General features: G+C 49.5%; 53 protein-coding genes and 1 riboswitch (1 of these 54 cut by a window edge). Of the genes, 27 read left to right on the top strand and 26 right to left on the bottom strand.

The genetic code is table 11. The features are described 5' to 3' along the window. Positions 1–36 precede the first annotated feature (36 nt). The 4 genes from ACXAGQ_RS22525 to ACXAGQ_RS22510 form a co-directional block, all read right to left on the bottom strand. Entirely contained in the window at positions 37–1,023 is a 987-nt protein-coding gene (locus tag ACXAGQ_RS22525; RefSeq protein WP_475256937.1) for a DUF3187 family protein, read from the bottom strand. 171 nt (positions 1,024–1,194) lie between these two features. Further along, positions 1,195–2,358: a glutathionylspermidine synthase family protein gene (locus tag ACXAGQ_RS22520; RefSeq protein ID WP_475256935.1), complete on the bottom strand. Its 1,164-nt coding sequence runs from the start codon at positions 2,356–2,358 to the stop codon at positions 1,195–1,197. Between the two features lie 582 nt (positions 2,359–2,940). Then, on the bottom strand, positions 2,941–4,977 hold the full coding sequence (locus tag ACXAGQ_RS22515; protein WP_475256934.1) for a DUF885 domain-containing protein: 2,037 nt from the start codon (positions 4,975–4,977) through the stop codon (positions 2,941–2,943). Between the two features lie 429 nt (positions 4,978–5,406). After that, positions 5,407–5,970 carry a hypothetical protein gene (locus ACXAGQ_RS22510; protein ID WP_475256932.1) on the bottom strand — a complete coding sequence of 188 codons (564 nt, stop codon included), beginning with the start codon at positions 5,968–5,970 and terminating at the stop codon, positions 5,407–5,409. A gap of 443 nt (positions 5,971–6,413) precedes the next feature. On the opposite strand from ACXAGQ_RS22510, the gene ACXAGQ_RS22505 reads away from it, so the two are divergent. Then, on the top strand, positions 6,414–7,484 hold the full coding sequence (locus ACXAGQ_RS22505; RefSeq protein WP_475257432.1) for an AI-2E family transporter: 1,071 nt from the start codon (positions 6,414–6,416) through the stop codon (positions 7,482–7,484). A gap of 124 nt (positions 7,485–7,608) precedes the next feature. Here the strand turns inward: ACXAGQ_RS22505 and ACXAGQ_RS22500 are convergent, their stop codons facing one another. Then, a complete protein-coding gene (locus tag ACXAGQ_RS22500; protein WP_475251115.1) occupies positions 7,609–9,045 on the bottom strand; it encodes an IS1182 family transposase in 1,437 nt (478 codons plus the stop codon). Between the two features lie 130 nt (positions 9,046–9,175). Then, the gene (locus tag ACXAGQ_RS22495; RefSeq protein ID WP_475256930.1) at positions 9,176–9,916 is read right to left on the bottom strand and encodes a TetR/AcrR family transcriptional regulator; all 741 of its coding nucleotides are present in this window, start codon (positions 9,914–9,916) and stop codon (positions 9,176–9,178) included. Between the two features lie 169 nt (positions 9,917–10,085). Here ACXAGQ_RS22495 and ACXAGQ_RS22490 point away from each other — a divergent pair, with 169 nt between their 5' ends. The 4 genes from ACXAGQ_RS22490 to ACXAGQ_RS22475 are packed head-to-tail and all read left to right on the top strand — an operon-like array spanning position 10,086 to position 15,541. Beyond that, the gene (locus ACXAGQ_RS22490; protein ID WP_475256928.1) at positions 10,086–11,162 is read left to right on the top strand and encodes an efflux RND transporter periplasmic adaptor subunit; all 1,077 of its coding nucleotides are present in this window, start codon (positions 10,086–10,088) and stop codon (positions 11,160–11,162) included. Between the two features lies 1 nt (position 11,163). Further along, positions 11,164–12,240, top strand: a complete 1,077-nt coding sequence (locus ACXAGQ_RS22485) for an efflux RND transporter periplasmic adaptor subunit (protein ID WP_475256927.1) — start codon at positions 11,164–11,166, stop codon at positions 12,238–12,240. After that, a complete protein-coding gene (locus tag ACXAGQ_RS22480; RefSeq protein WP_475256926.1) occupies positions 12,237–12,485 on the top strand; it encodes a hypothetical protein in 249 nt (82 codons plus the stop codon). Before ACXAGQ_RS22485 ends, ACXAGQ_RS22480 begins: the two co-directional genes overlap by 4 nt. Then, positions 12,482–15,541: an efflux RND transporter permease subunit gene (locus ACXAGQ_RS22475; protein WP_475256925.1), complete on the top strand. Its 3,060-nt coding sequence runs from the start codon at positions 12,482–12,484 to the stop codon at positions 15,539–15,541. The genes ACXAGQ_RS22480 and ACXAGQ_RS22475 overlap by 4 nt, the downstream gene beginning before the upstream one ends. A 91-nt stretch (positions 15,542–15,632) precedes the next feature. On the opposite strand, the gene ACXAGQ_RS22470 is transcribed toward ACXAGQ_RS22475, so the two are convergent. From ACXAGQ_RS22470 to ACXAGQ_RS22460, 3 genes are read right to left on the bottom strand one after another with little or no spacing between them, the layout of a single operon-like run. Further along, the gene (locus ACXAGQ_RS22470; protein WP_475256923.1) at positions 15,633–16,307 is read right to left on the bottom strand and encodes a ChrR family anti-sigma-E factor; all 675 of its coding nucleotides are present in this window, start codon (positions 16,305–16,307) and stop codon (positions 15,633–15,635) included. Next, complete coding sequence (locus ACXAGQ_RS22465; RefSeq protein WP_475256922.1) at positions 16,300–16,914, bottom strand: sigma-70 family RNA polymerase sigma factor; 615 nt, start codon at positions 16,912–16,914, stop codon at positions 16,300–16,302. The genes ACXAGQ_RS22470 and ACXAGQ_RS22465 overlap by 8 nt, the downstream gene beginning before the upstream one ends. 47 nt (positions 16,915–16,961) lie before the next feature. Then, positions 16,962–17,558 carry a hypothetical protein gene (locus ACXAGQ_RS22460; RefSeq protein WP_475256920.1) on the bottom strand — a complete coding sequence of 199 codons (597 nt, stop codon included), beginning with the start codon at positions 17,556–17,558 and terminating at the stop codon, positions 16,962–16,964. A gap of 180 nt (positions 17,559–17,738) precedes the next feature. Between ACXAGQ_RS22460 and ACXAGQ_RS22455 the strand changes: the two genes are divergently transcribed. Beyond that, positions 17,739–19,196: a DUF4397 domain-containing protein gene (locus tag ACXAGQ_RS22455; protein ID WP_475256918.1), complete on the top strand. Its 1,458-nt coding sequence runs from the start codon at positions 17,739–17,741 to the stop codon at positions 19,194–19,196. A 77-nt stretch (positions 19,197–19,273) separates the two neighbouring features. Here the strand turns inward: ACXAGQ_RS22455 and ACXAGQ_RS22450 are convergent, their stop codons facing one another. Next, on the bottom strand, positions 19,274–20,740 hold the full coding sequence (locus ACXAGQ_RS22450; RefSeq protein WP_475256917.1) for a sodium:solute symporter family transporter: 1,467 nt from the start codon (positions 20,738–20,740) through the stop codon (positions 19,274–19,276). Between the two features lie 21 nt (positions 20,741–20,761). Further along, a complete protein-coding gene (locus ACXAGQ_RS22445) occupies positions 20,762–22,546 on the bottom strand; it encodes an FAD-dependent oxidoreductase (protein WP_475256915.1) in 1,785 nt (594 codons plus the stop codon). A gap of 291 nt (positions 22,547–22,837) precedes the next feature. On the opposite strand from ACXAGQ_RS22445, the gene ACXAGQ_RS22440 reads away from it, so the two are divergent. Next, on the top strand, positions 22,838–23,833 hold the full coding sequence (locus ACXAGQ_RS22440) for a LacI family DNA-binding transcriptional regulator (protein WP_475256913.1): 996 nt from the start codon (positions 22,838–22,840) through the stop codon (positions 23,831–23,833). A 30-nt stretch (positions 23,834–23,863) separates the two neighbouring features. On the opposite strand, the gene ACXAGQ_RS22435 is transcribed toward ACXAGQ_RS22440, so the two are convergent. After that, positions 23,864–24,160 (bottom strand): DUF6482 family protein, encoded by a 297-nt coding sequence (locus ACXAGQ_RS22435; RefSeq protein WP_475256911.1) that lies wholly within the window; start codon positions 24,158–24,160, stop codon positions 23,864–23,866. Between the two features lie 263 nt (positions 24,161–24,423). On the opposite strand from ACXAGQ_RS22435, the gene ACXAGQ_RS22430 reads away from it, so the two are divergent. After that, positions 24,424–24,843 (top strand): SEL1-like repeat protein, encoded by a 420-nt coding sequence (locus tag ACXAGQ_RS22430; protein WP_475256909.1) that lies wholly within the window; start codon positions 24,424–24,426, stop codon positions 24,841–24,843. Between the two features lie 124 nt (positions 24,844–24,967). On the opposite strand, the gene ACXAGQ_RS22425 is transcribed toward ACXAGQ_RS22430, so the two are convergent. Further along, a complete protein-coding gene (locus ACXAGQ_RS22425) occupies positions 24,968–25,576 on the bottom strand; it encodes a TetR/AcrR family transcriptional regulator (RefSeq protein ID WP_475256908.1) in 609 nt (202 codons plus the stop codon). Positions 25,577–25,696: 120 nt separating this feature from the next. Between ACXAGQ_RS22425 and ACXAGQ_RS22420 the strand changes: the two genes are divergently transcribed. Then, the gene (locus ACXAGQ_RS22420; RefSeq protein ID WP_475256906.1) at positions 25,697–26,875 is read left to right on the top strand and encodes an MBL fold metallo-hydrolase; all 1,179 of its coding nucleotides are present in this window, start codon (positions 25,697–25,699) and stop codon (positions 26,873–26,875) included. 100 nt (positions 26,876–26,975) lie between these two features. On the opposite strand, the gene ACXAGQ_RS22415 is transcribed toward ACXAGQ_RS22420, so the two are convergent. Then, positions 26,976–27,356 carry a DUF2541 family protein gene (locus ACXAGQ_RS22415; protein ID WP_475256904.1) on the bottom strand — a complete coding sequence of 127 codons (381 nt, stop codon included), beginning with the start codon at positions 27,354–27,356 and terminating at the stop codon, positions 26,976–26,978. Positions 27,357–27,530: 174 nt separating this feature from the next. Further along, complete coding sequence (locus ACXAGQ_RS22410; protein ID WP_475256902.1) at positions 27,531–28,958, bottom strand: hemolysin family protein; 1,428 nt, start codon at positions 28,956–28,958, stop codon at positions 27,531–27,533. Positions 28,959–29,142: 184 nt separating this feature from the next. Here ACXAGQ_RS22410 and ACXAGQ_RS22405 point away from each other — a divergent pair, with 184 nt between their 5' ends. Further along, the gene (locus tag ACXAGQ_RS22405; protein WP_475256901.1) at positions 29,143–29,634 is read left to right on the top strand and encodes a GNAT family N-acetyltransferase; all 492 of its coding nucleotides are present in this window, start codon (positions 29,143–29,145) and stop codon (positions 29,632–29,634) included. Positions 29,635–29,746: 112 nt separating this feature from the next. Continuing rightward, the gene (locus ACXAGQ_RS22400; protein WP_475256899.1) at positions 29,747–30,220 is read left to right on the top strand and encodes an arsenate reductase ArsC; all 474 of its coding nucleotides are present in this window, start codon (positions 29,747–29,749) and stop codon (positions 30,218–30,220) included. A gap of 38 nt (positions 30,221–30,258) precedes the next feature. Here the strand turns inward: ACXAGQ_RS22400 and ACXAGQ_RS22395 are convergent, their stop codons facing one another. Both ACXAGQ_RS22395 and ACXAGQ_RS22390 read right to left on the bottom strand, forming a co-directional pair. Then, complete coding sequence (locus ACXAGQ_RS22395) at positions 30,259–30,909, bottom strand: cupin domain-containing protein (RefSeq protein WP_475256898.1); 651 nt, start codon at positions 30,907–30,909, stop codon at positions 30,259–30,261. A gap of 33 nt (positions 30,910–30,942) precedes the next feature. Beyond that, positions 30,943–31,710, bottom strand: a complete 768-nt coding sequence (locus ACXAGQ_RS22390; protein WP_475256896.1) for an SDR family NAD(P)-dependent oxidoreductase — start codon at positions 31,708–31,710, stop codon at positions 30,943–30,945. 104 nt (positions 31,711–31,814) lie between these two features. Here ACXAGQ_RS22390 and ACXAGQ_RS22385 point away from each other — a divergent pair, with 104 nt between their 5' ends. Further along, positions 31,815–32,150: a winged helix-turn-helix transcriptional regulator gene (locus tag ACXAGQ_RS22385; protein WP_475256894.1), complete on the top strand. Its 336-nt coding sequence runs from the start codon at positions 31,815–31,817 to the stop codon at positions 32,148–32,150. Positions 32,151–32,197: 47 nt separating this feature from the next. Here the strand turns inward: ACXAGQ_RS22385 and ACXAGQ_RS22380 are convergent, their stop codons facing one another. Both ACXAGQ_RS22380 and ACXAGQ_RS22375 read right to left on the bottom strand, forming a co-directional pair. Beyond that, a complete protein-coding gene (locus tag ACXAGQ_RS22380; protein ID WP_475256892.1) occupies positions 32,198–33,322 on the bottom strand; it encodes an ROK family transcriptional regulator in 1,125 nt (374 codons plus the stop codon). 40 nt (positions 33,323–33,362) lie between these two features. Then, complete coding sequence (locus ACXAGQ_RS22375; protein WP_475256890.1) at positions 33,363–34,199, bottom strand: glycerophosphodiester phosphodiesterase; 837 nt, start codon at positions 34,197–34,199, stop codon at positions 33,363–33,365. 254 nt (positions 34,200–34,453) lie between these two features. Between ACXAGQ_RS22375 and ACXAGQ_RS22370 the strand changes: the two genes are divergently transcribed. The 5 genes from ACXAGQ_RS22370 (at position 34,454) to ACXAGQ_RS22350 (ending at position 39,292) form a co-directional block, all read left to right on the top strand. After that, on the top strand, positions 34,454–35,521 hold the full coding sequence (locus ACXAGQ_RS22370) for an ABC transporter ATP-binding protein (protein WP_475256888.1): 1,068 nt from the start codon (positions 34,454–34,456) through the stop codon (positions 35,519–35,521). Next, a complete protein-coding gene (locus tag ACXAGQ_RS22365) occupies positions 35,521–36,390 on the top strand; it encodes an ABC transporter permease (protein WP_475256886.1) in 870 nt (289 codons plus the stop codon). The genes ACXAGQ_RS22370 and ACXAGQ_RS22365 overlap by 1 nt, the downstream gene beginning before the upstream one ends. A gap of 1 nt (position 36,391) precedes the next feature. Beyond that, positions 36,392–37,288, top strand: a complete 897-nt coding sequence (locus tag ACXAGQ_RS22360) for an ABC transporter permease (protein ID WP_475256885.1) — start codon at positions 36,392–36,394, stop codon at positions 37,286–37,288. Positions 37,289–37,304: 16 nt separating this feature from the next. After that, a complete protein-coding gene (locus ACXAGQ_RS22355; protein ID WP_475256884.1) occupies positions 37,305–38,402 on the top strand; it encodes an extracellular solute-binding protein in 1,098 nt (365 codons plus the stop codon). Positions 38,403–38,473: 71 nt separating this feature from the next. Beyond that, a complete protein-coding gene (locus ACXAGQ_RS22350) occupies positions 38,474–39,292 on the top strand; it encodes an inositol monophosphatase family protein (protein ID WP_475256882.1) in 819 nt (272 codons plus the stop codon). An 82-nt stretch (positions 39,293–39,374) separates the two neighbouring features. Here the strand turns inward: ACXAGQ_RS22350 and ACXAGQ_RS22345 are convergent, their stop codons facing one another. Further along, the gene (locus tag ACXAGQ_RS22345; protein ID WP_475256880.1) at positions 39,375–39,593 is read right to left on the bottom strand and encodes a hypothetical protein; all 219 of its coding nucleotides are present in this window, start codon (positions 39,591–39,593) and stop codon (positions 39,375–39,377) included. 189 nt (positions 39,594–39,782) lie between these two features. After that, positions 39,783–40,103 carry a hypothetical protein gene (locus tag ACXAGQ_RS22340; RefSeq protein WP_475256879.1) on the bottom strand — a complete coding sequence of 107 codons (321 nt, stop codon included), beginning with the start codon at positions 40,101–40,103 and terminating at the stop codon, positions 39,783–39,785. A gap of 371 nt (positions 40,104–40,474) precedes the next feature. Here ACXAGQ_RS22340 and ACXAGQ_RS22335 point away from each other — a divergent pair, with 371 nt between their 5' ends. From ACXAGQ_RS22335 to ACXAGQ_RS22295, 9 genes are all read left to right on the top strand, one after another. Then, the gene (locus ACXAGQ_RS22335; RefSeq protein WP_475256877.1) at positions 40,475–41,338 is read left to right on the top strand and encodes a sugar phosphate isomerase/epimerase family protein; all 864 of its coding nucleotides are present in this window, start codon (positions 40,475–40,477) and stop codon (positions 41,336–41,338) included. Between the two features lie 17 nt (positions 41,339–41,355). Next, positions 41,356–42,423, top strand: a complete 1,068-nt coding sequence (locus ACXAGQ_RS22330; RefSeq protein ID WP_475256875.1) for an ABC transporter ATP-binding protein — start codon at positions 41,356–41,358, stop codon at positions 42,421–42,423. Continuing rightward, on the top strand, positions 42,386–43,279 hold the full coding sequence (locus ACXAGQ_RS22325) for an ABC transporter permease (RefSeq protein ID WP_475256874.1): 894 nt from the start codon (positions 42,386–42,388) through the stop codon (positions 43,277–43,279). The genes ACXAGQ_RS22330 and ACXAGQ_RS22325 overlap by 38 nt, the downstream gene beginning before the upstream one ends. A 5-nt stretch (positions 43,280–43,284) precedes the next feature. Further along, entirely contained in the window at positions 43,285–44,124 is an 840-nt protein-coding gene (locus tag ACXAGQ_RS22320; RefSeq protein ID WP_475256872.1) for an ABC transporter permease, read from the top strand. Positions 44,125–44,135: 11 nt separating this feature from the next. Continuing rightward, positions 44,136–45,275 (top strand): ABC transporter substrate-binding protein, encoded by a 1,140-nt coding sequence (locus ACXAGQ_RS22315; protein ID WP_475256870.1) that lies wholly within the window; start codon positions 44,136–44,138, stop codon positions 45,273–45,275. Between the two features lie 68 nt (positions 45,276–45,343). Beyond that, positions 45,344–46,219, top strand: coding sequence for an MBL fold metallo-hydrolase (locus ACXAGQ_RS22310; protein WP_475256868.1), 876 nt, complete (start codon positions 45,344–45,346; stop codon positions 46,217–46,219). 346 nt (positions 46,220–46,565) lie between these two features. After that, the gene (gene cspE / locus ACXAGQ_RS22305; RefSeq protein ID WP_039466278.1) at positions 46,566–46,775 is read left to right on the top strand and encodes a transcription antiterminator/RNA stability regulator CspE; all 210 of its coding nucleotides are present in this window, start codon (positions 46,566–46,568) and stop codon (positions 46,773–46,775) included. A gap of 436 nt (positions 46,776–47,211) precedes the next feature. Beyond that, a riboswitch (Lysine riboswitch) is annotated at positions 47,212–47,388 on the top strand. 124 nt (positions 47,389–47,512) lie between these two features. Next, on the top strand, positions 47,513–49,006 hold the full coding sequence (locus tag ACXAGQ_RS22300; protein WP_475256866.1) for a Na+/H+ antiporter NhaC family protein: 1,494 nt from the start codon (positions 47,513–47,515) through the stop codon (positions 49,004–49,006). Between the two features lie 44 nt (positions 49,007–49,050). Further along, entirely contained in the window at positions 49,051–50,115 is a 1,065-nt protein-coding gene (locus ACXAGQ_RS22295) for a saccharopine dehydrogenase (protein WP_475256864.1), read from the top strand. Positions 50,116–51,076: 961 nt separating this feature from the next. On the opposite strand, the gene gluP is transcribed toward ACXAGQ_RS22295, so the two are convergent. From gluP to ACXAGQ_RS22275, 4 genes are all read right to left on the bottom strand, one after another. Beyond that, on the bottom strand, positions 51,077–52,312 hold the full coding sequence (gluP, locus tag ACXAGQ_RS22290; RefSeq protein ID WP_475256862.1) for a glucose/galactose MFS transporter: 1,236 nt from the start codon (positions 52,310–52,312) through the stop codon (positions 51,077–51,079). Positions 52,313–52,395: 83 nt separating this feature from the next. Next, the gene (locus ACXAGQ_RS22285; RefSeq protein WP_475256860.1) at positions 52,396–53,160 is read right to left on the bottom strand and encodes an inositol monophosphatase family protein; all 765 of its coding nucleotides are present in this window, start codon (positions 53,158–53,160) and stop codon (positions 52,396–52,398) included. A gap of 10 nt (positions 53,161–53,170) precedes the next feature. Continuing rightward, positions 53,171–54,175: a LacI family DNA-binding transcriptional regulator gene (locus ACXAGQ_RS22280; RefSeq protein WP_475256858.1), complete on the bottom strand. Its 1,005-nt coding sequence runs from the start codon at positions 54,173–54,175 to the stop codon at positions 53,171–53,173. After that, positions 54,172–55,719, bottom strand: coding sequence for a glycerophosphodiester phosphodiesterase family protein (locus ACXAGQ_RS22275; RefSeq protein ID WP_475256856.1), 1,548 nt, complete (start codon positions 55,717–55,719; stop codon positions 54,172–54,174). The genes ACXAGQ_RS22280 and ACXAGQ_RS22275 overlap by 4 nt, the downstream gene beginning before the upstream one ends. Before the next feature lie 182 nt (positions 55,720–55,901). Between ACXAGQ_RS22275 and ACXAGQ_RS22270 the strand changes: the two genes are divergently transcribed. Then, complete coding sequence (locus ACXAGQ_RS22270) at positions 55,902–56,462, top strand: HD domain-containing protein (protein ID WP_475256854.1); 561 nt, start codon at positions 55,902–55,904, stop codon at positions 56,460–56,462. An 86-nt stretch (positions 56,463–56,548) separates the two neighbouring features. Here ACXAGQ_RS22270 and ACXAGQ_RS22265 read toward each other — a convergent pair whose 3' ends face one another. Further along, positions 56,549–57,242, bottom strand: the 3' portion of a protein-coding gene (locus ACXAGQ_RS22265; protein ID WP_475256852.1) for a magnesium transporter. It continues 653 nt past the right edge of the window; the window shows 694 of its 1,347 coding nt (coding positions 654–1,347); its start codon lies beyond the right edge, outside the window; the stop codon is at positions 56,549–56,551.

The following is a 57,242-nucleotide window of genomic DNA, read 5'->3' as shown; positions in this document are numbered from 1 at the left end:
GCCGGAAATATTTACAATGTAAATTGAGGCTATCCGCTACATCCTGTGGCGGTAACCGACCGTAAAGGCGATGTCGGTACTGTTGTCCATATTAAAGACATTTTCGATCATCGACAGTTCTATCGCACCGCTCTTGGTGTGGTAGCGATATCCCAGCAAGAATTCGGTAGACGGCTCGCTTAAATCCGATGTGGCGTCACTGGCACCTTCATAGACATGCACCTCGGTGATGAAGCGGTGCTTGGGGCTGATTTGGTATTGGTAACTGACGCCGGTAGCAAAGGCAAACTTATTGTATTTTATCTGTGCCAGTACTTCGTCGTTATGGCGGTAGGAGACGCCGAGCAAAGTATAAACACTGTGCTTGCCGGTCCGGTAGCTATAGTTGAGCTGCAGAGCCTGCTCGAAGTTGCTGGTTTTGAAAGGTCCGCTGCCGACATAGTTGAAATACAGCGATCCTCCCAAAGAAAGGCCATGGTGTTTGCTTTCCATTATCTGGTAGCTGGAATACAGCGAGAAAGCGTTGCTGATGGTTTCACCTTCGAAGTCGTGGATCTCTACGCCATATTGCGGTACCGAGATATCGAAGGAGTGGTCATCCACTTCATCGCGGCCATTTTGGCCGATGCCGAACCAGTCGTGGAAGGCTTTGGTTAAGGTATCCAGCCGGTTGTTGGCAGCAAAGCGCCATGTGTAGTCGAGCTCCAAGGCCCATTGGCTATTTAGCTGCCAATAGCCGCCGATGGAGAGGTCGTTCTGGTAATAGTCCGCGCTGTAGTCATTGGTATGGGCCCAGACGCTGGCGATGGTGCCTGTTGCGTAGAGCTCGACAGTATCTGGCGCATGGCTAAAGCCAGATCTGACTAGCGGTGTAAGGGCATTTGATTGCAAGGGTGACTGGGCGTAGGTTTTCAGCGGGCCGTAATCGGCATAGCGAATATCGTCGCTGGCATAGGAATGACCCGCGAAGAGTGATAAGGAAAGAGCAATATACGCTGGGTATTGCTGATAGTTTTTATCCATAGGGGAGCCGATGCCGATGTAATCTTGTCCTTTGCCCTGTTGTTATACGCAATGTTGCTGTCGCTGCGCTGAATATGTAACAAAGTAATGCAAAGCTTTTCAAGATGTTGAATCATCAGTATAGATCCCCTTAAGGGATATGCCGGTTTATAAGTGATACGCCCCTTCAAGCTATAAAATAATATGCGGGAGATAACGCGACATGTCCTGGGTGACTCGCGAACTGTCTTCTCTGATAGATATCCCTCCGGCCTGGCCATCAACCAGCCAGCTGCCTATCAGGGTGTAGGCATTGTTGAATTTTGGCAGTGGGTGATAGGCTTGGTAGATAACGCCTTCATCGCCGTAAGGCCCATCAACACGCAGGGTCTGCTTGCCGCCTTCGACGATGGTGATGTTGGCGCCCTCGCGGGCAAATATCGGTTTGATGACATAATCTGTGAGCTCGCCAAGCCCTGGGTCGTCGGCAAAAAAGGCCGGTAGCAGGTTTGGGTGCCCCTTGAACTTGTGCCAAAGCATAGGAAGCAGCGCCTTGTTGCTCAGTACTGATTTCCACATTGGCTCCAGCCAGTTGATGGGGATCGATGGCAGGTATTTGGCGTACTCTTCCCGCAGCATAAATTCCCAAGGGTAGAGTTTGAACATCCAGCGGATAGGCTTGTCGGCCATATCGGTAAACTCTTTTTTGCCGTTAATGCCGATATCTTCGACAAATACGAACGATGTCGACAAACCCGCCTCTTTGGCACAATCTTCCATGTATTGCACCGTGCCCCTGTCTTCGACGGTATCTTTGCAGCAGGAAAAGTGCAGGGTCTGGCCGGGTTGCTGGCGCGAGAGGGTCTTGAAGCGATCGATCAGGAGTTCCTGCAAGAGATTGAATTGATCGGCATCGCGGCGGATCGCCCCGCTGTTGACCATATCCTCCAGCCACAGCCATTGCCAAAAACCGGTTTCGTAGAGTGAGGTCGGGGTGTCGGCATTGTTCTCGTACAATTTGGCAAAGCCGGTACCGTCGTAGGCGAAATCGAGCCGGGAATAGAGTGAGGGATCCCGGCGCCGCCAGGAATCCAGAATGGGTTGCCACATCGCTTCCGGGATCTGGAATCGCTGCAGCCAATATTCATCAGCAACGACCTCGTCGACAACCTCTAGGCACATCTGGTGGATTTCCTCGGTGGGATCTTCCAGGTCGCGTTCAATCTGTTGCAAGGTGAACTGGTAATAGCCGGTTTCGTCCCAGTAGGGCTCGCCATACATGGTGTGGAAACCGAACCCATATTCTTTGGCAAGCTCTCGCCAGTGGGGACGTTCTTTGCTGTTGATCCTTAACATGTGCTTTCCTAGATGCTCCCGATGTGAATAATGCGGTGTGAATGCTCTGGTGTAAATGCTTCGAAGTGAGGTTCTATAAGTGAATCGTTCGAAAAGACGTTGCTGCCCAGTATGGCATGGGAGCAAGCGAAAATAAGTCAGTAGCAATAAAAATTTAGAGGTGGGACAACATCGGCTTGGCCGGGAAATAAATCAGCCAGTGAATGAGTTAAAATATAAACAAAATTGAGTATTATGGCTTTTGTTTACCGCCATTTGCATCTTGTTACACATGCTTATTTCTGTACATAATTTACCCGCGATAGATTGATATATGTCACATTTTTGTGCGTCCGGCGGGGTATAGTAGCCCCCGTTAAATTCAGGTTGCATGCTTCGTACCTGTAAGGTTTAACATCACTACAAATAATCGTTCGGGTAAGATACCGGTAAATAGTTATTGTTCACCGTTCCTTGAGTAAGCCACTTGGCCAGCCAACCTTTTTGCTTTAACTTGGTACTTACCCATTTTTTTCCTTTCTCTCATCATCCTGTTTTCTTTGCTGCCCGCCCGCAAGCGGACAGGCAACAGTTTACGCCGGTTTATTGTTGGGCTTTTATCCAATTTTCAATGCTGGTTTCAACCACTTCCATAGGCTGATCGCCGTATTTCAGCAGCTGGTCATGAAAGGCTGCCCAATCGAACTGCCCACCGAGTTCCCCCTGTGCCTTATCGAGCATCTCTTTGATCACCAAGAAACCGGATTTGTATGATACAGCTTGGCCGACATAGGCCGCGTACCGGTAGCTTTCTGATTCGATGTCACCGTTACCCAAGGCGGAGTTGTTATCCATATATGTTTGGGCTTCCTGGATGCTCCAGCCTTTGGCGTGGATACCGGTATCGACCGCGAGGCGCATGTTGCGAAGCTGGGCTTCGTTGAGGCTGCCGAAATACTGCAAGGCATTACACTCCTCGGCATCTTTATAGATACCGCCCTGGAAGCTGATGTAATCCAAATCAGGCTTGCACATCCCGGTGGCATTGACGAATGTTGGCTTGCCTTCGTCGTTGAGCTCACCATAGATGCCCATTTCAAGCCCCAGCCATTCTGTATAGAGTGCCCAGCCCTCGGCATAGGCGGTATACCAAACGCCCTTGATGTAGTCAGGTTTATCCGCTGGTGGGTATTCGATGGAATAGGCATTCTGGAAATGGTGACCCGGCGCCGCCTCATGCAGCAGCAAGGTGGAAACATTCCATTTCTGTAGACTGTAATCTGGGTGGGTGTTGAGGTTGAACTCATTGTTTCCGTATGATGCAACGCCGTCATACAGCTCGCGCGCAGCAGGCACAGGGACGATAGTGTAGTCGGTTTCGATTGGCTTGAAGTATTTGGCAACGACATCGTTGGCATCACGTTTGAAAATGTTGTAGTCAACAAGGGCGGCTTCGCAGGCACTCGGTGATGAGGCGGCCTTGCACAATTCGGCGTAGTCGGTGTCGGAGACATTCTCGCCATCTCGGCCATAGAAAAACTGTTCGCTGTTGAGGTAATCGAAGAACGCATTGAGGTTTATGTTGCCGCTATCATCGACCAAGACAAAGGTCTTCTCTATAATGCTGCCATCGCTTTCGCGCCATTTGGTTTTCACTGAGTGGCCCCTTTTCTCGACGATAACTTTGGCCACCCTCATCATTTCAGCTTTGGCATCGGCCACCAGCTCTTCGCCAAGCTGGCTTAGCTCCATCGCGGGTTTGCCGGTGGTACTGTTGCGGTCTAATTGCCACTGGTACCAAGCTTGGCCATTGGGCAGATCGCCCCAGCCGATATTTTTGTCATCTATAGAGCCGGTATCGCCAGTACCCCGTGCCGCGGTCATGTAGTCGCTAGCCAGGAAGGAGATTAACGCTTTCACTGCTAGCTCGGCGTCATCAACGGCTTTGGTGTACTCCCCGATAAAGGCAGCATCGTATTGGCTGGAGTGGCGGTTGATGTCATTTAACCCTTGCTTTAGCAGGCCGTATGGATCGCCATCGATTTCCATGGCCTCCTCAGTGCTGGCAATAAACCTGTTGGTAAGGACTTTGGGAAGCTGAGCTTTATCAATTAAGCCCATGGCATATTGTGAATGCAGGTTATTGGTCCAGGCGGTGAACTCTCTGATCACTTGAATATGCTTGTGGTAGTCATCGGCAGTTTCTTGTTTCTCGCCAGCTTTCTCGGCATTCCAATCAATGTAGTTGTAGAAGTGGGTGATCGGGATATCAAAGTTACCGAACCGCGGGTTGGGCAGTGATGCGCCGCGGATAGCAATATTGCGGTCAAACAAGAAGGTATCGTAGTAGATCTTGTCTTCGTCAGTTAATGCACTGCGGTCGATGTTCTCGAGTTTGTCCAAGTACATCCGGTCTACTGCCTGGCGTGAGCTGGCCATCTGGTCGGTGATCTGGCCGAACTGGGTGCTATCCAGGGTACTGATGGCATCTTGATAGCCGTCAAAGACAGATCGCATCTCCCGGGCGGGATCTTCAGCTTGCTTGGGCTGTTCTATATAAGTGGTTTCGTCGTTACAGCCGGCTAGTGCCGTTAGAGTCATTATGGCAAGGGCAACAGGGCGCAATTTGGTTGTGTTCATTATATTCCCTCATAGAATTTGATCGTATCTTGTTTTTGTCATCCCGTGGGATGCTAAGAGGGTAATGGCTTTGGCCATGAGGTTGTTGAGAGCCAGGTCACGGCTGTATCGCCTGCTTTTTTATGCGCATGGTGCATAATGAAGTGGCGTGGTTAAGTGGTGGCGTTCTATTCCTTCGGCTAGGTATTTTACTGTCCAACCAGCCATTTTTGTGCATAGTTGTGCGCTTGGGTGAATGCTTGCCACTAATTCCGGTTGAGTAATTTTTTGCTGTGTTTGGGCGCAAGATCTTGGTTTGCGATGAAACTGTGATGTGCGTGTCGAAATATATGCACTGGGTATGATGGTCGGCAGCCTTAAAACGGGAAGAGAGCTTGGCCTAACAGTGTTTAACCAAGCTAACGTGAATATGGTCTGGCGCCTTAATGGCTAGAGTACATCCTGCACCGAAGGGTTCCAGGCATTTGTGTTTCCCCGAGAGGCCTGCCATGCCTGGGAAAAGCCGATTGCAGGAAAATCTAGTTCAAAACGGTCATTTTTAAAGTTGACAGTATCAGGTGCGTGGCGAAGGGCATTGAGAACAAACTTTGCCTCATTGGCTGATTTCGCCGTCATGGATGAGAAGTGAAAATCCTTGTAGGTCGCATCATGAATGCACCAGTGCTTGAAGCGGATAGGTGAGCCGTTGACTTGGACGACAATTGTGCTGGTCTCTTTGTTTGGCTTGCACATGTACTCACTGTTGAGGCTAAAGAAATTGAAATAGAGCTTTTGCTTGCCAGGTTCCGAATGGGCAATGGTGGCCGATATGGTGTATTGGGTTGCAAAGTCCAAGCCCCGCATTCTTGATATATGCGCACTCTGGGGATCATCCTGCCCCCATTGTGTTGTGGTGGTTAACCAGCCATTGGTTGTCAGCGCTTTCCAGCTATCGTCATCAGCTATTGCGGAAGCGCTGCATAAAGCTGCCACTAAAAGCATTTTAATGTGCATGTCTATTCATAAGTGTCGCAAAAGAGAGAATGATAACGGGCGATCGACAAACTTGCCACAGTTTGTAGTGAAAAGTAGTGGATATTGTGAAAGTGGGAAAGAAAAGGTCTCTTCAATTCGTTGGTTAGTGATGGTAGGAGGGAAAGAGACCTTTGTACCAATGGCGGACGCTAATTTCACGTAATGGGTACTAACATCCCGAAGGAATGCAAGAGAAAGAGTATGCGATCTATTTAGAGTAAAAAATCTAAATGATGAAGAAATGAACAATTATGTTTGCGAGCGAAATTATGCGATTGTCGTGAAATGGTAAGTTTGCCTAATCACGGGTGGTTATTATTTGACCAGGCCAGGGCGAGAGCCCATCAGTTAATTAAACGCCATTTGTGAGGTAGATTGTGAATGCTCAACAATTCCTAGTAACACTCCCGGGCAAAAGCTCGATGGATACGTTCATCAAAGCGATGTTATTGCTGCTGGTGGTGTACTTCTGCTACCAGATATTGCAGCCATTTTTATTGCCCATCGTCTGGGGAGCCATTATTGCCATCGCTCTGATGCCGCTGGTCAAAGGGTTGATGAAGCGGTTTTCACTCTCCCAGGGGAAGGGAAGTATGTTGGTTACCTTGGTGGCACTTGCGGCCTTGCTCGTACCAACAATCTGGTTTTCCGGTGCGGTTTTCAGTACCACCCAGGAAGTGGCAACGTCGGTTACAGAAGGCACCTTGGTGATCCCTCACCCTGAGGCATCGGTAGCGGAGATCCCGGTTGTCGGTGAGCCGCTGCATAAGGCTTGGAGCCTTTCTGCAACGAACCTAGAAAGTGCACTGGAAACCTATGCTCCACAGGTTAAAGCGTTTGTTTCGAGTGGTTTATCTGCGGTAGGCAGCCTAGGTGGCAGTGTTGTTCAGTTCATTATTTCAATTTTGATTTCCGGTGTGGTGATGAGCAATGCCGGACGCTGTAAAGCAATGGCTAACAAAGTTGTTTCGCGTCTACTGGGTGACAAAGGAGAAGAGTATGTTGGTCTTTCTATTGCCACTGTACGTAGCGTGGTACAGGGTGTAATTGGCGTCGCGGTTATCCAGGCGGTATTGGCTGGATTAGGTATGGGCATCGCAGGTGTTCCGGCAACAGGTTTGTGGATGCTAGCGGTATTGATTCTAGCGATTATCCAGCTTCCACCTATTTTGGTTCTGGGGCCGGTCATGGCATACCTGTTCGCTGTCGAGACAACAACGGTTGCGGTACTGTTTACTGTATGGGGTATTTTGGTAAGTGCGAGTGATGCAGTCCTGAAGCCAATGTTGATGGGCCGTGGTGTCGATATTCCGATGCTGGTTATTCTGCTGGGTGCACTGGGCGGTATGATGATGTCAGGTATTATCGGGTTGTTCGTGGGTGCGGTGGTTCTGGGCCTAGGCTATAAACTACTGATGACATGGTTAGAGCAAGCTGACAGCACCGAACAAGAAGTTACCCAAGCGGCACTGCCAGCAGTGGCAACAGCTTAAGTACTTAATCATTAACAAAAAAGGTCAATACTTCGGTATTGACCTCAGATTGCTGACGAACCCCACTTTTTAAGTGGGGTTCTTTTTAGAGAGCGGCCGTAGGCCGCGATCGCGATTTTTTTACCTACCAGCTCGGTTGGAGGCTCCTTTGCTCTTCTCGCCTGATATTGACTCGTATTAACCTAATTAGAGCGTTTATAAGGCCTATTTTCTGTAAGCAGCCCAGCACCAAGGCCATCTTCTTGATATTTTGAGCAGCAGCGGCCAACCAACATTGCATCTGCACCTTGTTCAACCCCCGGAACCGTGCATATCGGTGACCATGATGCTGTTTCGCATCTGCGAAGCTTCTTTCTACCGTTTCTCCCCTTCGCCGATAGGTCCTTTTACCATAAGGTGTCAGCCGTATTTTGTTTGCTCGTTCCACAGCCTCCGCGTAGATATGCCGGGTTATCACCTTCTTCATTGTTTTGCTTTGGGTGCAGTCATTTCTCATCGAGCAGAGCTCACACTCCTTGGGGGCCGAGTGGTATTCTCTGTAGCCTTCTCTTGACGTGGTTTTATAGATAAGTTCCTGGCCATTTGGGCACAGGTAAGTGTCTGTTTCTTTGTTATAGATAAAGTGCTTCTTCTTGATAGCATTCTGGGTGCGAGGCGGCCTACGGTAACCAAAGAGGCCAAGGATTTCTCTTCGTTCAAGGCTCTCAGCAACAGGAGCCGTGAAGTATCCAGCATCAAGGCCTACGGCTATAGGATTCAGGTTGAACTGGTTGAGCGTGTAGTCTAGCCGATTGATATAAGGCTGGGAGTCATTGACGTTACCTGCGGTCGCATAGGTATCGACGATAATCCCATGCATGCCATCGACGGTGCGGTGGTCAAGGTAAAAGAACCCTTGCGGCTTGTTATCCCGCGTCATAAAGCCGCTTTCAGAATCAGTCGTGCTCACTTTGGTATTTTTGAGCTTAGGCTCTGATTTTCGCTCAGCTAAAGGTTTTTTCCCTTCGGCTTCCCGCTCCTTGGCCACATCTTCGTTGAGCATCTCAAGGTAGGCACTGGTGCGGACAGCTTGCTGTTCATTGGTAAATTTCTTCTTGTTAGCATTGGCTTTGAGGTGGGTGCTGTCGGTGAATAATTCATTCCCGGCGACGAGCCCTTTATCCATGGCCTGGAGTACGATATTGGTAAAGATGCGTTCAAAAATATCCGTCCCGTTGAAGCGGCGGATGCGGTTTTGGCTGAGCGTCGAGGCATGGATAACTTTCTCTGTCAGTGACATGCGAAGGAACCACCGATAGGCCACATTGACCTCGATTTCTTTGACTAGCTGACGCTCGCTCTTGATGCCAAAGATGTAGCCCAGCAGGATGATTTTAAACAAGCGGACGGGGTCAACAGGAGGCCGGCCATTGTCTTGGCAATATAGGTGAGCGACTTCGTCTCTAATAAATTCGAAATCTATAACTTGGTCGATTTTACGTACGAGATGATGCTTCGGAACCAGCTGTTCCATTGTGACCATTTCGAGTTCGTACTGTTGGGGTGAGGGTTCTTTTAACATGTCGAGATATCCATATTTCGATATCTCTATTAGATCAAAGGCCTAGCTTAAAAGCCAGACCTTTGTCATCAGTCTGAGGTCAATACTTCGGTATTGACCTTTTTTTGTCTGTAATTATCCGTTGAACTGACTACTCGGACTCTTCTTCATCCTTGGTTTCAGTACCGCAACCCCATTCGCAAGGCAGCTCGATGAGAATGTCAGCCAGCTGTGTTGGCTGGAGCATTTGTTCAGGGGTGATATTGAGCTGGCTAGCCATGGTTTGGTTGAACAACTGCCAGTGGTTGAGCAAACACTGCTCTTCGCTGGCGCCCTCCCAGGTTTCGAGCACAAATGGCTTCATGCTGGCAGCGCCATGGGCATACATCATCATTTGCCATTTCATTTCCCATACCTTGACGGGCGTGGTTGGGAAGTCCTTGTTGCAGCGCTCGACCACTTCGTTCACTAGCTTTTCAAGCTCACCGTTACTGTCGAAGAAGTAATCCATCAGCACATCTCCCTGCCTGACCCCATCGGCAATCAGCTGGATAGGCATCGGGTGTGCCAGCTGTTGGGCTAGCAGCATAGTGACAAAGCGATAAAGAATAACATTGCTTGGTAGCTCGGAAGGGATTTCTTCTAGTAACTTGTACATGTAACTCAAGAAGTACACGTGCAGGTTGTCGCTGATACTGTGCCAGATCTTCTCTTTGCTACCGAAATGGTGGCGGATCAAACTGTGTGATACGCCAGCGCGCTCACTGATATTTCTCAGCGATACCCTTTCGTACCCCAATTCGCAGAACATTTCCGCGGCGGTTTTGATGATCAGCAGCTTGGTTTCTTCGGCGGCCTGTGCGCTGCGACGGCCCTGTTTTCTCTCGGTCATCGTTCTATCTGTTTCATAGCCCACGCCATTTTTACCAAAAAAACGCGGGGGCGTCATCTGTGTGTTCACAAAATAGTTTTATTGTCCACCTGTAAAATATACTTGATCTCAGCATAAATCAACTTATACTGCACAGGTGTGTAATATAAACAATTAGAGAGAAACGCCTGTGAAAGGAACATCCATTTCGTTCACCCCGTTTGTCAGGGTGGCAACAATAGTGTTGCTGGGAAGCATCCTAGCCGGATGTAACCAAGCCAACTCAGAAATAACCAAAGAGGTCGTCAAGCCTGTGAAATTGCTGGAAATTCCAATGCCAGCGAATCAGGCGAGCAATGCCTTTCCCGGAAAGCTAGAAGCGACACAGCGTGCCCAGCTGTCTTTCCAGGTACCTGGCGAAATTGAAAAATTGTCAGTCAGGGTAGGCCAGCGCGTTGAGCGAGGGCAGGTATTAGCAGTGCTGGATGATCAGGATTACCGCCTGGCTTTCGATGCCAAGCTGGCCGAGTTTGAATTGGCACAGAGCCAGTTCCAGCGTGCCAAACAGCTATATGGCAAGAAGCTGATCAGTACCGATCAGTTTGACCAGCGCGAGACGGCCTACAAGACGGCAGCTGCCAACTTGGAGCAGGCGAAGACAGACGTTGAACATACTTTGATCAGAGCCCCTTTCAACGGTGTCGTTTCTCTGAAATTTGTTAACCAGAACCAGTTCGTGGGTGCCAACCAGCCAGTGATGAACATCCAGAATGTTGATGAGATGGACGTGAGCTTCAACCTGCCGGTGCCTTTTGTAAAACAAACCAGCCTGTCGGCGATCCGCCAGACAGCGGTGTGGGTTGAGATGGATAACCACCCAGCCCAGCAGATCCAGGCCGAGTTCAAAGAGCTATCGACCAAGCCTGATGCCGATACCAACAGCTATACCGCCAAGGTGACGCTTTCCCGCCCGGATGCGATGAACTTGCTCTCCGGTATGGTTGGGCAGGTACATTTTGCCAAGCCTGAACTAGCGACGGCCTTGCGCTTGCCTAAAGGAGCGTGGGTTGAGAAACAAGATGACCAAGGGACATTATGGCAGTTTGACCCTGCAACCGGTGTTGTTGATGCCTTGCAAGTTGAGCTCAATGAGAAAGGCGAGGTGGTATCAGGTTTGGCCCCGGGGATCATGGTGGTGATTGCCGGTGCTGCCGATTTGCTGCCGGGTCAGCAAGTACGTGCCTGGGAACGAGAGGGTGGTATCTAAGATGTTGAAGAAGATGTCATTTGCCGTCCTTTCCATGATGGTTTTGGCTGGCTGCCAAGAGCCGCCGCAGCAACAAATTACCGCTCCGCTAGCAGTGTCGTCGCTGACGGTTGAACAACCGGTGACCAGCCAGTACCGCACTTTCAAGGGCCAGGTGGAAGCCGCAGAAAATACCCCGTTGGCGTTTCGCGTTGAAGGTGAGTTGCAGCGCGTGCTGGTCAAATCTGGCCAGCAGGTTAAGAAAGGGCAGCTTCTTGCTGAGCTCGATGCCGATAAGTTCGAGCAGCAGCGTAATGACGCGCAGGTGCAGTTCCAATTGGCTAGCAAACAGTTGAAGCGTGGCCGCGAGCTGTTTGAGCGCAAAATGATTTCCAAGGCTGAGCTCGACGAGCTATCGGCCAACCACAAGCTGGCAAAAGTGAACTTCAACTCGGCGGAGCGCCGCTTGAGTTACACCCGTTTGGTTGCCCCGTTTAATGGGGTGGTCGCGGATGTCCCGAAAAAGTCTTACGAAGCCGTATCGCCGGGCGAAGCGGTGGTCAGCCTCTACCAGGATGATCTGTTGTATATCAATATCGCGGTGTCCGACAACGTGCTGGCGATGTTGAACCCTCTGCAAACGAATCATGGCTACCAGCCAGTGGCTCGCTTTGGCACGGAATCCGAAACTTACCCGGTGAACTACCTCGAGCATACCAGTGAGCTTGAGCCGCAGAGCCAAACCTACCGCGTGTGGTTTGAGATGCCACAGCGAGACCCAGCCATCTTGCCAGGTACCAGTGTGTCCCTGCGAGTGGATATGGCCGCGGCAGGGCTGAGCACCTTGCAAGGCTACCAGCTGCCAATGACTGCCATTGAGGCAGGCCGTGAAGCCGGCCAGTTTTTTGTCTGGAAGATCGACGGCAACCAGGTTCAAAAAGTGGAAGTTGGGATTGGCCAGCTGAATAACCACGGTGCCATCGTGAGCAGTGGTGTTAGTGAGGGCGATCATTTGGTGACATCCAGCCTGCGCAAATTGCGCGAGGGGATGGAAGTCAGCCTGCTTTCTGAGCCAGTAGCAGAGGCGCAAGCCCAGTGAAATTGAACATGCCCACCATACGCCAGTCCCTTATTCGTTGGGGGATTTGGCTGGTGATCACATTAGCCGGACTCGCTTTTTTTACCGAACTGGGTCAGCTAATGGCTTGGAAGCTGATTGAACAAGGCATGCAGTATTTAGAGTTATCAATTCAGGCTAAGCCCGTTGTAACAATAGCTTTCGGGCTTGGTGAAGAAGATTGGGGATTGACTATGGCAGTAGCCACCATGGGAGCAATACAGTGAATATTGCTGAGTATTCAATAAAAAATAAAGTCATTAGCTGGCTGTTTATCATTATTCTTGCCGTGGGGGGCGTTACCTCGTTCCTTGATTTGGGCAGGCTGGAAGACCCGGCCTTTACCATCAAAGATGCCATGATCGTTGCGACCTATCCGGGCGCAACCACCACTGAAGTAGAAGAAGAGCTGACTTACCCGCTGGAGAAAGCGGTGCGTCAGTTGCCGTATATCGACAAAGTGACCTCGACCTCGTCGGCTGGGATGACCCAGATCATGGTCAGCATGGAGATGATTTACGGCCCGGATGAGCTGCCGCAGATTTGGGATGAAATGCGCCGCAAGGTCAATGACCTGCGTCCGACATTGCCATCCGGTGTCGGCTCGCTGCAGATCATCGATGATTTCGGTGATGTGTACGGCGTAATGATCATGCTGACCGGCGAGGGGTATTCCTACGTAGAGCTTAAGCAGTACGCCGATTACCTGATTCGTGAACTGGAGTTGGTCGACGGTGTGGGCAAAGTGAGCCTGGCGGGTGATCAGCAAGAGCAGATTTTTGTCGAGATCTCCGTCGAGCGCATGGCGGCACTGAACCTGGACATGAGTACTGTTGTTGGCCTGTTGAACCAGCAGAACAGCGTGACCGCCTCGGGCGAGATGATGATCAATGGCCAGAACCTGATCATCCGCCCTAATGGCGAGATGAATAGTGTTGATTCATTGGAAAACTTGGTTATCCATGGCCGCGATACCGGTAATCTTATCCGCCTGAAAGATGTGGCAACCATCTCCCGTGGCGTGCAGGAAAAGCCGGGCAATATCGTGACCTACAACGGCAAGCCAGCGATTAACCTAGGGCTTTCTTTTGCCTCTGGTGTCAACGTCGTGGAAGTGGGCAAGCAGCTTGATGCCCGTTTGGCCGAGCTGGAAAACATCAAGCCAGCCGGCGTCGAGCTGAACTACTTCTACAACCAGGCACAGGAAGTCGACAAGTCGGTGCAGGACTTTGTGGTGAGCTTGGGGCAGGCGGTCGCGATTGTTATCGTGGTACTGCTGTTTGCCATGGGGCTGCGCAGCGGTGTAATTATCGGCTTGGTTCTGCTGTTGACGGTATTCGGTACCTTTATCCTGATGAAGCTCAATGATGTTGAGCTGCACCGTATCTCCCTTGGAGCCCTGATCATCGCGCTGGGTATGCTGGTGGATAACGCCATCGTGGTGGTCGAAGGGATCTTGGTGGGCTTGAAGAAAGGCCGCACCAAAGTGCAGGCCGCGGCGGATATTGCCAAGCAGACCCAATGGCCGCTGCTCGGAGCGACGGTGATTGCCATCACGGCGTTTGCCCCTATCGGTTTGTCGTCGGATGCCACCGGTGAGTTCATGGGCTCACTGTTCTGGGTACTGTGTTACTCGCTATTTTTGAGCTGGGTCACCGCGCTAACGCTGACGCCTTTCTTGGCCGACCTACTGCTTAAAGAGGAAGATAAAAACCAGCAGGACGATGAAGACCCGTACAAAGGGGTGCTGTTTACTGTCTTTGGTGCACTGCTGAAGTTTGCCCTGCGCTTCCGCTGGCTGACCATGGTGAGTATGCTTGCTTTGCTAGTGAGTGCGGTTATCGCCTTTGGTCAGGTGAAGCAGTCGTTCTTCCCGCCATCGAATACACCGATGTTCTATGTGGACATGTGGATGCCGGAAGGCACGGATATCCGCGAAACCATGGCTCAGACTGAGCGAGTTGAGCAGTATATCCGCAGCCAGGACGATGTTGATTTCGTTACCACCTCTGTGGGACAGGGTATGCAGCGTTTCATGCTGACCTACCAGCCTGAGAAAAGCTACGAGTCTTACGCCCAGCTGCAGGTACGTACTACTAGCCGCGACAACATGTTTGACTTGCTACATAAGCTAGATACCGGACTGCCTGCCAAGTTTGACCAGCCGACGTTCCAGTTCAAGCTGATGGAATTTGGCCCGTCACCGGCGTCGAAGATCGAGGCTCGTATTATCGGCCCGGATCCGCAAACGCTGCGTGATATTGCGATGCAGGTTGAGGATGTCTTATTGCAAGACCCTGGGGCTCGTAACGTTCGTCACGACTGGCGTGAGCGTACCAAGGAGCTGGTGCCGCAGTTCAATGAAACCAAGGCGCGCCGTTTGGGGATCTCGAAAGAAGATCTGTCCAATACCCTGCAGATGGCTTATGGCGGCAATACGATTGGCTTGCTGCGTGACGGCACCCATATGATGCCGATCATCACCCGCTTGCCGGAGTCCGAGCGCGTTGATTACAACACGTTGCAAAACCTCCAGCTTTGGAGCCCGGTTCAACAAGCCTATGTGCCTATTGAGCAGGTGATCGATGGCGTTGATCTTGGCTGGTCTGAGCCGCTGATCCAGCGTCGCGACCGTAAGCGAACCCTGACGGTACTGGCAGACCATGATGTGCTGGGTGATGAAACGGCCGCAACCCTGTTTAACCGTATCCGCCCACAGGTAGAGGCACTGCCACTACCGGTTGGCTACAGTATCGAATGGGGTGGCGAGTATGAATCATCGAAGGATGCGCAGGAAGCCATGATGGGCTCGATGCCGATGGGCTACCTGTTCATGTTCGTCATCACTATCTTCCTGTTCAACTCGGTGAAGAAGCCGCTGGTGATTTGGGCTACGGTTCCGCTGTCGATTATCGGTGTGGCATTCGGTCTGCTGGCGACAAATATTCCATTTAGCTTCACGGCCTTGCTTGGCCTGCTGAGCCTGAGCGGGATGATTTTGAAAAATGGCATCGTTTTACTGGATCAAATCAACATTGAGCTGGAGTCTGGCAAGCAACCTTATGATGCGATTGTTGACAGTGCTATCAGCCGTGTTCGCCCGGTGAGTATGGCGGCACTGACTACGATTCTTGGGATGATCCCGCTGGTGTTCGATGCCTTCTTCAATTCGCTGGCTATCACGATTATGGCGGGCTTGGGTTTTGCGACGGTACTGACACTGATCGTGGTCCCTGTGTTGTTTGCCCTGTTCTACAACGTTAAGCAGCCAGCTAAAGCTTAACCAACAAGAAACTAAAACAAGACATTAAGAAGAAAAACCCCATTGTGCATCATGCACAATGGGTTTTTTTATTGGGCTTTGTCAGGTTGGCTTAGCGTCTGAAAAACAACTGGCTGAACGGGTTGAGCAAAGTGGCAAGCCCGGAGGTAAAGTGCAACGGTGCATTGAGCAGCGTCAAGCATAGGCAGTCCTGCCCTTCCCGGGTTCTTGGCAGGTGTTTGTGTTCTTTGTCCTGGAGAATGAAATCGCCCGGCCTGTAGGTGCCATTTTCATCGTAGAACTCTCCTGCCAGCACCAAGGTGATTTCTTGGCCTTGGTGGGTGTGCTCAGGCAGTGAACTGTCTGAGTCCATGTAGATAAAATTCATCTTGCTGTCGCCGCTGACCTCAACCTGAGCCCGTTTGATGTTGCCCGGAAGGCGAGACCAAGGGCCGATTTTGTCACTGTGGCGCTGTAATGCAGACGGCAGTGGATAAGTTTTATTTTCTAGCGTTAGCTCAGTATCAGCAGGCTCTTCGACAATGGTCTCCGAATTTTCATGTGCCATGATTTCAAGCATCATAGCATTGAGTGAAGGGGTCATTGTTGCAGGCTCGCTGCTCGCTAGGTTGCGTGCCTGTTTGGCTTCGATAGCCGCAAGTTTCTGCCGGCAGTGGGGGCAGAATTCAAGGTGGGCACTGAGCAAAATGCTCGTTGCTGACTCAAGCTCACCATTGGCGTAGCGGCTAAGGAGGTCAATGTTAGGATGGAAGTGAATATTAGCCATCTAGGGCCTCCTTCATTTTTTGCAGGGCAAGGCGTAATCGGCTTTTGACTGTGCCAAGCGGGACGTCGAGAGCATCGGCGACATCTTGATGGGACGCCCCTTGCATACAAACCATACGAACGATCTCAGCTTGTGCTGGAGGCAGATTATTAATTGCTGCTTCGAGTTCCTTACTGACGATAGAGTGGAACTCTACAGGTAATTTGTCGGCATCTTGCTCTTCATGCAGGATTGGCCATAAGTCATCACCTTGGACCCAGTCCTGTTGGTGCTTGGACTTCCTGAGCAAATCGAATTTCACATTCCTAGCCACAGAATATATCCATGTCAAAGCGGCGCCTTTAGTTTCGTCATATAGATGCGCTTTGAGCCATATTTTGAGCATGGTCTCCTGAACAATTTCCATTGCCATCGATTCGTCACGAAGTTGCTTACGAGAAAAGTTAAGCAGTTTGGGCGCGACAAAAGTGAAGAGTTGTTCGTAACTGCGACGACAGCGGGAGAGGGCAATGTTGTTCAGTAGCAGAGCTACATCAATAACCGGTGCTTCTTCGTTGATCATAGGCTCCTTGCTGATCCCGGAGTGCATTACTGCATGTGTTTTCATGTTGACCCTATCTGCAAGCTTATGTCCGTTTGCAATAAACGCCAAAACTATTTGATGCGATCACTTTGACGGATGATTTTTTTCAGATATCTGAGACATAGTTTGGAGGTAGGGTATTTGAGCAGGCGTTGTTTTTTGTCCAGCGAAATAGGCAAGATTTCCAGCCAACGCCAGCATATCCAATTAGTATTGAAGTGGTTCGCTGTTGAGGGAGCCTTAGACCCGAACCATTCGTTTGGATACTCATTCGTACACTGCATTAGGCGCAGAACAAGTAGATCGTTTGCTGGAAGGTAGTTGTCTTGCCACAGTGGATAAACTTGGCCCTCTAGTTGTTGATGGAGTGTGCCGGTGGATGTGACCTTTCCCCAATGCTGGATAGTCAGCTTGAGCTGAATTTGGCTTCCGCTGAGCCAGTCGACATCATCAATGGCGGCAAACATCACTATATCGCCACTCTTACTTGCAACTTGGCCGAGATCATCCTGCATTACTAACCATAAGCCGCCGGCTCGCAGGCCGTCAGTAACGATATGGGTAAACATATATCCTGCTCCATTGATGTTACCGTTTCCCATCGGCATGAAGTGGTCTCGGCATGCCAAATAAGGTAAGCGTTTAAACTCGTTACTGATTAGCGACACTATGTATCCTCCCTTTTTGAGTAGTTACGTGGTTAATGCCGGTTTGGATGAGTGTTTTATTTCTGCTGGGAAGGAGAAATCTCAAAAATGAGATTTTTTTTGTGAAGTGATTTTTTTTTGATCGGATGAAAGTAAGGCAAGCGTATCTAACGCCACAGACAAACATCGAGGAATGTTCTGATGAAAGCCAAGTCACTATCCCTAGCCATTATTTCTGCACTAGCACTTGCTGGTTGTCCACTTACTGATGACGATGACGACAATACAAAAACAACTTCCAAATTACGCGTCACTCATGCCAGTAGCGATGCTCCCCTTGTCGCCATCAACCTGAATGGCAATACCGTTGATGGATTGGAAATGGTTGACTACCAGGTTGCCAGTGGCCTACTAACTATTGATAGCGGTACCTATGAGGTCGCTGTGGAAGCATTGCTAACAGGGGAAGATACCCTTGAAGTTATCAACGAAAATCTCGATTTTGCACCGGACATGCAATACGACGTGTTTGCTGTTGGTCAGACAGCAGATATTGCGCCTGTTGTTTTGAGCCGTGAAGACACTGCTCCTGAAGCAGGAGATGTTCGTTTGGATGTGTTGCATGCCCATCCGGATGTGCCGCCAGTAGATATTTACTTTACCACCGATGAAGAAATTACTGATGCTGACCCGGCAGTGCCCGGACTGGGCTTCGCCATCGACAGTGACATTCTGCCTGTAACTATAGGTTCTGGCACTTACCGTATTCGTATCACTGTAGCTGGCTCGAAAGACGTTGCTTTTGACAGCGGTGAATTGGATTTAGCAGGTGGTAGTGACTTGATGATCACTGCGGTACCCAATGTAGCTGGTGGCGCGGTATCGCCTGTGAATTTACTCGTGGCAGACGGTGAAGGTGTGGCTGTCTTGCGTAACACTGGTGAGCAAGCAACGGTCCGCGTCGCTCACGCAGTAAAAGATGCTGTTAATGTTGATGTGCAGGCGGGGGGTGATACTGTCGCAGGTTTTGACGATATCATGTTCCGTGAATTTCGCTCCGGTGATTTACCTGCGGACAGCTATGACTTAAGCGTGGTCGCAACAATCGACCCATCAATTGTTGTATTTGACGCCCCAGAAACTGAGTTTACCGCGGGTACTGCAACAACGATTTACGCCGTTGGGACATTTGTCTCTGCAACTGAATTTGATATTGAGCCTCTTGTTATTGAGGAGGATCTTCGCTCAGTTGCAACCTATGCCAAAGTGCGTGTCGTTCATGCAAGCCCTGCCGCTGGTGGTATAGGTTTGGTTGATATCCATGCTTCTGCTGATGGTATGTTCAGTGAATCGACCGTAGTATTGGAAGGGGTTGATTTCAAAGACAGTGCAGTGCTCAATGTGCCTGCTGGTACTTATACCCTAGCGGTGATCCTACAAGGCGATGATACCTTCACCCCAGCCGTCGAAGCGACCGCTATGGTTGAAGACGGAGGTGTGTACTCAGTAGTAGCGACGGATGACTTTGCAGGTGGTTTAGTGCTTAACGTCGACAATTCCGCCAATGCAGATGCAGATGACGATATGGATACAGCGGAAGACGAAGCGGTGGATACAGAAGATTCAGAAGAAACTGAAGCCAACCCTGAAACTGAATAATTCATTATCTCTCGGTAGAAAAAAGCCATCCCTCGGGATGGCTTTTTGTTAGGTGTCGTACAGAATTATTGTTTGTTTCAGCTAGCGGTTGAGGCGACAGTCAGTTGCTTCTTTTTCATGATATTGTCCGCAATCAATAGCATGGCCACTGGAACCAGTAGGCCGACAGCCTGGTTCATAACGCCCATGTTGGCAGCAAACCAGTCAATTTTGGCAAGTACAAACTGTAGGATAAATCCGGCACCTGCTGTGACCACCACCGTCAGGTAGGCGTGCAGTTTGGTGACCTTGCCAACAAACAATGCCCACAGGGTTGGCATCACCATAGGCCCGACAAACAGGCTGGTGATGCTGACAATCAGCTTCTCGGCGCCGCCCAAGTATGGAATGGAAATACTGATGCCGATAACCAGCATACCCAGCATGATAGTTACGATACGACCGACCTTCATCATTTGCTCGTCGTTAGCTTGCGGGTTGATGCGCTTGCCGTAGAACTCGGTGGTGAGCGCACCGGAGAACACGTTGAGCTCTGACGAGGCCATACTCGCTGTCGCGGCCAGCATTGAAGATACCACTAGACCTAGCATGCCTACTGGTAGCACTGCCTGTGCTGACAAAATGTAAGCCTGCTCTGGGTTGGCATCTGGATTGATAGTGCTATAGATGATTGGCGGCAGCATCCATAGTACCGGCGTGATGATGTAAAGCGCGCCAAACAGGTAAGAGGCCTTGCGGGCATCCCTTGGTGACTCGACACACAGGTGACGCTGGACGAATGCCCACTCACCACCGACCTTGAACACATGTACCAAGATCCAGCCGAAGATGAATATCTGGGTGTAGCTGCTGTTGAAGAACGACAGGTGGCCTTCTGGCAGGTTGGCAATGATGTTCTCGCTGCCGCCGCCCAGGCTGTAAATCATAGGCAAGATCAGGCAGACCGACAGCATCAACACCACAAACTGGGTGAAATCGGTCAGCAATACTGCCCACAGGCCGCCAAGGAAGGTGTAGAGGATGATCACCGTACCAACGATGATGATCAGCCAGTTGACGCTGAAGAAACCATTGTCATCGGCAAAGAAGTTGTCCGGCGAGACAGGGATCAGCGAGCTGACAATCACGGCCACCGAGTACAGGGCAACAGAAACCCCGATGATCCGGGTGACAATGCCTAGCCAGGTGTACATTTGCAGTACGCCTTGGCCATATTTCTGACCGACAAATTCAGCCGCCGAAGTGGCCCCGGATTCTTTCCATTTACCGGCAAAGAAATATCCGGCAATCAGGGCGGCAACACCCATGCTCATACATACAGTAATGGCGACTACACCAAGGCGGTAGGCCACACCGCCCCATACCACGAAGGTACCGGCAGAGAACATGGTCATATAAGCCGAGATGCCTGACATCCACCAAGGGGATTTCCCTCCGGCAGAAAACATTTCGGCGCTGTTGGTCATCCGCTTGGACGACCAGTAGCCGATCCCGACCATACCGGCCAGGAAGGCTATGAGGACTATTACGTCTAAGATGCTCATCGTTTCATTCCTATATCGTTATTAGAATACTTTAACTTCGAAGATTCGGGCACAAGGATCGCCATGGGTTGCTGTCACTGTGATCTGGATGGCGTCACAGCAAACGGGCTTGCCGAGTGCGATCTTGTTGTGGCGTAGGTGGTTTTCGGTAACAGAGTGTTGGTGGATTACCTGGCCATCCAGTAGGCAATCAATGCGATAATCTTTGACGATCTCCAGCGGGAAGCCTTCTCGTTGGGCTGCTTTGTTAGACTTGGAGATAGTGATCATAATTTCGTTCGACAAATTGGAGTCGAAGTTGAGGATCATTTCTGAGGCTTCGATAGTACGGCCGAAATCCAGTGTCAGAGTTTCGCCCTCAGAAGACAGAGGCTGGGAGACCCACAGGTTGCGCTGATCACCGATATTTCGCTGCCAACCGTTGATGACCTTGCCCGCCTCATAGCCTGCTTGCTGTGATGAGGCGCTGACCGCCGCCTGCAGGGCAAGGTTGTTAGGGTCGGTATCCTGGACGCCGAACAGGTAGCAATCGTCTTTGAGCAGGCGGTATTGCAGCTCTTTGATGTGGGCATTTAGTTCGCGTGGAGACAATGCGCGTGCAGAAATTGATTGTTCTACTGTCATTGCCGCAGCCGTACCGATAGCCTGGCCAATTACACCGCAGGTTGCCATGACCCGGGTCGAACCGAATGCCATGTGCGAAGCACTGATGTTGCGGCCGCCGACAAACAGGTTGCTGATGTTACGGGAATACAGGCTGCGGTAAGGGATCGAGTACATGTCATTGGTTTCGATCCATTTGGTTGGGGATTCCTTGCTCTTAAGGCCATCTTTGACATGCATGTCCATCGGCCAGCCACCGTAGGCAACAGTATCTTCGAACACCCGGGCGCCGAACAGATCGTTGGCATTGAGCACATAGTCACCCAGTACCCGGCGGCTGTCGCGTTTGCCCGGCAGCATACCGACCCAATCGAGTACGTAGTTCTCGGCACCGTGGTCACCACCGTTCTTGATGTGATCCCAAATACCGTAAACCGCCTTGAGTAGTTCATCACGGATCACCTCGCCATCGCGGGTAGTGTTGAGCTCAGTGCCACCCAGCTCGATCCACCAGTATCCGGCGGTGATGTCTTTGTGGCTGCGGTCTTTGAGATCATCTTCGGTATATGTGTTCGCCCAGCTTGGCTTTTTGAACGGCACCGGGTAGCCCATGTCCTTGGATTCGAACATCAGGGTATTGCCCATCATCACGTTGTCAGCCTGCTCGGGGGCGAGCTCTTCATCGTATTCGTGGCGGGCTTCACGGCCGGTACGCATCTCTGCTCCAGCCCGCAGAGACAGCACTGCATCGCCAGTGGTATCGACAAAGTTGTCGGCGAAAAACTCAAAGCGGCGCTCAGTCGTCGTCTGTTCCGCCTTGAATGACATGATTCGATCCCCGTCCATGTTCACATCGGTCATATGGGTGTTAAGGAACAGATCCAAATTGTCCTGGAAGGTGACTTTTTCCCACAGCACAGTATCGAGTACTGAAAATGAGTGTTGCGGGTTGATCAAGCGGTTGTCGAGCAAGATCTCTTCAATGATCCCCGTTTCGCGGGCATTTTGTTTGCTGGCGTGGTAGTCCGCGCCGCAAATATGCATCCGTACCTCAGAGCTGGCATTGCCCCCTAGTACCGAACGGTTTTGGATCAGCGCAACTTTTGCACCATGACGGGCTGCGGCTAATGCTGCACACACGCCGGAGATCCCACCGCCGACAACAACAATCTCATACTGACGGGTTTCAAAGGTGTAATTCATACCTGTTACTCTCATTCAATGAATCGCTTTCTTGTTTGCTTAAGCGTTTAAGCAAATTTGAAATAATACTAAGCAGACCGGTAGAAAGTGAAAACGTTTTCCCTATGAAAATGTGATCTTGTTAAAGTTGCCAGGTGCCGCAGTGTGCGCTGGCTCATGTTTCGGTATAATGCCAGCAGCATTGTCGTTCATGCGCTGAATAGAAGGCTGGACGTCGTTAAGCAAGCAATTTTCGAGGCATACAACTGAAGTTCAGGCATGAGTCTCTGGGCTGACGTGGTGGAGTAGTAAATGGCAGCGACATTAAAAGATATTGCCAAGGTGGCAGGTGTTTCGGCAGTAACTGTGTCGTATGTACTGAATAATAAAAACAGGGTGAGCGAAGCGACCAAAGCGAAGGTGATGGAAGCGGCGAAATCACTCAACTATGTGCCAAACCGCGCCGCTAAAATGCTGGCAAGTAAATCGACCAAACACATTTGCTTGGTCATCTCTGGCCCTGACTATGAGTACCTGACCAACCCGTATATCTACAAATTGGTCAATGGTATTGGCTCGTCATTGAACCAGCATGGCTATGAGCTGACGTTGCGTATGGCCAAGGCAGATAATGAGCTGGCGTTTATCCAGGGCGAGCTCAACTCCAATCTTTATGACGGCGTGTTGATCTGGGGTACCCGTATGCCAGATGATCAGTTCCTTTCGCTATTCGACCACCGTGTACCGATTGTATCCATTGCCCGTGATCTGCAGGATGAAGCGGTTAATGCTGTGCTGGTGGAGCATTACCGGTCAGCTTACAGAATGACCCAATACCTTATCGATAGCGGCTATCGAAAAATCATGTTCCTCGGTAAATTGGATGTGATCAAAGCAGCGCGGGACCGCTTCGAGGGCTATCGCCAAGCCTTGCTCGACAATGGTATTGAATACGATGAAAGTTGGGCCTACAAGGCGGACTATTATCAGGAAGATGCCTACCAGATCGTGTCAGAAATGGAAGAGATTAGTTTTGATGCGGTGTTTGCCGCATCGGATCTGATGGCAATTGGTGCGATGAAAGCTTTGTTGGAGAAAGGTTTGTCGATACCTAGTGATATTGCTGTTGCTGGCTTCGATAACATCCCCAATAGTGATATGTTGCCAGTCGCTCTGACTACCGTTGATACGCCGATTTTTCAGCTGGGCTCCCAAGCTGCAACCATGCTGGTGAAATTGCTCGAGGAGCAGGAAACCGAGCGCAAGATAGAGCTCGGTACCGAGCTCAGGATCCGCCAGTCAGCGTAAACACATCGAATAAGAGGGTGGGAAGGGAAGCTAGAACGTAATGTCGTAGCGAACTTTTCCACCTGCGCTGTCGGTGCTGCCAATCATTTCATCGTAAGGTGTCACCATTTCAAATACCGCTTGGTGGATCCCCAATTTGCTCAGCTTTTGTTTGGCTTCGTGCAAGGAGTGTCCGGTGACCGAGTGATGAGCTTCATCTTTCAAATGGTAAAAATTACCTTTTTCATCCTCCCCGCCGATTAAGTAACAGGTCGAGTCGGCAGTATTGATGATGGTTGGCGTGAACTGTCCTCGTTTCATCAATGAAAGTAATGCTTCCTGAGTCATATTCTTACCCCTTCTTTTAAGCAGTAATTACATCAACGCGAATAGCTTTGTCAGCGATCACCTCGCTAAATGATAATTTACACAGCCACTATGACGCCTGGATGTCAGAAAGTGCTTTGGGGCAAAGTGCACTGAAATGGTGAAAATCAACCTGACGCTTAGCGTTAACTTATTGATCTGATTAGTCACAAAACTGGCATACCTTTTTCATCTAACAACAATATTGTGTGATTAAGATCATAATTCACAAGTTGGAGGTGAATATGCAGCGTGGCATCAAGAGTGTGATACGGGGTATGACTTTGTTTGTAGCGGGATCGATGACGGTGGTTTCTATGGCTCAGGCGGAAATCACACCTGAACAGCTCAAGAGGTTGCAACTCATGGCAGGTTTGGGGGATAGCCAGTCACAGCTCTCCTTGGCTGAAGCCTATGCACTGGGCTATGGCGGGTTAGTTGTCAGTGAAGAAGAAGCCGTGAAATGGCTAACTCAGGCCGCGCAGCAGGGTAATGCGGCAGCGCAGTATAACCTGGGCGATATGTATTACTTTGGCTTGGGAGTTGAATTGAGTGCAATGACAGCCTACAACTGGTATTTGAAAGCGGTCGCCAAACGGCACCCCCCACGCCCATTACATGGTTGCCTTGCTGCAGGCCAAGGGAGAGCTTGGCGAAGCCGATGACGCTATGGTTCAGTACTGGCTAACAGAAGGCGCTTCTTATGGCGATCCCAGTGCCTCCTATGTGCTGAATCATATGGGGATTGAGCAGCTCAGCCAGTTATAATCCAACGATAGCGATCACAGCTTATCGTACTTCATAGGCGGCCACGAACTGCTTGACCGCCGACTCGATAGTCGCCTGTTGTATGCCCGCATCGGGCGACGGCATATGGGCCATGATCTGTGGCCACAGGATAGTGGCTTTCAAGCTGCCGATAAATTGCTCCGAGGCAATTTCCGGGTAGGCTACGTCAAGCCTGCCTGCAGCCATACCGTCTCGGATCCATTGGCTAAGTCCATGGCAGCCATCGAGGGGCTGGAATTTTTCGACCATCAAGGTTGCCAACGCTTTGGAGCGGATACATTCACCCATCACCACTCGGGCCACCGCCATGAAGCAAGGGCTGCAGAGCAATTCAACCTCCTTCTGGGCTATGTGGGTGAGCTGATCTTTGACGCTTTGCTCTGGGCTGAATGGAATGGAGCTGATCACTTTGACGTTGGATAACAGCCGTTCAACAATCACCTCGAACAGGCTTTCTTTGGTTGGGTAGTACTTGTAAAGTGTCCGCTTTGAAACCTCGGCTTTTTTCGATATCGCTTCCATACTGGCTTGTTCTAGCCCTTTTGCTGAAAAAATTTCCAGTGCGGCACAAACAATATTTTCCTGTTTAATTTCAGCGACTTTACCCATACAAATTACCCAAATGTGTGATGATGTAGAATTAAAAGGTAAACGGGTGTGTTTACTTTTTAGCTTTAATGGCTATGATGAAAAGTATACACCATCGTTTACTTTCGAGGCTAGCAACAAATGAAAACTACACTGAAAGCATCTCTGGTTGCCGTAATGGGTGCCCTTGGCCTAGTGGCCTACAACAGTGGCAGTGCAAATACAGACGGCAGCTATGTACGCAGCCAGGAGATCCGCGAAGCACGTATTGCCAGCTCGCCTCAATTTAAAGATGGTAAAGCCATTACCAACATGCCCAGTGTTCAGAGTGAAGAAGGGATGCTGTCGGTGATGTGGAAATTCTTCATGCAGCGGGATCAGTACAAGCCCCAGCAGCGTCTGCAGTTCCAAGCGGTGGATACCCCTATGCTGGAAACTGCAAGTGAAGCGTTGCGGGTGACCTGGCTAGGCCATTCATCCCTGTTTTTGGAAGCCGATGGCGTGCGTATGCTAGTCGATCCGGTATTTGATTATGCCTCTCCGTCAGCGTTTGCCAGAATGTTCTCGCGCAACGTCGATGCGCCGGTAAGCCGCGAGGACTTGCCGCTGCCGGATGTGATCCTTATTTCCCATGACCACTACGATCACCTCGAAGAAGCAACGGCACGTTTCTATGCCGATAAGAACGTACGCTTCTTTGTTCCGCTTGGCGTAGGGCGTCACTTGGAAAAGTGGGGTGTTAAGCCGGGCAATATCGAAGAATTTGACTGGTGGGAAAGTATAGCGGTTGGTACGGTTCGCATAACCTCAGCACCGGCCAACCATAATTCAGGCCGCGGTTTATTTGATAGTAACAGTACGCTGTGGTCGTCTTGGGCGATCCAATCAGAAGCGGGCAGCGTGTTCTTCAGTGGCGACTCAGCTTATGGCGAGCACTTCAAGCAAATCGGTGAGCGTTTGGGGCCATTTGATATGACTTTTATCGAAGTTGCCGCCAACGTAAAAGATGGCAAGGGTTATCCAGTCGAAGGCTGGGGCCATATGCAGGCCGCCCATACTATGCAGGCCCACTTGGATGTCGGTGGCGACAAGCTGTTCCCGGTTCATTGGTCGACGTTCGAATTGTTCCTCCATAAATGGGATGAGCCGGTTAACGATTTGATTGCCGAGGCCGATATTCAAGGGGTGGAATTGGTAACGCCTTTGATTGGCCAGAGCTTGGATATGTCCCAGCCATTCCAGACCTCGTATTGGTGGCAGGGTAGTGAGCAGTGGCAGGAAGCCTCGGAGATGACCCAGTTGGCCTACCGGACCGAGTAATCCCTCGCAAGAATCGTTTGCTGTTACCGCTCGTATTAATATCGCGTAAAAGGGCAGTATCTGTGGCTACTGCCCTTTTGTATTTTGAATAGAGGTGATGTTACTGTCGGCCGTACACCCGAACTCCAGCCGAAGACTCCTTGGCCTTGCCGAAAACTTCGAGATTTTTTACACAGCGGGTATAAGCAAACTTACGCCAGTCTGTCTGGTCATGTTTGTCCAGCTTGCGGTGGAAATGGATGGTTTTGGTGTCGTCATTGTTGAAGGTCACCACGATACGCTCTAGTCGCATATCTCGGTCGGCCTTCACTCTGATCGCGTCCACTCGTCGGCATACCAGCAAGGGGATCTGTGCGCCGTGATCGCTTTTGCCTAATAAGATGGTTCTGCCTAGTGTGATTTTGTCATCGTCGGCATGAGCAAGCGAAGAAGCACCTAGCAAACCCAGGCTCAGTGCCAACATCATTATATGTACTTTCATTTTTCTTCTTCAGAAATAACAGCGTCGCTGTTAAGCCAAATACGGTGGTGGGCAGTATCGCCCACCCGTTGCTGGCCCTGCTTGGTCACACGGTGGAGCCGTGATTCTATGAGGGCAGCGGAATATACGCCTGATTTTTATCTGTTAAGACAGGGCTGTGTAAAATATTGCCCGTTAGAGCTCTTTCTTAGTCTTGTCTTGGTGAGTGGCGTCTTGACCATCTAGCGTATTTTTCTTTTCGGTACTTTTTTCTTTGATACAGCTCTCTTCGGTACTTTCTTCTTCGATACAGCCCTCTTTGGTTTTGTCATCGATGGGTTCTATGCGGGTGACGGTGATTTTATCGGCCCGGTTACCATCGACTTGGGTGACCTCGAAGTGCCAGCCGTCCCATTCAACGCTGTCGCCGACGGAAGGGAGGCCGCTCAGGCTCCACATCAGCATACCGCTCAAGGTATGGTAGCCGTGTTGGGTTTCGTCGGGCAGGTCGTCAAGTTCAAGCAAGTCCTTCATCACCAGTATTGGGATCAGGCCATCCATCGACCAACTGCCATCTTCATTTTCGACCGACCAGATATCCTCCGGCGCACGGGTTTTGAATTCACCGGCCAAGGCTTCGAGGATGTCTTTCGGGGTGACTATCCCCTGAACATCACCGTATTCATCAACCACAAACACCATGACATCCCCCGAGTGGCGGAAGTGCTCCAGCAGTTGGTTACCGGTCCAGTTTTCCGGAATAAACACAGGAGGTAGCAAGTAATGCTCCATCGGACTGCGCGGCCGTGCAATTTGGTATTGCAGTAACTGCTTGGTGGTAATAACTCCTTTGGGGTTGTCCATATTGCCTTGGATCACCGGAAAATGCTGGTGGCTCGATGCAACCAGGTAGTTGAGGTTGCTCTCGTTAGGCTTGTCGAGGTCCAGTGCCACGATTTCACTGCGCGGAGTCATTAGCGAGGTCACTTTGCGATCGTCAAAATGGAACACATTTCTGACCATGGCATGTTCTTGCTTTTCGATAACGCCGCTTTGCGAGCCTTCGGCCAATACCGCTTTGATGTCTTCCTCGGTCAGTGCATCCGCTTGGCTGTCAACGTTGCTTTTTCCCAGCAGCTTGAGAGTGAACTCAGTCGACGCCGACAGTAAGAAAACAAAGGGCCGCGACAGGCCAGCCAGTAACGTCAGCGGGCGGGCCATTCGGCGGGCAATATTTTCAGGATTGAGTTGGGCGAGACGCTTGGGAACCAGTTCGCCAACCACAATAGACAGGTAGGTGATACCAATTACCACAATAGCGGTAGCGGCAACCGAGCTGGTTTTGGCGGCAAGGCCAAATTGCTGCAGGTATTCGGCCAGTGGCCCGGCGAGGGCAGCTTCACCGAAAATCCCGTTGAGGATACCGATTGCCGTAATACCAATTTGTACTGTAGATAGAAAGCGCGTCGGCTCTTCGCCAAGCTTGATGGCACTCGCAGCGCCTTTGTCGCCAGTGCCTGCCAATTTTTGCAGGCGGCTTTTTCGTGCAGTGACCAGAGCAATTTCTGACATGGCGAAGACGCCATTGAGCAGAATAAGGCCGGCCAAAATAAGCACGTCCATGAGGTTCTCCTTCATGTTCGAGGCTGCTGCCTCTAAGCATATGTGTTGTGTTCAAAAAAATGGTGAGGTGGTTAACAGGTTTGAAAATAACGAGTCAGTGGTGGGATGAACATGGAGAAATATTTATCTTCACCAACGGCAATTTTGATTAAGATAGCGGGAGCGAATAAAAGGAAACAAAGAAATGAAAATCGAGATGAATTTCTCAACCCAAAGGCTATCTGCCAAGAACCTAGATCGCACCATGCCGGGCATTCAGAGTGAAATTATGGCCATGTTCACTGAGCCGGTCAGTCGTCACCTGCCCCCATCCTGCCAGAATTTCCGCACTGCCGCGGATGTCGACAATTGGCTGGAGGGCATGGCGCAGACAGGCTCAGTGTTGAGGCTCACCGAGCAACAGCAAGCGATAGGGTATCTGTTTGTTTTCCCTGAGCCGGAAAACAGCTACCGCCTAGGCTATGTGTTAGCTGAAACCCAATGGGGCAAAGGCTTTGCGACCGAGGCGATGCAGGGGCTTGTCGCTTACCTGAAAGAGCATGAGCAGGCTGCCTGTTTTGTCGCTGGCGTCGAGCCCGAGAATGCTGGGTCGGTGAAAGTGCTCAACAAGCTCGGTTTTAGCTATAGCTATTCCGAGCAGGAAGTAGATTACTTTATTCTCAAGCCGAACTCTTGAGACAAGGCATTCATTGCAGGCTCCTGAACAAACGACTGCAAAAAAACTGTCACACTGACAAAAGCCTAATTCTCTACACTGAAAAATGTGTTGGTGTATGTAGGGGATGCCAGTGAAGGTTTTGTTCGTTTGTAAGCACAACTCTTGCCGCAGCATTCTTGCCGAGGCGATTGCCAAGCGCTTCCTTCCGCCGCGGTTTGAGGTGGTCAGTGGTGGCAGCGACCCAACCGGAGATCTCCACCCGTTCGTTCAACAGTATCTTAATGATATGGGGTTGGACGCCAAAGACTTTCATAGCAAGTCATGGGAGGAATTTGTCCATTTCCACCCAGATATAGTGATTTCGGTGTGTGATATCCAGCATGGGGAGCAAGGCCCCAATTGGCTGGCTGATGGTGTGAGGGTGTACTGGGGGCTCAATAACCCGTTAGATTTTGCCGATGACGAAGCGCAATTCGAAGAGCAATGCCACCTTGCCTCCGTCACGTTGAAAAAGCGGATCGATAAATTGGCAACCTGCTATTTCGAGAATATGACCCACCAAGAAGTGCATGCCGAGTTAGAGAGAATTGGGGCTATGGGTTAGCTGTCCTATATCGGTTAATAGCCCCATACCTAAAACACTTAGCTCGGCAGATGCCCCGTTTTGACCAAGATAATGGTCTCTTGCTTGACATAGGGGAAATGTTCGCTCAGGTGCGGGCTGCGCAGCCAGGTGCCAGTAGGATAGCGACCGAACTCATCGTTGAACTCACCGGATAACACCAGGATTTCTTCTCCGCCCCAGTGGCGGTGGGGCTGGAACCGCTCACCAGCTGGCCATTTCACCAAAGCGGTATGCTGGTGGCCGAACTCATGCAGCGGCATGACCTTTAGGCCGCCGATCCCCGGTTGCCAAGGGGTTTGGTTAGTATCTATGCGGATCTGCTGACTATCATCTGGCATAAACTGGTTGAGTTTGACGAAGATCGTACATCCCTGTTTGCTAAATGGCGCATGTTGGCTGCCCGGCGGGTTGCGGATATAGGTACCGGGGCCAAAGTCGCCGGTTTCATCAGAGAAAACGCCCTCGAGCACAAAGATTTCTTCGCCCATCGGGTGCGGATGAGGAGCAAAGGCCGAGCCTTCGGCATAGCGGACAATGCTGGTGGTGTGGCCTGATTCTTTGGTTTCCCTCTCCAACGGTTTGCGCCACACGCCATTTGCCGGGCTGGGCAGCCAATCCATTTGTGCGGTTCCAATCACTAGCCGCTGTTGAAAGTCCATGTTGAGCATTCTTCACCCCTCCCCGGGTATTATTGATATAGGTTAGTTTCGGCCTGCCATTACGCCGCCGTCGACATCCCAGATAGCGCCGGTCACCCAGCTGGCATCGTCCGATAGCAGGAAGCTGATGCTATTGGCAATGTCTTCCGGTGTACCGATCCGACCGATAGGGTGGAAGTCATTGAACCCTGCCAAAGCCTTATCAATTTGCTCAGGCTCGATAAAAGCCCCATATATCGGCGTTTTTACAACCGCAGGCGAGACGGCATTGACGCGGATATTGTGCTCGGCCAGCTCCATTGCCATATGCTGGGTCAGGGCATGAAGCCCGGCTTTTGCCATCGAGTAAGCCGATGACGGTGTTGCCTTGATGGCCTGCTTGGCCCACATTGAGCCGATATTCACGATGCTGCCGCCACCATGATTGATCATATTCTGTGCTACGGCCTGGCTGATCCGGAAGGTCGCTTTGTTGAGCTCCATATAAGTATCATAATCGGCCATCGAATGGTCAATGAAGGCTTTGGGGTTGAAGTACCCGGCGGCATTGACTAAATAGCTGATGACACCATGACTGTTGATATTGTCGATTAATTTCTCGACGTCTTGCGGCTGATATAGATTAGCTTGCAGGCCGGTCACCTTGCTGCCTAGGTCATTGAGCTCACTAACCGCCCGGTCGAGTTTATCGGGGTTGTTGCCGACAATAATCACATCAATATTCTGTTTGCTGAGCTGTTTGGCTGTCTCAAGGCCCATACCGCTGGTACCACCGATAATGAGTGCTGCGCCTGTGTGGGAAAAGGTCATTTGTTTTCTCCTGCCTGTGTGCGATAAGCTAATCTTAGGTTCACTATTAACCTGCTGAATAGTCAGTACAATTCGGTGGGGTAGGTACTTTTTGGTACATCTTTATGAAAACACAGGAAAACTTTTTTTCGCGAAAATCGGCCCCCGAGCGTGCTGCGCGTATGGTTGAGACGATTTATGGGTGCAAATGGTCGCTGACGGTGTACCAGTTACTGGCAAATGGCATCAATCGACCGGGGGAGATGGTCAGATCAGTCGAGGGGCTATCGACCAAGGTGCTCAATGAGTGCCTGAGGAAAAATGTCGAGTTCGGTATCTTGGACAAAGTGGTGTTTAACGAGCTACCGCCGCGCGTGGAATACCATGTGACGCCATTTGGCGAGAAGTTTCTGCGGATACTCGAAGAGCTCGAAAAGCTACAGCAGGAAATTGAGAGTTAGCCTGAAGTGAAAAAGCGCCGATATGATCGGCGCTTTTTTCACAATAGCTATTGCCCCAATGTTCTGAATACTGGGTACATACAGGCTCCGAAGGCATTGAGGTGCTTGCCGACTTTGGATGGAGAGACCGGTGCCAGCGGGTAGATATGTGCAGAATCTTCCCAGTACTGTTCAAGATCCATCTCCGTGATAATGGCTTCGCTTAGATAGGCAGGGCAAGTACCGCCTATTACCACGCAATCAGGGTCGAACCAGGTAATGGTCAGCATCAGTGCCGGTGACAGTTTGATGGCAGCCTGTTTGACCCACTCAGCGACGACTGGGTGCTCTAATCCTGGGAGGTCATCAATACTGGCGATGGGAGTACCGGCTTCCTCGAGGCTTTTCATTAGCTCACGAATAGAAGGTCTCGGCCCTTTGCTAAAGTAGGTAAAATAGCTGCCGATTTCACCGGCGTTCTGGTGCTTGCCGCGATGGAGCTTACCATTGACGATGATCCCGCCACCGACACCGTGACCGATCTCGACAACCACCATATTCTTTGCCCCATTCCATAGACCGGAGTAATACTCTCCGACGGCTGCGACATTACAGTCATTGTCTATCCAAACCGGCCATTCGAACTGTTCACCGAACATCTGGGCCAGGTCCTTTTCACGCCAGTGGGCGAGCCAACGGATCGTGTGGATGTGGACACCATTCCCTTTGTGCGGGCCCGGCATGGATACGCCCATGCCCAGGATGCGTGCCTGCTGCAGACGGTGCTTTTCGATCAGCTTATGGACTTGCTGGTGGATCATCTCCAGCACATTCTCGACCGGATCATCTTCCTGGTAGTGGAAGGTCATTTTATCAATGATATCACCACAGAAATTCGCTAAAGCCACATCGATACGGTAGATGTGGAAAGCGATGCCAAACGAGAACGCCGCGTAGGGATTAAGCTCGATGGGAATGATCGGCTGGCCACGGCCAACCACAACCCGACTACCTTCTTTGATCAGGTTCATAGCCAGCAGCTCTTTGGATAAGCTGGTGACTGTCCCGCTACGCAAGCCGGTGACTTCAGCAATCCGGGCTCGCGACACAGGCCCCTCATCACGGCAAACCGAAAGCAATTTCTTCTGCCCCGGGGTCAGTTCGAGTTGTAGTGGTTTAATTGGCGTTAACATGGAAATGTTCCTGTGTGGGGAGCCCGCGCTCCCCTTTGGATCAGAGTGCAATCAGTCCCGCCTCGTCTGCAAGGCGTCTTAGCATCGCGATATCATCATGGCTGATCATATCGACGAGTCCCTCTTTCATCCAGCTGATGATCTCGGAATGAACATCATACCCGAAATGTTCATTAAACCAATGTGTTGTGTCTTGATCTTTGGTCGGAAGATACAAGCGGGTGCACAGACCTGCCTGCTTGTACGCTCGAAGATCCTCGATATCGGCGTGCGGATACTCAAAGCATACACAATCAGCGTTTGATGCCTGTACTGCCGCGAGTTGATCATTGTAGCGGGCAAGGGTTACCACTTGGATGTGCAGGCTTGGCAAAAGGGCCTTTGCGCGGTTGACCAACCGGTGGTCAAAACCCAGCAGCTGGATATGGGATTGGGCATCAGGGTATGTCTTTTCAATCTCTTTGATCAGTTCAACAAATTTCTCAGCCGCTTGCTGGTGGCGTCGGCGTTGCTTGATCTCAACAACCAGTCCGGCGTTGTTTTCAATTGCCCAGATCAGCAGGTCTTTAAACACCGGGATTTTAGTGCCTTGGAATTGCTCTCCAAACCAACTGCCGTAATCGTATTGCTGTAACTCAGTCAGCGTCATCTGCTCGACATAGCCGCTGCCGTTGGAAGTGCGGTCAATGCTTGGGTCGTGGATCACCACAAACTGATCATCGGCTGTCATGGCGATATCGATCTCGATGCAGGATGTGCCCGCTTCCAAGGCTGCGACAAAGGCCGGCATGGTATTTTCCGGGCATTGCAGGCTGGCACCACGGTGGCTGTTAAGCAGGACTTTCCCTTCTTGGGCAACGAGGAAATTAAAAGACATTCAGGTGTACCTTTAAGTTATTTAATAAAGTTTATTAGATGGTATTTCTCTCCCTTACATTCTGTCAATAGTCTTTTTATTTATTGATATAAGGCGTGGCACATTAAACTTTATCATTATATATCAGTTAATTAATGTTGTTTGCCGCTGATTTGTCTGGAATCTAACCGGATTGAAGTCAAAATGTAATCGTTCTGTCAAAAACCAAAAATAGACTCTTTCATCAGCTTTAAACTTTTTAGGAAAGGTTGATAATGTCGATTCTGGAACTCAAAGGCGTCACCAAAAAATATGACGACTTTTATGCCTCCAAGGCGATCTCTTTTGCTGTACAGCAGGGGGAGTTTGTGACCCTCTTGGGGCCAAGTGGTTGTGGTAAAACCACTTTGCTAAAGATGATTGGCGGTTTTCAAACACCAACGGAAGGTGAAATTTCTATCAGCCAGCAGGTCGTGAATACGGTACCGCCTGAAAAGCGCCAGACGGCAATGTGTTTTCAATCCTATGCGTTGTTCCCGCACCTGAGTGTGTCACACAATATTTGCTTTGGAATGGTGCAGCAGAAAATCGACAAGCGCGAACAGCAGCGACGTTTGGCTGAGATTTTGGAGCAGGTTGGCCTGGTTGAGCACAAAGACAAGCTTCCCTCGCAGCTATCGGGCGGCCAACAGCAGCGTGTTGCCTTGGCGCGTGCCATGGTGACCCGTCCTGAGATCATCTTGTTTGATGAGCCTCTCTCTAACCTTGACGCCAAGATGCGTGAAAGTGTCCGCTTTGAGATCAAAGCGCTGCAGCAAAAGCACCAGCTGACCTCTATTTATGTCACCCATGATCAGGCCGAAGCCTTAGCGATGAGTGATCGAATCGTGGTGCTTAATCGTGGCCAAATAGAACAAATAGGCACGCCGGAAGATATTTACTATCGCCCAGCTAACCGTTTTGTTGCCGATTTTATCGGCGCGGCGAATCTGCTGACAGGTTTTGTTGAGCCAACCGATGCTCCGGGCTTCTTCCGGGTGACGACCGAAATGGGAGAGTTCACCGTGGAGTCCGCAGATAAGCCGGAATCAGACCGTATCCACCTTTGCTGGCGTCCAGAAGATGCCGAGCTGTGCCAAGCTGGAGAGCCTAACAGTTTTGCTGTCGAGGTGGCATCATTAGCCTTCCAGGGCAATTGCTTGGATGTGTTTGGCTGGGTCGGAAATCATAATAAGCAGGAAATCCGCCTCCAGCTTGGTGGCCGCCACCGCCTTGGTTTGGGTGAGACCATCCATGTTAGGTTGCCAAGCAATGGTATTCGCTTCTTGGAGGCAGCAGCCTGATGAAGCCGTATTTACTTCTTATTCCCGGGGTGGGGACAATCCTTGCCCTTATGGGCAGTGCCTTTTATATCGTGGTGACCCAGAGCTTGGGGCTCAACACCATGACCGGCAATACCCATCCGACATTGGAATACTGGTACACCATGTTGAGCGATCCGATTTTATGGCGCTCGGTGGGTTACTCGCTGCGTACTTCCATCTTCGGCACCTTGGGCGCCATTATCATGGCCTACCCTATTGCAATGTGGTTGCAAAAGCCGCTACCCGCCAAGACGTTGATGATTGGTATGCTGCGCGCGCCCATGTTTGTTCCTGGGCTCGTTGCCGCTTTTTTGATGATGAATGTGATTGCCTACCATGGCGTGCTTAACCAAAGTCTGCTGTGGCTTGGAATAATTGATGAGCCACTGCGCCTTGCCAATGACAGCTTTGGCTGGGGGATCGTGGTACTTCAAGTATGGAAGAACCTGCCGTTTGCCCTGATTTTGCTATCAGGTGCGATTGGCGGGATCCGTACTGACTTGCTGGACGCGGCGTTAGACTTGGGGGCTTCGCGCTGGTCGCGGTTTACCCAGGTGGTTCTGCCTCTGACTATCCCGGCAATGCAGGCTTCTGCCATTTTGATCTTCATTGGTGCGCTGGGTGATTTCTCCTTTGCCTCTGTGGCAGGTTCTCGCAGTAGCTACTCTTTGGCAATGCTGATGAACACCACCGCTACCCAATATTACGAATGGGAAAATGCTGCCGTGGTTGCCATGGTGATTATGCTGTTGGCTGCGTTGGGCGCAGCAGTGATCACCCTGCTTACTCAACCTTTTACCTCCCGCCGTCGCCCAGTCGTTGGCACCAACACCGCGGAGTATCTATAACATGACGACGCAAACCCTATATGCCGCAAGCCAAGAGACGGGCAGTATATTCTCCCGTCTTCGCAACCGCTATACCAACGGTCAATGGGTGGTCATTCTATCGCTGGCCTTCTTTTTCCTTGTTAACCTGGTTTGGCTTGGTGTGCCGTTTGGTATGGCGATCTTATGGTCGCTGGTTGATCCAGCACATCCATGGAGCTATCCGGATGTGCTGCCACAGGTACTGTCATTTGGACGCTGGAGCCAGATGTGGCAAACCACCTCGCTGCCTGAGGCATTGCGCAATAGCTACATGGTCGCGCCGGCAGTTGCTCTTCTGACGGTCACGCTGGCTATGCCGACAGCATATGCCTTTGGCCGAATGGAGTTCCGAGGTAAGCGCATTGCCGAGTTAGTCACACTGCTGCCGATGGTGATGCCATCAATGATTTTGGCAGTATTTTTCAGTGCTATGTTATTAGAGCTTGGCCTGACCAATCCGTATATCAACATTGTTATTGCCCACACGGTTTTGGCGCTGCCTTATGCCATCCGAATTTTGTCAGCTGGCTTCAAGGCCGTACCTCAAGACTTAATTGATGCCTGTGCCGATATGGGAGCGGGGAAGGTTGGGGTCTTTAAGCATGCTTTTCTACCGATGCTAAAACCAAGCCTGCTGGCTTCATTTATCTTTTGTCTGGTGATCAGTATTGAAGAGTTCAATATGGCTTATGTATTGGGCGCACCTGATTTCATCACAATTCCAACGATTTTGTATTCCTTCCTTGGGTACTCCTTTATCCGTCCTGATGCCGCTGTCGTATCGCTGATACTGGTGATCCCGAACGTTATTTTAATGCTAGTTATCGAAAAATTATTGAAAGGGAATTATCTGTCGCAATCGACAGGAAAAGCCTGATTACGGAGATTGATTCATGAAAAAAACACTAGTGGCTTCGGCTTTGTTGCTTACGGCTTTTGCTGGTCAGGCATACGAAATAGACAATATGAGCTGGGAGCAAATCGAAGCTCAGGCTCAGGAAGAAGGTCAGGTGACTTTCGCAGTATGGTATTTGCAACCGGCATGGCGTGAGTTTGTCCAAAGCTTCGAGAAAGAAACCGGTATCAAGGTGCGTATTCCCGAGGGTTCGCACGATGGTAACCGCAACAAACTGCAGGCAGAGAGTCGCCGCAACCAAGGTACGATGGATGTAGTGGCACTGGGTGCAATGGCAATCCCGGCGCTGGACTATAAGAATGTGCTGATGCCTTTGGATAAACTGCCAGAGTTTGACAAGCTGAGCACGCGTTCGGAAGGCGTTGAGACTGATGGCTATGGCGTTACCTTTTGGGGCAACCAAACAGGTATTGCTTATGATCCGGCTCGTATTGATGAGCAGGATCTGCCACAGTCATTTGCTGAGCTGGAAGCATTCATCAAAGACAGCCCGAAGCTGTTTGGGGTGAATGATCCAAACGGTGGTGGTGCCGGTGGTCGATTCATTCAGGCGGCAACCGTGCAGGTTTCCGGTCAGTTTGATATGACCGAAGAGGTTGACCGCAGCGTTGTGAAGTCATGGTCCAAGACCTGGGATTGGTTCCAGGACAATAAAGAGAACATGGTTATCACAGCTTCTAATGCCGACAGCCTGACACGTATCAACGATGGTGAGATTGCGATTGCCCCTGCATGGGAAGATCACCTCGCTGGTTTGCAAAAAGGAGGAGCAATCACCGACCGTATCAAATTCTATATCCCTGAGTTTGGTATGTCCGGTGGCGGTAACTTTGTGACTATTCCAGCCAATACCAAGAATAAAGCGGCCTCCCTGGTATTTGTAAATTGGTTGATGTCGGCTGATACCCAGTCCAAGTTGAATGAAGTCTTTGGTGTTGCTCCCCAGCACCCTGATGCGGATGCGTCAGCAGCGTTGATCCCGCAGGAAATGCGACAGTTTGCCTCTGAACCATTTAGCTCGGCATACAGCACGGAAAATAGCCGCCAGTTCACCCGTAATGTGATGATGCGCTAATTCAAAGTTTTACTGACATTTTCTAAGGGGGCATGGCCCCCTTTTTTGGGCTAACAACAAAAGGGGATGTGATGAAAGCACTTCATCAGCAATGTATCGAGGGGCTTCGTGCGATAGCCAAAGAGTACCTATCACCCTTATTCATGCATATTAAGCACGATCAAATAAGGCAAAAAGCCTCTACCATCGACTTGGTGACTGAGGTAGACATCGAGGTTGAAAAACAGATATCGCAGTTGGTTGAGCAACTGATGCCTGGTGCCCTGGTGATTGGTGAAGAATCTTATCAAGGAGGAATGACCCAGGCTGATATTGATGCGGTGCCTTATACAGTAACCATCGACCCCATCGATGGTACTTGGAATTTTGCCCATGGCTTACCAAATTTTGCCATTATGCTGTCGATTTACCGCTTCGGAAAGCCGACGTTTGCCGTTATTTATTACCCAGTGATGGACGACTATATTTACTGTGAGCCCGGCCTCGGGGTTTGGTGGAAGGATGGCAATGGCGAGGGATATCAATTACATGGCCTGCCCACACCGAATAACACCTTATTGTGTTCTCCTTGCCTGTTTGACCATCAGGACCGCCATCAAGTTACTCCACTGCTAACGGGTTTTGACAAAGTGATCTCCATGGCCTGCTCTGCTTTTGAGTACCGAACTTTGTTGCTTGGACATGCCGATGGTTATCTTAGCCAGTTTGGCGTGAGCTTGTGGGATCATTGCCCGGGCAAAATCATGTTGGAGGAGATTGGAGGCGTGGTTAGGTTATTGGATGGTTCCGAGTACGGCGTCGATTCGCACGATCAACATTTGCTTGCCGCTAGGAATGAAAGTTGTTGGCAGCAATTGGCTTGTCATTTTGCTCCGCTTCTTAATAAATAGCGGAAAAATAGCAAGGCAAGGTAGTACCTTGCCTTGAACGGATTCAGTGTTGGAGTCGTGGATAAGATTGTAATGAATAGATTTAGACCTCAAACACCGGTTCTTTTTTCTTTACGGCATCGTGTGTGCCAACATAGAGCAGCTCATGTTGGCCGATCCCCCGCATAAAGAAGGAAAGGCACTTCGGGCATTGCAGTTTTTCTTGTCCCGTAGTCACCAGTGATTTTTCGTGCCATTTACGTCGTACTCGGTTTAATCCTGAGGTGTTATCACACTCTGGGCATCGAATAGGTACTTTCATAACATCATCCTCCTGACCGCTCTGTCTGGTTGTTAATTAACCAGAAGAGCGCGACACAAAACTTGATATGAATCAGGTTTATTAACTGAATTTATGACGATGCAATGAAGATTTTTATAAATGAGACCAGTGTCTTAGCGACGATTAACAAGGTGTAACCCGCAGTTACAAAACGACATATTCGGGTGTTTAGCTACCACCTAATATAGCCTGTCGCTTGAGCATCAACTCCTTAGACATTGATTGTGCAGTGATGCGCATCCCTTTTTGCTCCAACCCGATCAGCAGCTGCATTCGCAGGTCGTCGGCACGCTCTTCCAGGGCTTGGCGCTCGGCTCCTGCTCTTTCTGCCGCTTTTTCGTAACAGCCAACAATCGACTTGAACAAGTGGGATTCAAAGCTGGTTCTTTCTTCTGGCTGGATAGTGCGTGATTCCTTCACTTCACCATTGGCCTTGCGGCGGTTGTAGTCTTGGATCTGGTTTTCAGCGATCAGGTCGAACACACTCATTTCATTACTTTCTCTATGGATATTTTGCCCCATCATAGCCGCAGTGATTGAATAGATGCTGAAAAATGCCTTGGGGAAGTGTTTCGAAATGTGTTCGTCGAGCTCGAAATTGTTTCCCCAACAACTTGTCTAGCTTCTTGCCCATCGATAATAGATGGCCATTTTGGTCGATTTGGTTTTGAATTATCAAAATCACAACTAAAGACACCTTTAAAAGCAGGGATGCTATTCATTGATGCTGCTTTAGTGGAAGTGAACACTGGCTTGTCTATCTCCTTGTTTAAATAAAGGTTGATTAAGTTGTAACTATAAAGTCATATCGTAGAGCCAATAATAACGAATCTGGTATAGGCCAATTTGGAAGTGCGGCAATGAAAAACTTAGGGATTTGTTTAGAGATAAGTAAGCTGGAAGAGCTGGATGCGATGCTGGCAAAATATGCTGATTTGGGCTACGAATGGGTAGAGTTACCATCCGATAAAATGCCACTGATCCTCAATGGTAAGCTTTGCCTGCCTTGGGTCGAACTATTGCGAACCGTGCTGGTAAAGTATGCCCTTAATTACTCACTTCATATCGGTCGTGGGTGTGACTTCCGAGATATACGTGATCCGGAATTAATGAAAAGTGTCCATACGGCCACGGTAGATCTGGCTAGGAGCGTCGGTGCCAGCCGATTAGTTTTGCATTTTGAAGAAGAAAGCCAGAACCGTAACCAAGAGCAGTACTTTCGCTTTGCACTTCGTGAATTGGCCGATTATGCGCAGAGTAAAGGGGTTTTGCTCTGTATCGAGAATATTGAAACAGAGCTGACTTATAAGGTGGTGGATTTAGTTAAAGAAATTAATCACCCAAACCTTAGAATGACCTTGGATACCGGGCATGCTTATTTGTCAGCAAACTATTTCGGAACTGATTTACTGGAAGATGTGAGATATGCGCGTGACGTTATTTCACATATTCATGTCAATGATAACTTTGGTGTTTTTGATGAATCACGAATCACCAACCGAGTGAAATACGATAGCCAGCCAATGCCATATCGCTATGCTTTTGCCAAAGGGGACATTCATTTGCCATTTGGGTTCGGTGATTTACCTTTTGCTGAGCTATTTGAACAATTATCTAATTTAGATAATGTTGTAATGATAAATGAATACAGCGAAGAGGATTTCAGGCACTTTGCAGGTGAAATATACCAATCAACAACCACTCTAATTACTAAATATCTATAATGGATATATAACGCATTATGTCATATTTGAAAGTTGTCAATGTTAACAAATCATTTGGTGATTTTGTTGCTCTTAATAATATCAATATTGAAGCAGAGGAAGGGGAATTCGTCACTTTCCTTGGTCCTTCAGGCTGTGGTAAAACGACACTGCTAAAAATGCTTGCTGGATTTTCTGAACCTGATTCAGGCGATATATATTTTGATGGGGTAGTGCAAAATGTTATACCCCCTGAAAAACGAGACTCAGCAATGTGTTTCCAATCTTATGCCTTGTTCCCACATATGAGTGTGAATAAGAACATAGGTTATGGGTTAAAGATGCAGGGAATGAAATCGCCCCAGTTGGATAATGAAGTCGCAAAATTTGTCGATGTAGTTAACCTCGGCGAACATTGCACTAAATTGCCAAGCGAGTTGTCTGGCGGGCAGCAACAGCGTGTTGCCTTGGCCCGGGCATTGGCAGTGACCCCCAAAGTCATCATGTTCGATGAACCCTTGTCAAACCTAGATGCTAAGCTCCGGGACTCTGTGCGAATTGAAATTAAGCAACTGCAGCGAAAGTACAATCTGACGGCGATATATGTCACCCATGATCAGGCTGAGGCATTGGCAATTTCTGATAAAGTTGTTGTGCTCAATCGTGGCAAAATAGAGCAGACGGGTACTCCGCATGAAATCTATTATTATCCGAAAAATCGATTTGTAGCCGATTTTATAGGTAATGCTAATATCATGGAGGCTAAACACATAGCTTCTTCTGACAGTGGCTATATTATGGAAACAGGGATCGGTACTGTTAAGGTCAATAATAACCAACCAACCTATAAATCGACATATATTATGTGGCGGCCGGAATCAGCGATTATTGTTGATTCTACAGAAGGCTATGATAATTGTTATACGGTACGGGTTAAAGAAAAAGTCTTCATGGGCAATCTGACTGAATTTCATGTGGTTGATGAAAAAAGCCATATAGAGGTTCGTATTCAAAGTAGCTTTCATTCAGATATTCAAGAAGGGCAATTAATAAACATTGTAATACCAAGTGAAAAAATTGCATTCCTTGATGAAGCTTGTAATTAAAAATAATATCATGAAAAAATTATTTCCATACGTCATGCTGCTGCCAGCGTGTGGGTTTATTGTGACATTTATGGGATTTACCTTTTTTGCCATGATAGCCCAAAGCTTCGGTTTATATAATATTACCGGAGAAAGTGGTTTTTCTTTAAATGCATGGTCAGCTCAACTGAATAATAAAGCCTTATGGGATTCAATGAATTATTCTTTCAAGATTGGCCTATTCAGCGCAGTGATCTCAATTGTAATCGCATTTCCGCTGACATTGCTTCTGACATCAATGAACAAAGGCGGTGGCCTGCTCAGCGGTATCGTCAAGGCGCCGTTGTTTGTTCCTGCTCTGGTGGCGTCTTTTTTGATAGTTAACTTTATTTCATTCAATGGCTTTTTCAACCAAGTACTGATGTTCTTTGGTCTAGTCGAACGTCCGTTGAGGCTACAAAACGATGAGATGGGGATCGGGGTGATTGTCATTCAGGTGTGGAAAAATATTCCTTTTGCATTGCTGATCATCACCAGTGCGGTTACCAGCATCAAGAAGGAAACGGTGCATGCGGCGCGGGATCTTGGAGCGGGTTACTTTCAACGCCTTGTCGATTTGTATATTCCGCTGTGCCTTAACGCATTGGCGTTGGCGTTCGTCCTGATTTTTATTGGAGCACTGGGAGATTTCGCCATTTATTCTGTTGCGGGTCCTCGTTCGCTTTATTCCATGGCGACTTTGATGAACCTAACCGCGTTTAACCTCAACGAATGGGACAGTGCCGCAGTGATCGCCACCATGCTAATGGCGATTGCCTCTGTGGTGGGCGTTATTGTCACGCTAGGTGCCAAGAAGTTGATGCAGGTTTGGAGGTAAGCACGATGAATTTAGTACAAGGTGTCAATACAAGCCGAATATTGAAACTCAGCGTAATTTTCCTGATTGTCGTGAACCTGCTTTGGGTGGTGATGCCGATTATCATGGCTATGTTGTGGTCGTTGGTCGACCCATCGGAAACTTGGTCCTACCCAGATGCGTTTCCAAAAGTGCTGTCATTTCAACGCTGGATAATGGTCTGGGAGACCACGGCACTGCCGGCTGCCATGGCGACCAGTTACTACATTGCGATCATTACTGCCTTGTTGACCGTGTTCTTGGCGTTGCCAACTGCTTATGTGCTGGGTCGCTATGAATTCAGCGGTAAAAAGTTGGCCGAATTTACTATCATTCTACCAATAATTATTCCGGGAATGATTATCGCCCTGTTCTTCAGCTCCACGTTGATCAACCTCGGTCTATCACAATCAGTATGGGGGATCATTATTGGTCATACCGTACTGGCGCTTCCATATGCGGTCAGGTTGTTATCGGCTTCGTTCCAATCTGTACCCGAGCAATTGGTTCATGCCTGCCGAGATCTTGGGGCTAGCCGTTCACGCACCTTTATGGATGTGTACCTGCCTATGATTAAGCCTGGTCTGTTGGCGGCATTGATCTTCTCATTCATTGTCAGCCTCGAAGAGTTCAATATTTCATACGTGATAGGAACACCTACCTACACCACCATACCAACGATTTTGTATTCATTCTTGGGTTACAACTTTGTCCGGCCGAATGCCGCAGTTGTCTCCCTTATTTTGGTTATCCCAAATGTACTGCTGATGCTGTTCATAGAGCGACTGCTTAAAGGGAATTACTTAAGTTCATCGACTGGAAAATAATAGGTTTCGTAATGTTAAAGCATATTAAATACTCACTGTTATCCTTGGGCATGGGGTTGTCAATTGTAGCGAATGCAGCTGATAACTCATTACTTGAAAAATCATGGAGCGAGATTGAAGTACAGGCTAAACATGAGCAATCAATCAACTTCTATACTTGGTACTTTCTTGATGGTTGGAATAAGGTAGCTGAAGCCTTCGAAGAAAAATACGGAATTAAAGTTAACGTTATTAATGGCGAATCAGATGTTGTCGTGCGCAAGTTGATCGCTGAGCGGAATATCAAAAACGGCCATGTTGATGCCTTTGCTGTTGGGGGTTCTTCGGCAAAAACAGCACTAGATGCCAAGTTACTATTTGGTCCTGTGTTGCCAGTTCTACCAAGTACCGGCGAATTAGATGTAGAGTTGGCTACAGCTCAAGAAGGCTTGCTGACTCATGGCTACTTAACACCCTTCAACCGTAACCAGACTGGATTTGCTTATGACCCATTGCGATTGAGCGAAGAAGAGCTGCCTCAAACGTGGGGCGAGTTGGAGAACTTCATCAATAAGCACCCACGTGATTTTGGTTTCAATGATCCAAACTACGGAGGTTCGGGACAGGCTTTTGTCCATACCGTAATATCACAACTTGCTGGAGGCCTTGATAAGTACACTGGAGACGATGAAGTCAAGGAACATAAAGTAGAGCAGTGGGATATCGCTTGGAACTTCCTGAACGAATACAAGCGTAAATATACGTTGACCTCGTCGAATGCCGACAGCTATACCCGACTCAATGACGGAGAGCTTACTCTAATTGCAGCATGGGAAGATGACCTGGTTAATGCAATGGCTAACGGTTCCATGAACAAGCGAATGAAGTTGTATATTCCAGAAATGGGTATGGCTGGTGGCGGTGATACAGTAGGTATCGCGCACAACAGTGGTAAAAAAGCGGCTTCTTTACTCTGGGTTAACTACCTTGCTTCACAGGAAGGTCAGCAAATCCTTGCCGATAATTCTGGCAACTTCCCTGCTAATACTTTGGCGAACCAAACAGAGTCATTGATCCCTGCCGAGCAACTTAAGTACGGGGTAAAGTGGTTCCCAGCTCCTTACAAAAAACTGATGGCTGATGACTTTACCCGTAAAGTGATTGCCAATTAATTTCCCCCTGATACTGAAAAGGCCCATTGGTTTGAAATAGCTAACGGGCCAATTTTTGGAGTGAGACCATGGAATTTAGATTTTTAGGAACCGGTTCTGCACAGGGGTGCCCATACGTATGGGGAGATGAGATACCAGCTCCGCTAAGCGATTATCACAAAGATAAGAACTATCGTCTGCGTGCCTGCGCCAGGATCAATGATGATATTCAAATTGATTGCGGTCCTGATAACCATCTGCACATGCTGTTCAATTCATTCAGTATGCGTACTATCAAGCATCTATTTATCACCCATTCACATGCTGATCATTTTTGCCCTGCCGAAGTTTTTGACGCTAAGTTGATGGGGCTTCAGGGATGTAAGGAACACTACCTTACCAATATGTATATGACGTTAGAGTGCTATAAATGGTTGATGGAGAAGTTTCTGCCACTGCTTCATCCACCGCATGAAATGGCGATGATCAGAGATGCGTTTGTCTTCAATACCGTATCTTTTTTTGAACCCTTAGAAGTAGGTGAATTGACGGTGACTGCCTTGCAGGGGAACCATCAGGCGTTCGGTGAAAATGAATATGCGGCTAACTACCTCTTCGAAGATAAACAAGGTCGCAGCGTACTATACGCAACAGACACCGGATATTGGCTGGATGAAACGTGGCAATACCTTTCAAAACGTACAGTGGGTAACGTGATCTTAGAGGTGACTTTCGGTGCTGAAACTGAACGTGGAACACGCAAGGATACCCACCTAAACTTTCAAACCTTGACTGAGGTCGTTGAGCGCTTGTACAACCAAGGGTCAATAGACATGGGAACACCTATCTACCTAACCCATATAAACCCAGATCAAGGTTGGAACCATGAAGCTTTTGAAGCAGCATGCAGTGCATCACCCTTTAACTTGATCACTGGTTATGATGGCATGCACTTTGAGTGCTAATCGTGTGGAGTTTACCTGCTACGGTCACCCCCTCAGCATGTAATGTTGAGGGGAGACATTATGCTGAAGGGCTTTGATTGCTGAACAAGTTATAAACGTTTTAGAAATAAATATGAAATTTTTCTAAAAATTCACTGTATATTTTCCGCCCAGCTGTTATGATGCACGTGCTCAATTTGAGAAGAGTTATTTAATGCAACATCAAGTACAAGTTAAACCATCTGATACAACTACGTTTTCGTACTGTATCTAACTGTTTCCCTTATATTTATCGTAACATTAATAATTCAATTTTTTCTGATCGCTATTGTTGGCGGTTTAAATGAATTTACATAAGGGACAGATCATGTCTAAGTCTACTGGTATCGTTAAGTGGTTTAACGAAGAAAAAGGTTTCGGTTTCATCACTCAAGAGAACGGCGGTGCAGACGTATTCGTACACTTCCGCGCTATCGCTTCTGAAGGTTTCAAGACTCTTTCTGAAGGTCAGAAAGTTTCTTTTGACGTAGAGCAAGGCCAAAAAGGTCCTCAAGCTGCTAACGTAGTTACTCTATAAGTCATCGAACTTATTTGAAGAAAATGCTGGCTTAGGCCAGCATTTTTTTTGCCTGTTACATATGACCCCAACGCCTCCTCAACATCATTTGTACTCTTTCTATTTAGGTAAATTGGGCTAATTTTGGGTAAATATGCAGCCTGAACCTGCATCTTTGCCGCTTTATCTAGATTTCATCTCAGGTCTCTCTCAGTCTATTCCCGACAACGTTACAGCCACTCCAGATAAATATTGATAAGAGACTTACCGTCTGAAAGCAAAAAATAGCCATTGTGGTTATTGTTGCTGCAAGCCTGGTAACTGCTAGTTCAATGTTTTGTTAATCATGTGTTTAATAAAATATATAATGTGATCTTTGTCACGTTGTGGCGTCAAGTTGATTTGGATTATGCGTTTTTGTGTTTTATTCAATACAAAGCGGGTGGTTATTCACTGCCTGCAACGTAGAGGCGCATTGCCTAAGAGTAGTTTAGTGAAGGTCGACAGCCGGTGAAGCTAAGCGAAAGGAGTCAATGCCGAAGTGGTTTTGGTCGTCAGCCAAACTGCTGGGGTTGTTCTTAATAGGAGCAGCACTGTCATCTCGGGCCTACCCGGATGGAGAGCTACAGCAATTTTTGTTTTCGAACAGGTAAGTTCGCCTACCGATTTCGTACAGCCTTTGTCGCTCGCGTGCTCCTTGCACCCCTCCTCTAAATACTCAAATACCTTGATGTTGTTTTTATAGGAGAAGTCTACGAATGGCTGATTACGGATTATTGTCCATCGTACCCGCGGTGCTGGCGCTGATACTCGCCTTTACCACTCGGCATGTTGTTTTGGCCCTGGGCGTTGCAGTGATCAGCGGCATGCTGATCTTAACCAAGGGTCACCCTGTTGATACTGCGTTGATGTTCTTGTCTGATGGGCCGTTCACACAGCTTGCATCGGGCAGCAACGCACAGATCATTATTGTTATTACCATTATTTCCGGCTTTATCTACCTGGTCGAGCAAAGCGGTGGTATGGCAGCGTTTTCGACCATGGCGACCCGCTATGTGTCATCACCATTGAAAGCCCAGCTCGCCACCTGGGCAACCGGGATCGGGGTGTTTTTTACCGACTCGGGCAACTCGCTTATTCTTGGCCCGATGTTCTCGCCAATTTACAACAAGCTCAAGCTGAGCAAGGAGAAACTGGCATTTATCATCGATTCGACCTCGTCACCAATCTGTGTGCTGATCCCGATTATCAGCTGGGGTGTCTACTCGCAGGGTCTGATTGAGAACGCATTCGATAACATGGGCCAGCCAGTTGATGGCTTTGCGACTTTCCTTCAGGTGATCCCTTACCAGCTCTATGCCTTGCTGGCACTGTTCAGTGTACCTGTCTACGCGGTGCTGAAAAAAGACTGGGGGCCAATGGCCGAAGCCGAGCAACAAGCGCGCCAGCAGGCTGAGGTGAGCGTACAGCCTGAGAATGACCAACAGGTGAAATCAGGCCGTATCTCGCTGATTGTATTGCCGCTGGCGGTACTGTTCGGCTCGCTGATCGCACTATTCACTTATAACTACCATCTGCATGGCACTATCAATGGCCCGGTGATCCGAGCATCGCTTGGCACCAGCTATCTGATTGCTTCGGTAACGGCGATTGCCTACTACGCCTACACCAAAACTATGACCGCCTCGACAGCCTTCAACACTTTTGTGTCGGGAATGCAGCGGATCATGCTAATTTTGGTTATCTTGCTATTGGCATGGACCTTGGGTGATATCTGTAAGTCTCTGGGTACTGGGGACTATATTAGCCAGGTGATGAATGACCGCTTGCCGGTGTTTATGCTGCCTGCATTGATTTTCATTATCGGCAGCTTCATTTCGGTAGCGACGGGGTCGTCGTGGGGCACTTTCGCCATCCTGATCCCGATTGCGGTACCGGTTGCCAGTGCGCTGGGCGCCGACCCGCTGATTTGTATTGGTGCCGCGCTAAGTGGCGGCATGCTAGGGGATCACTCATCACCGATTTCAGACACGACAATTCTAAGCTCGATGTCGACCGGATGTGATCATGTTTCCCACGTTCGCACCCAGTTCCCGTACGCTATTTTGACTGGCGTGACCGCCAGCATCGGCTTCATGGTTGCCGAAATCACCCGTAGCCCGTACACCATTGTATTGGCCGCCGTATTGCAAGTTGCACTGATTGTTTTGATGGTGCGCCGTCAGGCCGCAGCCACCCCAGTTACCGCTTAAATAGCGATTGCTATTACAAGCTACCGTTTAAAAAAGGATTGAAAATGAACACACTATTTTGGCTAAGAGATGAAGTAAAAGTAGGTGAGCACCGCACGGCATTGACACCTACCGGAGCCAAAGCCCTGATTGATGCGGGTGCCCCAGTGATTGTCGAGCGCAGCGATACCCGTATTTTCCCTGACCAAGCCTATGTTGATGTGGGCTGTGAGCTAGCGGCAGGCCATAGCTGGACTGACGCACCGGATCACGCTTATATCTTGGGTTTGAAAGAGCTGGCTGAAGATGACTTCCCGCTCAAGCACCAGCACATTTACTTTGCCCATGCGTTCAAGGGGCAGGATGAAGCTGTGCAGATCTTATCCCGCTTCAATGCCGGTGGCGGCCAAATTCTTGACCTAGAGTTCCTGCAAGACGAAATGGGCAAGCGTGTTTGTGCCTTCGGTTACTGGGCTGGCTATGTTGGCGCAGCGATTGGCCTGTCGGGTTATATCCACCATTTACACTGTAAAGATGTGTTCGGCGCAGTGGGTAGCTACCCAGATCGCGACCATTACCTAGCAGTACTGCGCGAGCAGGTTGCAACACTGTCAGAGAAGCCTAAGGTATTGGTTATCGGTCAGTTTGGCCGCTGTGGCCGTGGTGCATTGGATCTATTTGCCGAGCTAGGTATCGACGCTGACGGCTGGGATATCGAAGAAACCAAAGCCGGTGGCCCGTTCACTGCAATCAATGACTACGACATCTTGGTTAACTGTGCTTACCTTGCCGAGGGCACGCCTCCGTTCATTACCAAGGAAAGCCTGGGTGATAACCCACGCCTGAGCATGGTCAGCGATGTCAGCTGCGATCCGAACAACCCGGATAACCCAATCCGTATCTACAATCAGAGCACCAAGCTTTCAAAGCCGATTATCGAATCGGATGTTAGCGGGCTATACGTGCAGGCGGTGGATCACCTACCGACAGTACTGCCAAAAGAAAGTAGCGAAGATTTCGCCGGGCAGCTGTTGCCGCATCTATTGACCCTGTGTAAAGGTGAAGATCCAAACGGCGTTTGGGCAAGGGCACGTGACTTCTACGCGACAGCTCAGAACATTGTGAAGTAAAAGCGGGGCGGTTCGCCTAGGGTGAGAAATGAAAGGGGATCTACGTTTGTTAGATCCCTTTTTTATTGGCTTAATTTCCGTGTCTTATATTAATGGGTATCCCATGCTCCGACTACGCAGCTTGAGTATTGTATAGCTATTCAGCGCCCTCAGTATTTAATCGAGAAAGAAATAATGAATGTTTGTGGGTTTTCAGTTGTTACATATTTAGGGGGCGAGGGATTGCTTTAATTTCAGATAAATGCAACGTGTTCGAAGTGCGCAGGTATTGATTTAAATTAAAAAATGATTAAAATCAGCCGGTTATTTTTCTGTCCTATAAATTCCATATTTAATATAACTTAAAGCTAAATCATCCATAACCATAAGTTATATTACCTCTTGTAATAATATATTTCACACTGTAACTAAGTAAGGGAAGTTTACGTTACATCAGTAAACGTGGAGCCATATTTATCAAAATGAACTGCTGCGAAAACAAACAATTAGTAATGGTAAAAAGAAGCTTCAAAGAGAGGTTGTTCTATTCGGCAAAATATAAATGCAATTCATGTAATAATATTTTTTTACTGAAAAAACAATGAATAATAAGAACACGAAGAAATTAATAAGACAGCTTTCTTCAAAAATACTCTATAAAACAAAGAAAAAGCACTTGTCAGATATAACTCATTAAAATGTTTCTCTATCTCATTTTCAAATTGAGAATGAAATAATAGAAAGTAATTATGCCCTTAGTTAACCAACGAAGGGCTTTTTTACTACTAAGTTTGACCTTATGAAATGCACTTCAGTCGAGCAAGATAATAGCTGTAGTCGTTGCACGTCATTTAGAAACGGATAAATAGTTAAACGATTAGTTTAACTAAATTTTATTTATCAAAGAAAAAGGGACCTAAGCCTCGCTTAGATCCCAGCATCTTATCGTTCAACGACCAGCCGCTTAATCTTACCGCGACACTTAAACTGCCTCTTTAAGCACCACATCTTCTTCACAAGGCTTAGGCTGGTAGCCCTTGATGGCAAAGAAGGCGATGACCAGGTAACAGCTAAATGTCAGCCAGAAGGTATCGGCGATAAAGAAGCTGTCAGCCAGAAGCGCCTGAACGAAGGGCAGGACCGCGCCGCCGCAGCCGGCCATGACCAATATACCGGTTGCTTTTGCCATATCGCCGCCTAGCTTTTTGACCGCCAGCGAGAAAATCACCGGATACATAATGGAGTGACATAGGCCGAGAGCGACCAGCAATAGCCCGCTGGTTCTGCCCGGCAGCATGATGGCGGTGAGGGTAAAGCCGCCAGCCAGCAGTGCATTGAAAATGAGCGTTTTGCGCGCACTGATCTTGAGGAACAGGAATGTGCCGACAAGCCGTCCCAGCATTGCCCCGCCCCAGTACATTGCAATGAAACGGCTCGCTTCGGCAAAGCTCATTCCGCCAGCATGGCTCAGGTAGCTAATGAGATATGTCCCGGTGCTGACTTCCGTGCCGGTATAACAAAATATCGCGAGCACGCCGAGCCAGAAATGGCGGTGTTTGATTAGCTGGCTTTTCGTCTGGTTCTGATTTTGTGGAGAGTTGGGAGTGGCAGGATATGTGATGGGAAGCCTGGCTAGGGCAATACTGATAACTGTGATGGTAGCAGCGAGGGCGAGGAAAGGCACCAAGAGGTTGCTGGCTTGCTCGGCCATAGTCTGCTCATATTCCCGGAACAAGAACCCTGCCGCGAGCATCGGGGCGAGGGTGACCCCAAGGGCATTGATGGTGGAGCTGAAGGTCAGCCGCTGCGATGTGCCAGATTCTGGGCCAATGTCGGCGATGATGGGGTTGGCCGCCACCTGCAAGGCAGTTACTGCAACGGCGATAACTGCAATAGCGAACAGGGTCAGGCTGTATGAGGCGAAGCTCCCTGCCATTAATACCACGGCGCAGCCAATAGCCGATAGGCCGAGGGCGAGCAGCAAGCTGGTTTTGAAGCCGACCCGGCCAATTAGCATTGCCGTTGGCAGGCTGGCGATAAGAGGTGTTGAGGAGAAAATGACCTGGACCCAAATCGACTGGGTATAAGTGAGCGAGTAGACATCTTTTAAATAGGGAACCAGTAAATTGGTTGTTGCCGTTAGCATGCCCCATATAAACGGCACGAGGCTGAACAGCCACAAGCTTTGCTGGTGGCTGAGTGTGGATATTCTTTTCATGTGTAAGCGGGACCTGAAGCAATGAAGGGGTGCAGCGGCTACCGGATTGCTTCTAGGGAAGGGCAGCCGCGCAGGTGACGTTGTTAACCCTTGAGCAAGTCGGACAGTGCCGGGATCGAGGCTTGGATGGCATAGCCCCCCTCAACGCGGTTGAAGCTGACGTTGGCTTTGGCCTCACGTAAAATGGCGATACCCGCCATGATGTCCCAGGCATTGATAAAGTCTTCGCGGTAGCCGTCGAAGCGCCCTGCGGCCACATGGGCAAGGCCCAGCGCGGCGGAGCCATGGCGGCGATGCTCGATACCGTGTTCTAACAAACGGGTCATGGTTGCCAGGTAGTTTTCCAGCGGCATCTTTGCCGAATAGCCAAGGTTCACCAAGCCAACAAGGGCATTATCACCCTGGTTAACTTTTAGAGGGCGGTCGTTCAACCAAGCGCCTTTTCCTGCCTGTGCCGAGAACAGCTCGTCATGGCAAGGGTCGTAAATCACCCCGATCACCGGCTCGCCATCCACCATGTAGGCGATGGATACACACCACATTGGCTGTTGGCGCAAGAAGTTGGTAGTGCCGTCTATCGGGTCGACGACCCATGTCCCTGTGCCGCTTGAGCTGGATTCGCCGCTCTCTTCGCCCAGGAAACCATCTTGCGGGTAGTGCTGGCTCAGCTGCTGGCGGATGAAGTTCTCGGTTTCTTTATCAGCTACGCTGACAAAGTCCTGGCGGCCTTTTACATCAATATCTAAGCCTTCTTCCACCAGTTTCATTTGGTAGGAGTGGGCAAGCGCGCCTGCTTCTTTGGCAAGTTGGCAGGCAAAGGTATAGCGTTGTTGTAAGTCGTTATTCATTGTTATTCCATTACAGTGATTGTCGGCGGATCAGGGAGACACCCAGATAGCAGGTTCGCGCTGCTTGGTCGGGATGTTGAATGCGGCTGATCAGCAATTCGACTGATTGGGTCGCCATCTCGTCGGTGGCTTGTTTTATGGTTGTTAGTTGGTAGCTTTTCCAACTGGCTTGTTGCATGTCATCAAATCCGGCAATGAACATGTCATCAATCACATGCTTGCCGGTTTTGTCCTTCAGGCCATCGATTAGGCCGAGGGCAAGGTAGTCATTGGTGCAAAATACACCGTCGGGTTGAGGCTCAAATGCCGATAGCTTTTCAGCGGCTTCCAGCCCGCCTTGATAACAATGGCTAGGGGCATAAATCACATCAACACGGATGCCCATTTGCTCAGCGTGTTGGCAAAACAACTGCTCCCGCTTGCGGATGCTGTAAGAACTGGCTGCTGAGCTCACCACTGCAATGTGCTTGCACTGCTTCTCGGCAAATGCTTCCCAAAGCAGCTGGATACCGCCAGCGTTATCGCACAGTACCCGATCAACATGAGGGTGCTTGTCTTGCTTGTTGATCAGCACTACGGGTACCTGGTTCGCCGCACAGGTCTCAAAGATGGTTGCTGGCGGGGTATCAGAGGTAATGATGACCCCTGACACATTGTAGTGCAGCAACATGTCTATCACCTGTGAGCTGTCTCGTCCTTTGGCGGTCGGGATCAGCAAAGGGCGGTGATTGTTGGCAAGGATCGCCTCGCTCAAGTCGTTCACCTGTTGGCTGCGAAATGGGTTATCCATATCGGCAACCACCAAGCCAATCAGATCGGATCGCTGGCGGTTGAGGCTACGAGCCAGGTGATTGACCCGGTAGCCCAGCGCCTTCGCTGCGGCGAGGACTTTCTCTTTGGTGGCCTCGGACACATAGCCGTTATTGGAAAAGGTCCGTGAAACGGCGGCGCGGGAAACCCCAGCCGCCTTGGCAACATCGACAGAGGTGACTTGTTTTAACTTGGTGGTGCTCAAGCAGTTTGCTCCTGTTTTAGTCTGTGCTCCTGCTTTTGACCTTTAGTTTGGGATAACCACTTCTCATAGGCCCTGGCAAAAGCAAAAGGGTGGTCGATGTTGACCCTATCAGGCTGTAGCTCGATGAGCTCGACCCATTTTTCAATATCTTGCCCGGGGTAGCGGAGCATCACCTGGATACCTGCATCGCGGCACTGGCTGAATTCGTTCAAATCATCGATAAGGTAGTCATATTCGATAATGGTAGGCTTTCCAGCGGCGATCAACGCACTCAATGAATCAAAATCCTGGCGGCGCTTCATCAGTTTGGCGTCGGGATAGCGCTGGCTGATTTGCTCGAGGTATTCGCTATTGAAGCTCCAGAAAAAGCAACGCGAAAGCGCATTGCTGGCAAGGGCTTGCTGGATGACCTGATCGACATCGGCTTGCTTCAACTCGACATATAGCTCACCGTCATATTCTTTGGCGAGGCCGAGGAAATCTGAAAAACGACTGACGTTTTGCTGGCTGAAGCTTGGCGCAAACCAGCTGCCGGCATCGCACTGGCTCAGCTGCTCGCTGCTTAGCGACTCAATTGGTCCCTGCAAGTCGGTGGTGCGATCGGCAGTAAGGTCATGGATCACCATCAGTTCGCCATCGCTGCTGGTATTGAGATCCAGCTCGATCACGTTAGCACCCATGCGATAACCGATCACGGCGCTGATTTCGGTATTTTCCGGTGCCACGTCATTGGCACCACGGTGCAGCACCAATTCAATCGGGTTGCTGTCATCTGGGCGGTAACCGGTGATCAGCTCTGGCAAGTCAGAACAAATACCGATAACTGGCATGGTGAGCAGCTTTTCGATTTCACTTGCTCGCTCCTCATGCCAGATCACGATCGGCAGGTTGAGCGATTGCGCTTTAGCGATCAGCTCTGGGGTAAGGAATTCATGCGGGGTATCGGATGCCCGCTCCCAGCAAAGGTGGATCATATCAGCTTTGGCTTTTTCAGCCTGCTCAAACGGGCAATCGCCAACGCGAACCAGTACCGATAGCGGGTAAGGGCAGTCGAGCCTATCCAGCTCGGCAACCCACTCCGGAATGAAGCTACCGATGCCAATGTCGATGCCGATCTCAATGCCGTTATTTTGTGCTGGCTGTTGTTCTAGGATACGCAGTACCTCGACGCCTGCACCTTCGCCCTTGAGCTCGATATACAGCCCGCAGCCGGTCTCAATGGCAAGCGCCAGTACTTGTTCAAAAGTAGGTACTTGCTCACCATTGAATAGGCTGTGGCTTTGCAGCTCGGCAAAGGTCATCGCAGAAATATCGGCATCAATACCAGCGGTGTGCATAAGGTTGTCATCATGGCTGACAACACACACGCCATCTGAGGTCAGACGGACGTCGATTTCCCACATCTCGGCATGCAACCTGGCTGCATAGGCAAAGGCTTCCAAGGTGTTTTCGAGTTTGTGGCCGCTGGCACCACGGTGGGCGATACACAATGGTTTATTCTTGGCACGATCAACGAGCCTTTGTAAGCGATGCTGACGTAGCATACAGGGTCTCCGTTAGGGGGGAATTTGACACTCTGTAACGTGTTGATAATGATCTCTTGATGGGCTTGCCCAAGAGAACAATGTCGGGTTATGAACACGTGTACACGTGTGATTTGGATAGTATTATTAGTACGATTTATGACTGTTGGATTAATGAGTTCTTAAAGGCAGGTGACAGTTTGATGAAGCCAAGTGAGATGTTGGGGGTATTGGATTTCCTGCGACAAGCGGAGCAGTTAAAGGACACGCTGAGAAGTGCCCATACAACCCAAGGCCGAAAAGAGAGCACGGCAGAGCATACCTGGCGCTTGTGTTTAATGGCGATGCTGTTCGAGCGGGAAATGCCAGAAATTAATCATGCCAAGTTGATGCAGATGTGTGTGATCCATGATTTGGGTGAAGCGATTTCCGGTGATATTGCGGCGGTCGATCAAGATCCGAATACCGACAAATCCCATCAGGAGCGTTTGGATCTGCAGACCTTGATTGCCCCGCTAACTGATATCATGCAACAGCATATCCTGGCATTGTGGGATGAATATGAGCAGGCAGAGACGCCAGAGGCCAAAGTCGCCAAGGGATTGGATAAACTGGAAACCCTGATCCAGCATAATCAGGGGTTGAACCCTGATGACTTTGATTATGAATTCAACCTTCACTACGGCAAGAAATACACCGATCAACACCCATTGCTGGCAGCAATACGCGAGATTGTTGATCAAGACACGGCGAGAAAGATATAGCGAGTAAGATGAGCTTCTGATAAAAAAGCCATTATAAGCAGAAGCTTATAATGGCTAATATTTTAGATATTTGTTGCTGTTGCTCGCTATAGAAGCAACATCTTAGCTGTGCCGAGGAAGGCGAAGAAGCCGACCACATCGGTCACCGTGGTGAGGATCACCGAACCGGCCAGCGCCGGGTCAAGCTTGAGCTTGTCGAGCACCACAGGGATCACTACGCCGAACAGGGCGGCGGTGATGATATTGACCACAATACCGACTGCTATAATCACGCCGATAATTGGCGACTGGAACCAAAGCCCTGCCATCAAGCCGATCAATACCGCCCACAGCACCCCGTTGAGAAAGCCTATGCCCAGCTCGTTGCGAAGTAATGAGCGACGGTTACCGGCGGTGACCTGATTGAGCGCCATACCGCGGATCATCAGGGTTAGGGTCTGGCTACCGGCAATGCCACCCATTGAAGCGACGATTGGCATCAAAATAGCCAGTGCGACCACCTGGGCAATCACATCTTCGAATAAGCTGATAGTCATCGATGCTAGCACGGCGGTGATGAGATTGATGCCGAGCCATACCGCACGCTTTTTGGCACTTTTGGTAACCGGGGCGAAAAGGTCATCTTCTTCGCTCATACCGGCATTGGCCATCAGGGTACTTTCATAGTTTTCCCGCATCAGCTCAAGCGCAAGGTGGGTATCAATCTCGCCAATTAACGCGAAGTTCTCGTCAACAATCGGCAGGCTGATCTGCTGGCTGTGCTCTACCGCCTCTACGGCT

It is taken from the genome of Photobacterium sp. ABD4_091, assembly GCF_056160145.1.
The sequence above is the reverse complement of the archived record's forward strand: the minus strand, read 5'-3'. Positions and strand labels throughout refer to the sequence as shown.

Excerpts from the sequence above, each read along its gene's own strand:
- ACXAGQ_RS22390 (WP_475256896.1), bottom strand. The coding sequence starts at position 31,710 with ATGACCTTTTCCCACACAGGCGCAGCACTCATTATCGGTGGTACCAGC.
- ACXAGQ_RS22500 (WP_475251115.1), bottom strand. The coding sequence starts at position 9,045 with ATGTTAAAAGAACCCTCACCCCAACAGTACGAACTCGAAATGGTCACA.
- ACXAGQ_RS22330 (WP_475256875.1), top strand. The coding sequence starts at position 41,356 with ATGTCATATTTGAAAGTTGTCAATGTTAACAAATCATTTGGTGATTTT.
- ACXAGQ_RS22430 (WP_475256909.1), top strand. The coding sequence starts at position 24,424 with ATGCAGCGTGGCATCAAGAGTGTGATACGGGGTATGACTTTGTTTGTA.
- ACXAGQ_RS22385 (WP_475256894.1), top strand. The coding sequence starts at position 31,815 with ATGAAAACACAGGAAAACTTTTTTTCGCGAAAATCGGCCCCCGAGCGT.
- ACXAGQ_RS22515 (WP_475256934.1), bottom strand. The coding sequence starts at position 4,977 with ATGAACACAACCAAATTGCGCCCTGTTGCCCTTGCCATAATGACTCTA.
- ACXAGQ_RS22425 (WP_475256908.1), bottom strand. The coding sequence starts at position 25,576 with ATGGGTAAAGTCGCTGAAATTAAACAGGAAAATATTGTTTGTGCCGCA.
- ACXAGQ_RS22320 (WP_475256872.1), top strand. The coding sequence starts at position 43,285 with ATGAATTTAGTACAAGGTGTCAATACAAGCCGAATATTGAAACTCAGC.
- ACXAGQ_RS22495 (WP_475256930.1), bottom strand. The coding sequence starts at position 9,916 with ATGACCGAGAGAAAACAGGGCCGTCGCAGCGCACAGGCCGCCGAAGAA.
- ACXAGQ_RS22310 (WP_475256868.1), top strand. The coding sequence starts at position 45,344 with ATGGAATTTAGATTTTTAGGAACCGGTTCTGCACAGGGGTGCCCATAC.
- ACXAGQ_RS22470 (WP_475256923.1), bottom strand. The coding sequence starts at position 16,307 with ATGGCTAATATTCACTTCCATCCTAACATTGACCTCCTTAGCCGCTAC.
- ACXAGQ_RS22505 (WP_475257432.1), top strand. The coding sequence starts at position 6,414 with ATGGATACGTTCATCAAAGCGATGTTATTGCTGCTGGTGGTGTACTTC.
- ACXAGQ_RS22405 (WP_475256901.1), top strand. The coding sequence starts at position 29,143 with ATGAAAATCGAGATGAATTTCTCAACCCAAAGGCTATCTGCCAAGAAC.
- ACXAGQ_RS22365 (WP_475256886.1), top strand. The coding sequence starts at position 35,521 with ATGAAGCCGTATTTACTTCTTATTCCCGGGGTGGGGACAATCCTTGCC.
- ACXAGQ_RS22520 (WP_475256935.1), bottom strand. The coding sequence starts at position 2,358 with ATGTTAAGGATCAACAGCAAAGAACGTCCCCACTGGCGAGAGCTTGCC.
- ACXAGQ_RS22435 (WP_475256911.1), bottom strand. The coding sequence starts at position 24,160 with ATGACTCAGGAAGCATTACTTTCATTGATGAAACGAGGACAGTTCACG.
- ACXAGQ_RS22395 (WP_475256898.1), bottom strand. The coding sequence starts at position 30,909 with ATGCTCAACATGGACTTTCAACAGCGGCTAGTGATTGGAACCGCACAA.
- ACXAGQ_RS22300 (WP_475256866.1), top strand. The coding sequence starts at position 47,513 with ATGGCTGATTACGGATTATTGTCCATCGTACCCGCGGTGCTGGCGCTG.
- ACXAGQ_RS22285 (WP_475256860.1), bottom strand. The coding sequence starts at position 53,160 with ATGAATAACGACTTACAACAACGCTATACCTTTGCCTGCCAACTTGCC.
- ACXAGQ_RS22510 (WP_475256932.1), bottom strand. The coding sequence starts at position 5,970 with ATGCACATTAAAATGCTTTTAGTGGCAGCTTTATGCAGCGCTTCCGCA.
- ACXAGQ_RS22380 (WP_475256892.1), bottom strand. The coding sequence starts at position 33,322 with ATGTTAACGCCAATTAAACCACTACAACTCGAACTGACCCCGGGGCAG.
- ACXAGQ_RS22455 (WP_475256918.1), top strand. The coding sequence starts at position 17,739 with ATGAAAGCCAAGTCACTATCCCTAGCCATTATTTCTGCACTAGCACTT.
- ACXAGQ_RS22275 (WP_475256856.1), bottom strand. The coding sequence starts at position 55,719 with ATGCTACGTCAGCATCGCTTACAAAGGCTCGTTGATCGTGCCAAGAAT.
- ACXAGQ_RS22335 (WP_475256877.1), top strand. The coding sequence starts at position 40,475 with ATGAAAAACTTAGGGATTTGTTTAGAGATAAGTAAGCTGGAAGAGCTG.
- ACXAGQ_RS22345 (WP_475256880.1), bottom strand. The coding sequence starts at position 39,593 with ATGAAAGTACCTATTCGATGCCCAGAGTGTGATAACACCTCAGGATTA.
- ACXAGQ_RS22445 (WP_475256915.1), bottom strand. The coding sequence starts at position 22,546 with ATGAATTACACCTTTGAAACCCGTCAGTATGAGATTGTTGTTGTCGGC.
- ACXAGQ_RS22485 (WP_475256927.1), top strand. The coding sequence starts at position 11,164 with ATGTTGAAGAAGATGTCATTTGCCGTCCTTTCCATGATGGTTTTGGCT.
- ACXAGQ_RS22270 (WP_475256854.1), top strand. The coding sequence starts at position 55,902 with ATGAAGCCAAGTGAGATGTTGGGGGTATTGGATTTCCTGCGACAAGCG.
- ACXAGQ_RS22295 (WP_475256864.1), top strand. The coding sequence starts at position 49,051 with ATGAACACACTATTTTGGCTAAGAGATGAAGTAAAAGTAGGTGAGCAC.
- ACXAGQ_RS22360 (WP_475256885.1), top strand. The coding sequence starts at position 36,392 with ATGACGACGCAAACCCTATATGCCGCAAGCCAAGAGACGGGCAGTATA.
- ACXAGQ_RS22315 (WP_475256870.1), top strand. The coding sequence starts at position 44,136 with ATGTTAAAGCATATTAAATACTCACTGTTATCCTTGGGCATGGGGTTG.
- cspE (WP_039466278.1), top strand. The coding sequence starts at position 46,566 with ATGTCTAAGTCTACTGGTATCGTTAAGTGGTTTAACGAAGAAAAAGGT.
- gluP (WP_475256862.1), bottom strand. The coding sequence starts at position 52,312 with ATGAAAAGAATATCCACACTCAGCCACCAGCAAAGCTTGTGGCTGTTC.
- ACXAGQ_RS22350 (WP_475256882.1), top strand. The coding sequence starts at position 38,474 with ATGAAAGCACTTCATCAGCAATGTATCGAGGGGCTTCGTGCGATAGCC.
- ACXAGQ_RS22465 (WP_475256922.1), bottom strand. The coding sequence starts at position 16,914 with ATGAAAACACATGCAGTAATGCACTCCGGGATCAGCAAGGAGCCTATG.
- ACXAGQ_RS22450 (WP_475256917.1), bottom strand. The coding sequence starts at position 20,740 with ATGAGCATCTTAGACGTAATAGTCCTCATAGCCTTCCTGGCCGGTATG.
- ACXAGQ_RS22415 (WP_475256904.1), bottom strand. The coding sequence starts at position 27,356 with ATGAAAGTACATATAATGATGTTGGCACTGAGCCTGGGTTTGCTAGGT.
- ACXAGQ_RS22420 (WP_475256906.1), top strand. The coding sequence starts at position 25,697 with ATGAAAACTACACTGAAAGCATCTCTGGTTGCCGTAATGGGTGCCCTT.
- ACXAGQ_RS22440 (WP_475256913.1), top strand. The coding sequence starts at position 22,838 with ATGGCAGCGACATTAAAAGATATTGCCAAGGTGGCAGGTGTTTCGGCA.
- ACXAGQ_RS22355 (WP_475256884.1), top strand. The coding sequence starts at position 37,305 with ATGAAAAAAACACTAGTGGCTTCGGCTTTGTTGCTTACGGCTTTTGCT.
- ACXAGQ_RS22525 (WP_475256937.1), bottom strand. The coding sequence starts at position 1,023 with ATGGATAAAAACTATCAGCAATACCCAGCGTATATTGCTCTTTCCTTA.
- ACXAGQ_RS22410 (WP_475256902.1), bottom strand. The coding sequence starts at position 28,958 with ATGGACGTGCTTATTTTGGCCGGCCTTATTCTGCTCAATGGCGTCTTC.
- ACXAGQ_RS22375 (WP_475256890.1), bottom strand. The coding sequence starts at position 34,199 with ATGTCTTTTAATTTCCTCGTTGCCCAAGAAGGGAAAGTCCTGCTTAAC.
- ACXAGQ_RS22370 (WP_475256888.1), top strand. The coding sequence starts at position 34,454 with ATGTCGATTCTGGAACTCAAAGGCGTCACCAAAAAATATGACGACTTT.
- ACXAGQ_RS22340 (WP_475256879.1), bottom strand. The coding sequence starts at position 40,103 with ATGAGTGTGTTCGACCTGATCGCTGAAAACCAGATCCAAGACTACAAC.